Genomic DNA, 57,671 nt, shown 5'->3' with positions numbered 1-57,671 from the left:
TGCCTAGGATCATTTCCAATACTTTTTCAGGAACCTTCAAAGGCCATACCGGCCTGTTTAGCGCCTTTGCGATGGCTTTTGTTAAGGTAGCATTGGTAACCGGGAAAGCTGCGCAGGCATTGTACGCACCTTGGTAGCCGGGCTCGTTTACTGCCTCGACAAACATGTTGACGATGTCGTCTATATGCACCCAGGGAATCCATTGCGCGCCTGTACCCAGCGCTGCGCCTGCAAAATAGCGGATGGGTTTGTCCATTGAAGCTAAGGCGCCTTCTCCCTTTGCAAGGATAAAGCCAATGCGAAATTTGACGACCCGGATGCCCATCGATTCACCTTCATCAATGGCATCTTCCCATAGTTTGCAGCAGCGGGCCATGAAGCCTGTACCAGTTCCGGAATCTTCTTGGAGGATCTCGTCGGCACGGTCGCCATAATAACCCACAGCTGATGCAGAGATGAAAGTTTTCACCTGGCTGCCCTGTTCCCTGATGGTTTTGTACAACAATTCGGTGCTCTTGACCCGGCTGTCTATGATCTGCTGTTTGCGCTCTTTCGTCCATTTCTTTTCAGCGATCGGTTCACCCGCCAGGTGGATGACCGTATCTATGCCGGCCATGCAGGCGGAGTCTATCGTTTGGTTGTACACGTCCCAAAGAAAGACCTTCGCGTTTTTTACAGGGGCATTCTTTCTGGACAGAATGGAAATGTCATGCCCCAATCCATGTAATGCTTTTATGAGTTGCTTGCCAACTAAACCGGTAGCACCGGTAATTAAGATTTGCTTCTTCATGTTAAAATAACCTGAGGTTTGTGCTTTAGTTTCAAAAAGCTGGGTTAAATTACAATAATTTGTTTTGCTTATGTAAATATTGCATAAGGGATTCGCCCTAAGCTAATAAAACCTATATTTTTGTTGATTAGTTAAACAGCGCTACAGGGAATTTTATCATGTCTAAGAAAATACTGGTTTGGTTTAGGAATGATCTACGCTTACACGACAATGAAATGTTGGTTGAGGCGATCGCTAAGTCGGACAGTATTCTTCCCGTCTATTTCTTCGATCCACGCTATTTCATTAATACCAGTTTCGAAACCGCGAAGACCGGAAAGATCAGGGCCCGGTTCCTATTGGAAAGTATTTTATCTCTGAGAAAGGCTTTTCAGGAAAAAGGCGGCGATATCCTGTTGATACAGGGTAAGCCGGAAGATCATTTTTCTGAACTTGTGGAACGCTTTGAGATTGCTGAAGTCTACCACCACCGCGAGGTAAGTCCGGAAGAGACAGCGGTGTCGGCCAGTGTAGAAGATGTGCTTTGGAAACAACGCATCAACCTGAAGCACTTCATAGGGCATACTTTATATAATAAAGAAGACCTGCCTTTTCCCATTAAAGATATTCCTGACGTTTTTGCCCAGTTTAAAAAGAAAACTGAACGGGATGCGATCGTGAAGGCTTGTTTTGAGGTGCCTGAGCAGATTGCTTTTGTGGAGAATGCGGTTTGGGGAGAGGTACCCGGACTTGCTGACCTGGGCTTTGAAGAAGAGTTGTCTGCAGCGTGTTATAGTACAGGTGGAGAGGACCAGGCATTGATGCATTTGACTGAGTTGCTCGCTACGGGATCTTTTATTTACAACAAACCGGTTAAAAATACTCCGGATAAAGAAGGTTTTTCCTCCAGGTTATCGGCCTGGCTGGCTTTTGGCTGTTTATCGCCGCGTAAAGTTTACTGGCAGGTGAAAGAGGCGGAAGCATTGCATGGTAGCCATCCAAATTTTAACCAGGTATTGCTGGGTCTGCTTTGGAGGGACTATTACCGGTTTATGTTTAAAAAACATGGCTTGAAGTTTTTTCAGGAAAGCGATTTTGAGGAATTGATCCAGGCGCCTGTAGCTGCGGATGACGAACTTACATTGCAATGGAAAGCGGCCAGTACAGGGCATCTGCTGGTAGACCGCTATATGCAACAACTGAATGAAACCGGTTTTATTACTTTTCCGGCAAGGTTGCTGGTAGCCACTTTCCTTGTTCATGTGTTTAAAATACACTGGACAAAAGGAGCTGCTTATTTTGAGGAAAAGCTGATCGACTACTCACCGGCAAGCAACTGGGGCAATTGGGCCAGTGTTGCAGGGGTAGGTTTAGACCTCAAATCGAAAAATACTTTTGATCTGGAAAAACAAATGAAAATTCTTGATGTTGCAATAACAGCAGTTGTTTAGAAAGCCAGTTTGGGATCATCATAAATCAAAAAGTTAAACAAAACTTGCTTTTTTGAAGGAGTTGTTTAACTTTTGTTGTAAATAGCAGTGTGAAAATATTCTCTATAAGTGATATCGAAGGCCTCATAGGCATTAAAGCGCATACCATAAGGGCATGGGAGGTGCGTCATGGCCTTGTTCCACCAAAACGAACGCAGACCAACATCAGGTATTACGATGAGGAAGATTTGAAGATGCTCCTAAATGTGGTTGCTTTAAATGAGAATGGTTATAAGATCAGCAAGATTGCAAAAATGAGCAAAGCGCAGATCACAGATTTGGTTACTCAGCTAAAATCGGACTGGAACAATGATTCTGTGCAAATGATCGGTCTTTCTAAGGCAACCATTGCTTATGATGAAGAAGCATTCTCCGCTATTCTCGCCGGATGTATTTCGGAAATGGGCCTGATCAAAACCATGGATCTGGTGCTCTTCCCTTTTATGAAGCGGGTAGGGATGCTTTGGCAGACAGGAACGATAGAGCCTTCTCATGAGCATTTTGCAGCCAACCTGATCCGAGACAGGATCATTGTGGAGATTGATAAACTGGAAAAACCAAAAATTGCGAATCCAAAACGTTTTCTGCTTTTCTTACCAGAGGCAGAGATGCACGAAACGGGTTTGTTATTCGCCCGGTACCTCCTGAAAAAATGTGGTCAGGATACCCTCTACCTCGGACCTGAAGTGCCTTATGCCGACCTGAAAAAGGTGGTGGAATCTTATCATCCTGACTATGCATTTATAGTCCTGACCTCCCTAAATCTTGGAAGGGATATCAATAAAATTATCGGTAAAGTGATGGATAATCTGAACGTGCCGCTGTTGGTGGCAGGAAGTTTGATATCAGAATTTGATATTCTTGTAAAAGATCGACTTACACCGCTCAAAAATGTCTGTGACATGGTCGAGTTTCTTGAAGAATTATAAAGAAGTTTGCCTGTTATTAAAGGTAAAAGTCCTAATTTTGCAACACTTATACCAATTCATACATAATGGATAATTTATCTTATCTCAATGGCGCCAACGCCGAATACATAGAATCCTTATATCAATCTTATACAGAAGACCCTAATTCAGTTGAATTTGGCTGGCAAAAGTTCTTTGAAGGCTTTGACTTCGGTCGGGGATCTTCCGGGAATGAAGTCAGTGCAGATACTCCTGAACAGTTTCTAAAGGAAATTAACGTACTGAACCTGATCAATGGATACCGTCAACGCGGGCATTTGTTTACACAGACGAATCCGGTAAGGGAAAGACGTCAGCATCTGCCAACCTTGGATATTGAGAACTTCGGTTTGTCGAAAACTGACCTCGATGTTGTATTCAATTCAGGAATTGAAATCGGAATCGGTGCTGCGAAATTAAGCGATATCATCGCTTTCTTAAAACAGACCTATTGCCGGTCTATCGGAGCGGAGTATAAATATGTTCGTACGCCTGAGGTATTGAGGTGGATTGAGGGAAAAATGGAAAGTGTACGCAATACACCAAATTTTTCGATTGATGAGAAGAGAAGAATCCTTAAAAAACTGAATGAAGCTGTAAGTTTTGAAAACTTCTTAGGCACCAAGTTCCTTGGGCAAAAAAGGTTTTCCCTGGAGGGCGCAGAATCGCTGATTCCAGCTTTGGATTCGGTAATTGAAAAAGGTGCTGAACTGGGCATTGAGGAATTTGTAATTGGTATGGCGCACCGCGGACGTTTGAACGTGCTGGCTAATATCATGCAAAAGACCTATAAAGATATTTTTGCTGAATTTGAGGGTAAGGGCTACAGTGCAGAATCTCCTTTTGGTGGTGATGTGAAATATCACCTGGGTTATTCGACAGACGTTACAACCAATAACGGTAAAAATGTACACTTAAGCTTGTGTCCGAACCCATCGCACCTGGAAACGGTAAATGGTGTGGTAGAAGGCATGACGCGTTCTAAAATAGATTTCAAATACGGTGGCGATGATGCACGCATTGCGCCGATCCTGATCCATGGTGATGCATCTGTAGCCGGGCAGGGGATTGTCTATGAGGTGATCCAGATGGCTGGATTAGACGGTTATAAAACTGGTGGTACCATTCACCTGGTCATCAACAATCAGATTGGTTTCACCACAAACTTCAAAGATGCGCGTACGAGTACCTACTGTACAGATATTGCTAAAGTGACCCTTTCACCGGTTTTCCATGTGAACGGAGATGATCCTGAAGCTTTGGTATATGCCATTAACCTGGCAATGGAATACCGTCAGAAATATAAAAATGATGTGTTTATCGACATTCTTTGCTATAGAAGATTCGGACACAACGAGTCTGATGAGCCTAAATTCACACAGCCATTATTATACAAAAGCATTGAAAAACATGCAAATCCACGTGACATTTATATCCAGCAATTGATTGGTGAGGGTAAAATGGAAGCGAGCCTGGCAAAAGAAATGGAAAAAGAATTCCGTGGCATTTTACAGGAGCGCCTGAACGAAGCGAAAGAAATTACTTCTACTTATCAGGATGTTAAATTCGGTGGGGCATGGTCAGACATGCGTATTGCAACCCCTCAGGATTTTGAAACTTCACCAAATACTGCGGTTAAGAAAACAACCTTATTGGAAATCGCGAAAAGGATCAGTACACTTCCAACAGATAAAAAATTCTTTAAGAAGATTGAAAAGCTTTTTGAGGAGCGTAGTAAAATGGCAACCACCAGTCATGTTTTTGACTGGGCTATGGGAGAGCAATTGGCTTACGGTACGCTATTGGCGGAAGGAAAGCGGGTTCGTTTGAGTGGGCAGGATGTGGAACGTGGTACATTCTCTCACCGCCACGCGGTGATTACCCTGGAAGATTCGGAAGAAGAGTATATCCCATTGGCAAATATTTCAGAGCAACAGGCTCCTTTTGATATCTATAATTCGCATTTATCGGAATACGGGGTACTTGGTTTTGAATACGGCTATGCGATGGCCAATCCAAACGCCCTGACGATATGGGAAGCACAGTTCGGAGATTTCTTTAACGGAGCTCAAATTGTTGTAGACCAATATATAGCGAGTGCAGAAACCAAATGGCAACGTGAAAATGGTTTGGTAATGCTATTGCCTCATGGTTATGAGGGACAAGGTCCTGAGCACTCTTCTGCAAGGATTGAACGCTTTATGGAGCTTTGTGCTGACTATAACATGCAGGTAACCAACTGTACAACACCTGCGAACTTCTTCCATGCACTTCGCAGACAGTTCAAGCGTGATTTCAGAAAACCTTTGGTCGTGTTTACGCCGAAGAGTCTCTTGCGTCATCCTGCTTGTGTATCTCCTTTGGAAGATTTTACCGATGGTAAATTCCTGGAGGTGATTGATGATGCAAATGTAAAAGCTGCGGCAGTGAAAAGGGTATTGTTCTGTACAGGTAAGATCTATTATGAACTGCTGGAGAAGCAAACTAAAGACGAGATCAAGGATGTGGCCATTGTACGTGTAGAGCAATTGTATCCTACTCCTGTAGCACAAATGGAAGCTGTTTATAAAAAATATAAAAATGCTGAAGAGGCAGTTTGGGTACAGGAAGAGCCTGAAAACATGGGTGCATGGCCATACCTGCTGCGCAGATTGAGAAAAACTTCTTTTAATGATATCGAAGTGATCTCGAGAAAAGAAAGCAGCAGTACGGCAACTGGATTTGCAAGACAGCATGCTGATCAGCAGGCTTACATTCTGGCCAAGGCTTTTGAGGTGCCGGTTACCGAAAAAGAGCAGAAGATCTCTAAAAAATCCGTGAGTAAAGTATATAATGTAGATTAGAAAAAATAATACATCAGTTATGAGTATAGAAATAAAAGTTCCGCCAGTAGGTGAATCGATAACCGAAGTTGTTTTATCGCGTTGGGTGAAAAACGATGGTGATGCAGTAGAAATGGATGAAGTGATTGCCGAATTAGAATCTGATAAAGCGACCTTTGAGCTAACTGCGGAACAGGCCGGAACTTTAAAAACAGTAGCAGCGGAAGGTGATACACTTGCCATTGGTGCTGTAGTTTGCAAAATTGAAGATGGTGGCGCCGCACCGGCAAAAGCCAAAGAAGAGGCGGCTCCGGCTGCTGAGGCACCAGTTGCCGCTGCGGATAAATCTGCTGCACCGGTAGCAGAGAAATCTGGCGAAAGCTATGCGACTGGTACCCCTTCCCCTTCTGCTGGCAAAATCCTTGCTGAAAAAGGAGTAGATGCCGGATCTGTAAAAGGAACAGGTGTAGATGGACGCATCACTAAAGAAGATGCCTTAAACGCACAGAAAGCGGCACAGCCAGCAGCTAAAGCGGAGGCTCCAAAGGCAGCAGCCCCTGCAGCAGTGGCCGGATCCAGAAATGAGCGTAAAGAAAAAATGTCGCCATTGCGCAAAACGGTAGCCAAACGTTTAGTAGCGGTGAAAAATGAGACAGCCATGTTGACCACGTTCAATGAGGTAAACATGAAGCCGATCATGGATCTGCGTGGTAAATATAAAGATCAGTTTAAAGAGAAATTCGGTGTTGGTCTTGGCTTTATGAGCTTTTTTACCAAAGCGGTATGCGAGGCATTGAAAGATTTTCCTGCGGTAAATGCACGTATTGATGGTGAATCCATCATTTACAATGACTTTGCTGATATTTCGATTGCAGTTTCTGCACCTAAAGGATTGGTAGTTCCGATCATCAGGAATGCAGAGAGCATGAGCCTGGCGCAGATCGAGAAAACAGTGATCGAGCTGGCTACTAAAGCACGCGATAGTAAATTGACAATTGAAGAAATGACAGGTGGTACTTTCACCATCACCAACGGTGGTGTGTTTGGCTCTATGATGTCTACTCCGATCATCAATGCCCCTCAGTCGGCAATACTGGGTATGCACAACATCATTGAACGTCCGATCGCTGAAAAAGGTGAGGTTGTGGTTCGCCCGATGATGTATGTGGCACTATCTTATGATCACAGGATCATCGACGGAAGGGAATCTGTTGGATTCCTGGTTCGGGTGAAACAATTGCTGGAAGACCCTGCAAGATTGCTTTTGGGAGTTTAATCCAGTTTATTCATAATAAAAAAAAGGTCGTGATGTGATTCACGACCTTTTTTTATGCTGTTATTTCGTCTTGATGAAATCCGGAACTTTAGTGGTTCGCAGGTACTCATCGAATAAGGGCTGTAACTTTAATCCGCTTTCCTTGATGATGTAATCCTCAATTTGTTTGGTCGTCACTGTCTGGTGATAAAATGTTTTGTTGAGTCCGCGTAAGATGCGTCTGAATTTTTCATCATTATTGATGAGCTGACGGATGTTGTGGATCATATTTGCCCCTTTATAATACATATCACCAGAGCCTTCGCTATTCACATTATAATCCCCAATGATGGGAATGTCATTGGCGATGTTTTGACGGATGCCGATTACATATTCATTTGCTGCCTTTTTACCATAAAGACTTTCGATAAACAAGGCTTCAGAATAATTGGTGAAACTCTCATGAATCCACATGTCGGCGATATCTTTGGAGGTGATGTTATTGCCAAACCATTCATGTCCGCTTTCATGAACGGTAATGAAATCGAACTTAAGTCCCCAGCCACTGCCGGAGAGATCACGTCCTAAATAACCCTTTTTGAACTGATTGCCATAAGCGACTGCACTCTGGTGTTCCATGCCCAGGTGTGGTGCCTGCACCAGTTTGTAGCCATCCTCATAAAAAGGGTAGGGGCCAAACCAGTGCTCAAATGATTTTAGCATGGGTTTTACATCTGCATTCCAATGCGGACGGGCTTGGGTACTGTCTTCTTTCAATGCCCAGAAATCAAGGGAAAGGTTTCCTTTTTCTCCTTTGTACTGGTCTTTCCAATGCGCGTATTTTCCGATATAAAGTGTTACATTATAGTTGTTGATGGGATTGGAGACGAACCAATTGTACTGCGTGTAGCCTTCTGGTTTTTCGACAACATTCCTGAGTCGTCCGTTGGACACATCCTGCAGGCCTTTAGGGACGCTGATGCTGATCATCATGCTATCGACTTCGTCGCTCTGGTGATCTTTATTGGGCCACCAGGAGCTCGCCCCGAAACCCTGACAGGCTACTGATACCCAGGGGTTGCCTGACCTGTCTTTACTGAAGATGAAGCCGCCGTCCCAGGGCGGTCTTTTGGCAATTACCGGATTTCCCGAATAGAACACCCTGAAGCTCGATTGGCTGCCCTTTTTTATTGCTGTTGGGAAAGTCAAGAATACAGCATTGAATTCCCTTTTAAACGGAATTTCTGCGCCCATATAAACAACCTTCTCTATCTTCAGGTTACTGAAGAGGTCAAATTGTAGCTGGTCGAATGCCCGAGTTGCAGTAAAACGAAATTCATTACTCCCGCTGATGAACTTATTGTCGATATCTACTTTAACGTCCAGGTGGTAATAATTGAGGTCGTAGCAGGTTCTGAGGGGTGTCAATGCGCCTCTGAGTGAATCTGCCCTCGTGTACTTATGCCTGCCATCCATAAGTTGTGCAGATGCAAGTTGACTCATCAACAATGTCAGGACTATACTGAATATTCTTTTCACGGTCTTAGGGTTTTAATACAGATACGGTAATGGCAGAGGCATTGTTGACATCATGGAAAATGCGGTGTGTGGCTTTTTTGAAATCAGCCGGTTCAGCCTGGTAGATGTCCATGAACTGCTGTGGATTTCTGTCCGCCAGGGGAAACCATGAGTTCTGAATCTGGATCATGACCCGGTGGCCTTTTTTGAAAGTATGGGCGACATCAGGCAGCGTATAGTTGACTTTAGTGATCTGACCGGGAACCATCGCTTCCGGTTTTTCAAAGCTGTTGCGGTATTTCCCGCGCATGATCTCTCCGCGAACCAGCATCTGATAACCAGCCATTAATATTCCCTTTGGATTGGGGGAGGGTGTAACGGCATCTTCCGGAAAAACATCTATCAGCTTGACCACATAATCGGCATCAGAGCCTGTAGTAGATACGACGAGTTTAGCCAGAACAGGACCGGTGAGTGTAATGTCTTCAGTCAAACGGTCTGTTTGAAAGACCTTAACATCTGGTCTGCGTGCAGCAAAACGCTGATCATCGATCATGTATTCACGTGTCCTTTTTGCCTGTATCCCGTCCTGGTAAGGAACCGGTGCATTGGGATCGCTTACATATTCATCCCAGCTGTCTGTGCGGCCTACCTTTTCAAAGCTCAGCTTGCCATTGGGCTGCAGGTATAAAGTCCTTTCTTCTGTTTCTTTTGGAGGCCAGGTATTGAATCCCTTCCACTCATTGCTGCCGGTAATGAAGATATTTGCTTCAGCAGTTTTAAAATCACCATCACCTTTCAGGTAATGCTTAAAAAATGGCAGTTCGAATTTCTCCTGGTACTGGATACTTGTCGGTTGCCCAAAAGGAATGTCCCCAAAGCTGGAACCATCACTGCGTACCCAGCCACCATGAAACCATGGGCCGGCTACCAATATGTTGTTGGCTCCCGGATTTTGTTTTTCTATCGCCTGATAAGTTGCAAAGGTGCCATAAGCATCTTCAGCATCAAAGAAGCCTCCGACAACCATTACCGCGGGCTTAACACCTTTCAGGTGCGGCTGGATATTCCTGGCCTTCCAGAAGGTGTCCAGGTTCGGATGTGCAAAGAGGTTGTTCCAAAAGCGGATGCTGTCGGCAAAGTATTTTTCTTTCAGGTTTTTCACTGAACCTGATTCCAGGTAGAAGCGGTAGTTGTCTGCAATGGGAAACTGAAAACCTTTGGGGCCTTTATCCGGGGTGATCGGTTTTGGTCGTGGTACACCAAAGCTGCTCATGAAGCCAAAGGCGTCCATGAGGAACAAAGCCCCGTTATGATGAAAATCGTCGCCGATAAACCAATCGGTGACCGGTGCTTGTGGAGAAACTGCTTTCAAAGCAGGATGTGCGCCCGGTAGTGATGTTGTGGAATAAAAGCCGGGATAGGAGATGCCGTAGATTCCCGCCTTTCCATTGTTATTTTTGATGTTTTTTACCAGCCAGTCAATGGTGTCATAGGTGTCAGAACTCTCATCAATGTCTTTTTTTGATTTTTTATTGGCTACATGAGGTCTGATGTCATCAAAATTGCCTTCGCTCATCCAGCGGCCCCTGACATCCTGATAAACGAAGATAAAGCCTTCACGCATTTCCGCGGGAAAATTCCCCAGGCTGGTCTTGTATTTGTCCTCGCCATAAGGTGCACAGGTATATGGGGTCCTGTTAATTAAAAATGGATATTTCTTGCTTTGGTCTTTCGGGAGATAGATCGAAGTGAACAATTTTATGCCATCGCGTACAGTGATGTAACGTTCAATCTTCGTGTAGTTTTCACGAACGTAAGCTGAATCTGTCTGTTGCGCGAAAAGGGGCGACAATGTGCATACAGAGACAGCAGTAAGCCATAGAGATTTGAAAAAAGTCATGATGATGGTGTTGGTTGCTTAAAACTCAAATATAGCAAATGAAAATCTTTCAGCAGAGATTGTCGTAATTTGTCGGAAGATTTACATTCTTTGCAATTAGCAACGTATTTCGGGATAGGTTTACTAACTTTGTGGCACAAAAAATATCCTTAATATGCAATACGATGTAGTTGTAATTGGCTCGGGCCCGGGCGGTTATGTAGGAGCAATCAGATGCGCTCAGTTAGGCTTAAAAACAGCAGTGATAGAGAAATATAAAACCTTTGGCGGAACCTGCCTTAATGTAGGTTGCATCCCCTCCAAGGCGCTGTTGGATTCTTCGGAGCATTACCATAATGCTGCACACACTTTTAAGACACATGGCATTGACCTGAAAGACCTGAAAGTGGATATGCCACAGATGATTGCCCGTAAAAATGATGTCGTATCGCAAAATACCGCAGGGATACAATACTTGTTTAAAAAGAACAAGATCGATGCTTTCGAAGGCGTAGGATCTTTTGTAGATAAGAACACCATTAAGGTGACTAAAGCAGATGGCTCTACCGAGACCGTAACTGCGAAAAATGTGATCATCGCATCAGGATCTAAACCAACGGCACTTCCTTTCCTGCCAATCGATAAAAAGAGAATCATTACCTCAACCGAGGCTTTGAATATCACTGAGGTGCCAAAGCAGATGATCGTCATCGGCGGTGGTGTAATTGGTCTGGAGCTGGGCTCTGTATATGCAAGATTGGGCACTAAGGTTTCTGTGATCGAATTCCTTCCTTCTATCATCGCTACTATGGATGCTGGTTTAGGTAAAGAACTTCAGCGCGTGCTCAAAAAGTCTTTGGGGATGGAGTTCTTTATGGGACATAAAGTGACTGGTGCTACTGTAAAAGGTGAAAAAGTTACGGTATCTGCAACCAATGCCAAAGGTGAAGAAGTGACATTTGATGCCGATTATTGCATTGTTGCTGTAGGACGTACGGCGTATACTGAAGGTCTTGGTCTGGAAAACATTGGAATCAAAGCTGAAGAAAGAGGAAATAAAATCCCTGTAAATGATCACCTGGAAACTTCAGTACCTGGAGTTTATGCCATCGGTGATGTCATCAAAGGAGCAATGCTTGCACATAAAGCAGAAGATGAGGGCGTATATGTAGCTGAGCGCATCGCCGGACAAAAGCCGCACATCAATTACAACCTGATCCCGGGTGTGGTGTATACCTGGCCGGAGGTTGCTGCTGTAGGTTATACGGAAGAGCAATTGAAAGCGCAAGGCGTTCAATATAAGGCAGGATCATTCCCTTTCAAAGCGAGTGGCCGTGCTAAAGCGAGTATGGATACAGATGGCTTTGTCAAAGTGCTGGCAGATGCCAAAACAGATGAGATCCTTGGCGTACATATGATTGGCCCACGTGCTGCAGACATGATCGCAGAAGCAGTGGTTGCTATGGAATTCCGTGCTTCAGCAGAAGATATCGCCAGGATTTGCCACGCTCACCCAACTTATACAGAGGCACTTAAAGAAGCAGCAATGGCCGCTACTGAAAACAGGGCAATACATATTTAAAATATTCTACAATATTTTTGAAGCCACAGATCATTCTGTGGCTTTTTGCTTTAAATGAGGGTAAGTTTCATGCAATACTTTGATGGCGATTTCAATCAGCCTCAAATGCTCGTAGTCGTGACCATGTTGTACCTCCACATTGATGTACGGGATCTTTTTATACATGGCATATACAGAGAGTGAACCGTCTTCTGGTCCACCTTCCGATTGTAAGACCACGTTCACATTCTGCTTCTTGAAGTTGTTAAATAATGCAAGCTCAGTCACGAGGATCAGGTCATCGGGATCCATATCGAAGTTGACATGCACCGAATCTGCTGTTTTTTCCAGGGGATAACCTTTCAAATAAGAAGTGATGCCAAAGCCGCCGTCTGCATTGTTGTGGAGGGTAAACATGTAGCCATGCTGATCGGCACGGTAATAATCCAGTACAGACCTGGAAGTCTCCTGTAGTTTTTCTACTACCTCATCGCTGTCTATATTGCCATACTTTTCCAGACCCATTACGATTCCTTCGTAGGAGTAAATGCTATTGGGATCCGTCTGAAAGTTCAACCCTTTATGGGCAAACTTATAGTTTCTGGTATTTCCGTACTGACTGTCAATGATTGTGCCTCCGCTAAATCTAATGTATTCAAAGGCGGCCCTGATGCCGGTATCTTCATCGTCATGAATGGCCAGAAAATGGATGTTTGGCTTTCCATAGCTGTATTTGACCAGGTTGATCTTGAGGTTGTTGAGCTGGATAACCGAGGTGTCGGTTTGGATGCCTTCAAATACCGGAGGATGTTGGGCTTGGGAAAAAAGTGTGCAGCAAAATATAAATGTGGTTAAAAGAATGTATTTCAGCATGATGAGTTTAAGACAACAAAATAATTATAATTGTTTTAGACCCAAATAAAAAAGAGGAACTTTTTAGGGTTCCTCTTTTAAAAGTATGATGTTGGAAGATTAATGGCCGTGATCAAGATCGTACTCCAGTACGTCCTTGTGATCATATGGCTCAACCATCAATTCATCAATGGTTTTTCCTTTTTTGTTGAATCCAAATTTGTCCAGCATCCTGTCGAAGATCAGGTACACTACCGGCACCACAATCAAAGTCAGGAATAAAGAACTGGTCAGACCGCCTACAATAACCCATGCAAGACCATTTTTCCATTCCGCACCGGCACCGCTGGCCAACGCAATTGGAAGCATACCGAATACCATGGCAATGGTGGTCATCAAAATTGGACGCAAACGGGCGTGGTTGGCCAATACCAATGCTTCCTTAGTGTCTTTACCTTCCGCTTTCAGGTGGTTGGTAAAATCGACTAGGATAATCGCATTTTTCGCTACCAGACCCATAAGCATGATCAGACCCAGGATCGTAAAGATACCGATCGAGTTGTTGGTCAGTGCCAATGCCAGCAAGGCTCCAATTAAGGCCAGAGGTAGAGAGAACATCACCACCAATGGGTACACAAAACTATCATATAAAGCTACCATGATCAGATATACCAGGATCACTGCAGCAAGCAAGGCAATACCCAATGTACCGAACCCTTCACTTTGATTTTCCTGATCACCGGCCCAGGTATAGCTTACACCTACTGGAGCTTTTAGGCTACCGTCCTTCTGTTTCTCTTCTAGTTTTGCCTGGAAATCGGTCACCACAGATCCCGTAGGTCTACCTATAGACTGAGCCTGAACGGATACAGAAGTAGATTTGTTCAGACGTTCCAATTGACTTGGACCAGAGCCCTCGGTGATATTTGCAAACTGTGACAGTTTAACCTGGGCACCCTTATCGTTTACGAAGATCAGGTTACGCACATCATCAATATCTTTTCTATTGAAATCCTGATATTGAATATTGATGTCATACTCGTATTCTCCTTTTCTGTATTTACCATCGGTGTTTCCGGCAAATGCGGTTTGCATCGTAGAACCTACCGTTGAGAGTGTCAGGCCTACAGCAGACATTTTATCTCTATCCACTTGGACATTGATCTCAGGTGTTCCTTTCTCTACGGAAAGCTTGATCTCCGTAGCACCCGGAATGGTTTTCAACAAGGCCTGAGCACCTTGTGCATAGCGTAAAACGCTATCCAGATCAGAGCCCATTACGACCAGACTGATTGGCGCATTCTCTGCGATACCTAAGATACTGATAGGTACGGTTTTTACTTTCGCACCAACAAGTTCCTTAGCAAGCGCACGACTCATTTTAGTAGCGAAGATATCGGATGATACGCCCTCGCGTTCTTTACGGTCTACCAATTTTACGTTGATCTCCGACTTGTACGCTGTAGCCTGTGTACCACCAAAGTCGCCACTCGCCTGACCCACTGTGGTGATCAGTTGTGTGATTTCTGGTTGTTTACTTAAAAATGCTTCTGCTCTTTGGGTAAAGAAGTTGGTTTGCTCTAATGGAGCATCCTTCGGTAACTCAATCTGAACCAGGAATTCACCTTTATCCGATTTAGGGAAAAACTCAGATCCAATGAAACCAGCACCTAATAATCCGCATGAACTCAAGAATAGAACAAATACCCCGATCAGTGTAATTGCTTTATGGTTCAACGACCAGTTCAGGATATTGGTAATCCATAAGGTAAATTTCTTTAACTGTTTTTCGAACCATAGAATAAAGCGTCCAAATACGTTCTTGCCTTCAATGTGCTCCAACTTTCCATACCTTGAGAATAGCAGGGGAACGATAGTGAAAGAAGCGAGTAGAGAAAGTAATGTGGCAATGATTACCACTACGCAGAACTGGCGAAGGATGTTGGATACCAAACCCGAACTTACTGCAATCGGGAAGAACACAACTACAATTACAAAGGTGATAGAAACAACTGTAAAACCAATCTCTCGGGTTGCATCGGAGGCTGCTCTTACTTTGTTCTTGCCCATCTCCATATGTCGCTGGATGTTTTCCAAAACCACGATGGCATCATCCACCAGGATACCCACCACGAGGGATAGGCCGAGGAGCGACATCAGGTTTAATGTAAATCCAAAAAGACTGATTCCTATAAATGTCGCGATCAATGATGCCGGAATGGATACCATTACGATCAAAGCGTTACGTAAACTGTGTAAGAAGAACAACATCACGAAGGCAACTAATACTACCGCCAGGATCAAATCGTGGATTACCGCATCAGCAGATTCTAAGGTGAAAATCGAACTATCGTTGACAATTTTTATGTCCAGCTTATTTGCGGCATAGTCTCCTTTTAGTTTCTCGATAATGGTATGTACACCCTTACTTACTTCTACCGCATTCGCATCACTCTGTTTGATGATTTGTATAGCGATAGAGGCTTGTCTATTGATACGCGCTAGTTTTACGGTCTCTTTTTGAGAATCCTGAACATCGGCTACATCACCTAAACGAATTTGAGCCCCGTCTTTAGATGTCGTTAATACCAGGTTTCTCAACTCTTCTATATTTCTGTATTTCCCGGAAAGACGGATGAGCACATCCTGATTTTGCGTTTTAACACTTCCTGTAGGGAAGTCTAAGTTAGAACTTAAAATCATTTGCTGCACTTGAGGTACAGCCAAGCCGTATCCTTGCAGTTTATCGGCATCCAGGGAGACTTGAATTTCACGCTCTGAACCACCTACCAGGTTTACCTGGGCAATACCACTTACCCTGGAGATTACCGGGGCAATCCTTTGGTCAATGAGATCGTAAAAAGTTACATCGTCCATGTTGGCAGATGCCGTCATGGTAATTACCGGTAAGTCATCCAGAGAGAATTTACTCAGGGAAGGTGTTTTTACATCTTCTGGTAAATCAGAAAGAATGGCGTTTACTTTACGCTGTGCATCATTCAGAGAGATATCAATGTTTGCTTTGTCCGTTAGGGTAATGGTAACGGTAGACAAACTCTCAAATGAAACGGCATTTATTTTCTTGATATTTTCCATCGAGGATACGGCATCCTCGATTTTCTTGGTTACTGTATTTTCGACCTCCGCAGGAGATGCGCCTGGATAGATCGTCGAGATAGATACTACGTTGTTCGAGAACTTTGGAAGTAATTCATAACCCAACGAAAAGTAACTCAGTAGCCCCAACAGCGTAAGTGCGGTAAAAACCACAATTACCAAAGAAGGCCTTTTAATGGATATGTCTGTTATCTTCATTTTCTTTTTTTATTGCAGTAGTTTCCAGACTGCGTTATTGACTTCTATGAGTTCTTGACTATTTAACAATGCTCACGGCTGTGCCTTCAGCGAGGTTAATCTGTCCGCTGGTGATTACTGTTTCGCCTTCATTCAAGCCATCCAAAATTTCGACTGAATCACCAAGTATACGGCCCGTAACTACTTTACGAATTTTGGAAGTGTTGTTTGATTTATCGTATACAAATACCTGGTTGCTGCTTACACTGCCAACGAAAGAAGTACGCGGGATCAGGATGCTTGGAGCTTGTTTAGGGAATTTAAATACTGCAGTTCCGTACATACCAGCCTTCAGCGTGTTCTTATTGCTGTTCTCTACTTCAATTTCTATTGGGAAGTTCAATGTAGCATCAGCTTTTGCAGCGATGAAGGTTACTTTTCCGGAGAATTTATCTGTTGGGAACACAGAAGATTTGATTTCTATCTGATCACCAATTTTAAGGTTCGCAACTTGAGACTCATTGACATTCACTTTAAGCTTCAATTTAGATACATCAACGATCTCAAAAAGCTGGGTTCCAGGTGTACCTGAGACAAAAGCACCAACTTCGATGTAACGTTTATTGATGATACCGTTTATTGGAGATTTGATGTTGGCATCACTAACCCTACGCTGAGAAGCTTGTAATTTTAATTTTGCATTTCTGGTAGTCAGTTTAGCCTGATCCAATTGTTGTTGAGTCACACCGCCTGTCTCAAATGAGCTCTGATAACGGGCTTCATCTCTAACCGCATTCTGATAAGTTGCCTCTGCAGTTTCTTTATCTGTGTTGATGATCTCTGCATCAATGCGCGCCAAAGGTTGTCCTTTACTCACGCGGTCACCCTCATCTACATATATCTTGCTCACCCTTCCTGAATTCTCAGACAGAAAGTTCAATTCCTGTTTAGGGATGAAATTACCGTTTGCACTAAAATCGAGGTCAATATTTTTTTTCTCTACCGCTGCAATCCGAACGGCAACTGCACCACCACCTTGTGCAATGTAGGCAGTTTTTGCTTCGTTTTTCTTTTTGTTGTTTGTTAAGACATAAGCTATTGCGCCCAAGGCTACAATAACGACAACAATTATGATAATTACTCTTTTCATTTCTATTGTGCTAGCGATTTAATATTTCCGTTTGATTTGATTAATTGTATTTCAGCGATTTTATAATTCAATAAAGCCTGATTATAGCTGTTTTGAGCAGAAGTCAATGCATTCTCTGTATCCAGCAGGTCCGTTAAGCTGGCAAGGCCATTGTTATAATTGTTTTGCGTGCTTCTGTAAATTTCATTGGCAAGCTCCACATTTTTCTTCTGAGCATTAATGGTGTTGATGCTATTTTTCAATTGAATTTTTGCATTCTCATAAGCTAAATTCAAGGAGTTCGTTGACTGTCTTCTGTCTTCCTGGGCTTTTTTAATCTCCACATCTGCCTGACGGACTTTTGAGCGGGTTAGAAAACCATTAAAGATAGGGACCCTTAATGTAACTCCTATCGCAGAGGCATCGAATCCGATCGCATTTCTGTTGGAGGTCAGGAAATCGAAACTATTACTTTGACTGGAATAAGTATAATTACCTGTTAAAGATAAATTAGGGTAGTATTCAGCAACATAAGCCTTACGCTGCAGGGAAAGTAGTTTATCCTGAATGTCAAGGATCTTAAATTCTGTCCGGTTGCTCAAGGTTACGGAGTCCGCAAGCTCTGGCAATCTGGTTACTTCCGTCAGTTCCGTTTTAGGCAGGACAATGTCGGTTTTTACCGGCATGCCCATAGAAAACTTCAATTGATTTTCCAGTTGCGTTATTGCATTGATGGTCTGCTCACGCTGAGTTTCCAGATTGGTAAGGTTGACCTTTATCCGATCCACATCGATTTTTTTCGCCAGACCATTTTGGTATTGATTAGAGATGATCTTTTCAATGACCCTTACATTTTTAATATTGGTGTCTACAACATTCAATTGCTGTCTGTTGACCAATACCTGGTAGTAATTATTGGCAACCAACTCGATCACTTGTTCGTCTGTAAGCTGGGCAACAAGGTTATAATATTCTTCACTTGATCTTGCCGCCTGCAATCCAGTAAATACTTGCTGGTTGAACAGCTGCTGGGACAATTGAACGCCGGCAGAAGAATTCCATTTCTGACCAAATTTAAGTGTCTGTGTTTGCCCGCCAAAATCAACGACCTGAGAACCTATGATGGCGTTGTAGGTCAAGCCTCCATTACCTGTGATCTGAGGTAAAGCCTGGGACCTGACTTCTTCCACTTTATATCTGCCTCCTTCTATATCCAATTTCGCTTTGCGTGCATTTACACTGTTTTGCAAGGCGTAATTTAGAGCCTCCTTCAGCGTCAGTGTCTGTTGCGCCATCGCAGCGTTGGACAGTACCAATCCCAGCAAGAGTAATGGAATTGTTTTTATCTGTTTGATTATGGTATTCATATGGTATTATTTCTATTTATTTTAATCCTTTGACGAATATGTTTGATAGGTCGATTTGTTTTTCAAGCATGGTTTTCATCTCTTTTTTACTCGGAAATAACTCTTTGTTGCCATGAAGAATGCAAAGCGAAGTAATTCCGGCCATAGATTCCAGGTAAAGCTCTGCCATTTTTTCTGTGTTGATCATTCCAATCTCACCCTTTTCTATAGCTTGCTCAAATATGGCTGCATGATACCGTTGGTTTTTCTCCTTCATTTCCATGAAGTGTTTTTTCAGCTCATCCGAATTCAATGAGGAATCAGGACTGCCCCCGGAGAGATGGAGCATATAATACTTTTGAAAGAAACGATGCCTGATTTCAATAAAAGATACCAATAGGTCACTAAGAGAAATGTCGGTGTATGGAATCTTTTCCATCAGGGCAAAATAATCCGAAAAGATTTTATCGATCACTCCGAATACCAGGCTGTTCTTATCCGGGAAGTAATAATACAAAGAAGGCTTAGATACTGAGAGGTCCTCCGCAATTTCATTCATCGTGGTCTTATTGATCCCATAATGCATGAAACGTTTAATCGCCCCCTCAATAATCGCATCTCTTTTTTTATCTGTCTCTACCATTCTACTTTTTTACTTTTTGACTTTTTTCTATCAAGGGTCAAAAATACTGCCATTATTCAGTATCCCCAATTCTTCCAATGAAATTAGATTAAAATTACAAAAAAATGACGAGAATTTTATTTTGCTCTTAAGCCTTCCATGAAAATATCGGCAAACATCTTCTCCTTGGCAAAAATTTGCTTGAACATTTCCTTCCCGGGGAACATCATTTTTCCTTTAGCAAGGATGTTGAAGTGTATACCGGAAAGTGCATCCATAAAGATGTCGGTAGCCAGTTTAGGGTCTTCCATAGCCAGCTCGCCGCTGCTGATACCTCTGCTAAAGAGTGAACTGATGATAATGGCCTCAAATGTCTTGGCCCGTTGAAATTTTTCGAAGAGCCCTTCAGGCAGTTCATTACCTATGATCTGGTTTTCTTCGAAGAGGTTGTAGTATTTCTGGATGTACGACTGCCTCTTTTGCAGCAACTTCAGTACGCCCTCAGTTGAGCTGCTTGTTTTGTCGACAGATTTGACCAGGTCGCGACTGATGATGTGCATCAGGTGTTCTATAGCGCTTACATATAAGCTCAGTTTGTCAGGAAAGTAATAATACAATAGTGCTTTTGAGAAAGAAATGTCTTTGGCAATTTCGGTCATTGTAGTTTTTGCCAGTCCGTAATGCGCAAATCTTTTTAATGCGGCTTCTATAATGAGTACTCTTTTCTTATCCTGATTTTCCATACATGTTTAATTGCTGTCCCGCCTGATCCCTCCCCTGGATGTCTAACTTGTTAACAATCGAGAGGAAAAATAGGAATTTTTTTTAAATAATAATTTTAACATATTCATTACAGGTCATTATCCGCTACATTTGTAGCCTGATCAACACTAATTCTATGTCTGCACTGCAAGAAAACACCGCTCTAAAAGCTTACAATACCTTTGGAATCGATGTTAAAGCCCGCTATTTTTCTGAGATCTTAACAGAGGAGGGGCTGATCGAAATGCTGCAGTCCGATCTGATCCATTCCCAGTCTTTACTGGTATTGGGCGGTGGAAGTAATGTACTGTTCACTCAGAATTTCGATGGCTTGGTATTGAAGATCGGTATCCCCGGGATTTCGGCAGTAGCCAATGGGGACGAGGTACTGGTTACAGCAGGTGCCGGTGTAGTCTGGAATGATTTTGTGAATTATTGCGTCTCCCATGGCTATGCAGGCGTTGAGAACCTGAGCCTGATTCCGGGGACTGTAGGGGCTGCTCCGGTTCAGAATATCGGTGCGTACGGTGTAGAACTAAAAGATGTATTTCATTCCTGTAAAGCATTCGAAATTGCTACTGCACAGTCACGCGTTTTTAACTTCGGGGATTGTGGTTTCGCTTACCGCGACAGTGTCTTTAAGACGACACTTAAAGGACGTTATATCATAAGTTCAGTTACATTTAAGTTGAGCACGAAAGCCAATATCAATACACAATATGGTGCAATACAGGATGAACTTAGAAAAAGGAATATTCTTCAGCCCGGTATTGCAGACATCGCAACAGTAGTCGCTCAAATCAGGGTCAGTAAATTGCCGGATCCTTCTACAATTGGTAATGCCGGTAGTTTCTTTAAGAATCCTGTAATCAGTAAGGATCAATTTGAAAAAGTCTACCATGACCATCCTCTGGTTGTGAATTATCCTCTGGCAGACGGAAAGGTAAAGCTAGCTGCCGGCTGGCTTATCGAAGCATGTGGTTTCAAAGGGGTGATAGCAGGACAAACAGGAACCTGGAAGAACCAGGCTTTGGTACTGGTCAACCATGGTCATGCCACAGGTCAGGAAGTGTATAGTTTTTCGGAACAGATTATAGCAGCAGTGGATGCCAAGTTTGGTGTGAAACTGGAAAGAGAGGTAAATATTCTGTGACATATTGTTTAAAGTTGTGTATAGGCCGGAAATTAATTATGTAGCCGCTTTCTGGGGTTTTTGGTACGCATGTTGTATATAGTTTGATGTATAAGATTAAACAAACTTTATGATCGCCACGTATTGTTAAATTGTTTGTTTGATGAATGTTGAACCCTAAATCTTTAAACATCATGACAAAAAATGAATTCAACCTCCAGCTCAACGACCACTCAGTCTCTTTACAGTCATTTGCCCTAAATTTCACCAAAGACATTGAAGATGCGAATGATCTCGTTCAGGATACCATGTTGAAAGCGGTAACTTATTACAGCAAATTTAAAGAGGGTACAAATTTGAAAGGATGGTTGTTTACCATCATGAAAAATACATTCATCAATAATTACAGACGCCTGGTAAAGACAAATTCTATCATTACCCAGTCTGAAGATATTTCCTCTGCCAATCTTCATTACAGTGCATCTAAGAATTCCAGTGAAAGTAAGTTTATCATTGGCGATATCAATAAAGCATTGGCTACGCTTCAGCCGGAATACTATGTGCCTTTCATTAAATACTTTGAAGGCTTTAAATACCATGAAATTGCAGAAGAACTGAATATTCCAATCGGAACTGTGAAAACGCGGATCCATGTGGCCCGTCAGATCCTAAAAAAATACCTAAAAACTTATTCGAAGGAGATCCTGGGTGCGGATGTAGCCTAGATCGATTCAACTTATACTAAAAAGCCACTATTCAGTGGCTTTTTTTGTTTACGCTAAACCCTTTGAAAATGGTACTTTTGAGGCTGATAATATCAAAATGGACAATACCTATCTTCAAAACTCATCGGTAAAATGGATGCTGATGCTTCCTGCAGCGCTCATCTCCGGATTGTTTTTTTCATTGATCGCCTGGCTGCTCGTCTTATTGGGAGTTCAAACAATAGGGTATTCCTGGCAGGAGCTGCTGTTTTATCCTGTGTTGTGCCTCCTTGGTCTGCTGGTGTATCATTTTTTAAATGTGAGTTTTCCCAATAATGATTTAGAAAAATTCAGCCTCTCCTTCAGTAATTTGCTATTGGGAATCGGCACTGGAATGTTGTTTTTTACCTATACGAAATGGCTCAGTTTACTTGCATTTCTCCCACTGTTGTTGCTGTTGTTTTATGTAGAATATGTCAATAAGCTTCGGTTCATGTATCGCTTTTACCGGGCTTACTTTGCTGGTCTTCTGGTTTTTTATCCGGCTTATACGATGCTGATCCATTATCAGTTCATTTCTTACCAGGCGGAGGAAACCATGAAGCTGAATATTGGAAGCATCCCGTTTGAGTGCTATTTTTACTTTATGGGTATGTTGTTATCCGGTATCTACTTGTTTGAATTATTCAAAAGCAAAAATGGAAAATATGGAACTGCCGGCTTATAGCAAACAGCAACTGGCCCTGAGAAATGGTCAGGACAAGCCCCAGATCTGGGTGGCTTACCAGGGACTGATTTATGATGTCACAGAAAGCAGGCTCTGGAGAAACGGAAAGCACTATGAGCACTGGGCAGGCCAGGATCTGACCGATGAACTGCCTGATGCACCGCATACCGCTACAGTATTTGAAAAGTTTAAGGCAATAGGGGTACTGAAATAAAAGGGCTGAATTCAGCCCTTTTATTATTTCTACTATTGTTCAATCGTGAAAGAACTCAGGTTCACAAATTCCTGGATACGTCCTGCAACTTCTTCAGGACTCAGGTTGATTATTTTCTCTGTTCCGAATTTTTCTACACAGAAGGAAGCCAATGCAGATCCGAAAATGATCGCATTTTTCATGTTATTGAAGTTTACAGTGCCTACTTTGGCCAGATAGCCAATAAAACCACCTGCAAAAGTATCGCCAGCTCCTGTAGGATCAAATACCTCTGCGAGCGGCAATGCAGGTGCTGAAAAGATTTTGTCTTCATGGAATAACAATGCGCCGTGTTCACCTTTCTTAATGATCAGGTACTTTGGTCCCATGGCAAGAATTTTTTGAGCTGCTTTCACAAGAGAGTACTCTCCGGACAACTGACGGGCTTCCGCGTCATTAATGGTAAGCACATCTACCAATTTAATGGTTTCCAGCAGATCTGGCATCATGATGTCCATCCAGAAGTTCATCGTGTCCAATACAATTAATTTAGGCCTGTTTTTAAGACGTTTGATGACCGTTTGCTGGACGATTGGAGTAAGATTGCCCAGCATGAGGTATTCGCAGTCCTGATAGCTTTCCGGGATAATCGGGTCAAAGTGTTCCAATACGTTCAGTTCAGTCGCTAAAGTGTCGCGGCTGTTCATGTCATTGCGGTATTTTCCTGACCAGAAAAATGATTTTTCTCCTGCTTTTATTTGCAGTCCCTCCGTATCAATACCATGCTCCGTGAAGGTGTCGATGTCTTTTTTCTGGAAATCATCACCCACTACACCCACAATTTTTACTTTATCGTAGAAGTAAGACGCAGCTAAACTTGCGTAAGTTGCGGCTCCACCTACGATTTTATCGGTTTTTCCGAAGGGAGTTTCAATAGCATCGAAAGCTACAGTACCTATGATTATCAGGCTCATATAAATTAATTAAAATTTTTTTTAAATTTTTTCACTGCAAATATTGCATAAATAAATTAAAACCCCTAATATTGCATTCCCAAAACGAACGAGAATATATGTTCTCAAAGCCTTCAAAAGCACGTTTTGGCAACCAGCACTCCTTCTTAGCTCAGCTGGTTAGAGCATCTGACTGTTAATCAGAGGGTCGCTGGTTCGAGCCCAGCAGAGGGAGCAAGTTAAAAAGCCCATTTTCTACAAGGAAATGGGCTTTTTTTATGCATGTGGAAGCATTCCTGCCCAAATCCAGCTGTTTATCAGATAATCGCTTAATTAAGTTCAGCAGCTATTTCTGCTCAACTTAGAACAAAAAGCGTCACAAATACGTAACAGTCTTTTTCGTTTCGTAGGCCTTCCGGTTTATCCTTTAACCCATTTAAACCTACATCAACATGGCAACAGTTGAAGCAAAAGTTTTCAGCCATCATTTGAAAAACGACGGCACCTACAATGTGAAGATTCGTGTCTTCCACAAACAAGAAAGGAAATTTATTGAAACCGAACATTACGTCAGTGCAAAGAAAGTTAAAAAAGACCCTAAGTCTAAAACTGATTTGATCATTGCCGATCAGTTTGTACGAAGATTATTGAACCGGACGCTTGATGATTATAGGGAGAAAATAAGTGGACTTGGTGAAAAATTAGAATTATTTACTTGTGGGGAACTAAGAGATTATCTAGAGGGGGCTGACAAAGAGATTGACTTCATCGCATTCTGTACAGAATATATACAAGGTCTAAGAGATCTCGGTAAAAGCAAGACAGCAGCGAATTTTAATACCATAAAAAATAGCCTGACAGATTTTTTTAGGCGTCCAAAAGTTGGAATTTCTGAAATAGATGTGGACCTGCTTGTCGACTGGGAAATATTTCTGCGCACTGAAAGGACAATGGTTAGGCTTAACCAATTCCAGAAAGAGGTGATCACTACTCAGTCTCCCTGTACAGATGCAAGTGTCCACAATTACATGCGCGACCTTAGAGGACTGTTCAACCATGCAAGGAAGAAATACAATAAAAAGAAGCTAGGTCTAATACGGATTGAACACTATCCTTTTGATGAATATGAAATAATTCGTACACCTATTACCAAAAAGCGAAATTGTAAAATTGGTACGTTAAACAGAATCAGGTTTAGCAGAGCAAAAAAGGATAGCAGAGCTGCAATGGCCAGGGATCTTTTTATGCTGTCCTATTATATGTGTGGCATAAATGCAGCAGATCTTTTCCAAATTGATAATTCTAATATCGTTAAAGGCCGACTGGAATACAACCGATCTAAAACCAGAGACAAACGGAAAGACAATGCTTTTATCAGTATCAAAATTGTTAATGAGGCCAAGCCGTTACTAGACAAGTATCTCGGAAAGCTACAGTTACGCTACGCCACAATTGGTGAACTTAACAAAGCGCTGAGCCATGGTTTGAGAGACCTATGTGTCAAAAACAATTTAGTGGGGGTGACTTATTATTGGGCCCGTCATTCAGTAGGAACGGTTGCCAGGAATAAGTGCCGTATGAGCACCGACGACATTGGACTTGCTTTGAATCACGTAGACCAAGGCAAGAAAACCACCGATATTTATATCGAGAAAGATTGGAGGATTGTAGATGAACTGCAGGGAAAAGTAATTAAGTTACTGGGTAGGTGGACTAGAAAAAATCAAAGATGGGCTTCGGAAGTCAGAAAAAGGCTTAGTTTAACGAGTGCCTATAGCCCAAATTCTTAGATGGAGATTCTGGTATGGTTCAGGGAACTTCCGAGCAGCGAGGCAGATTTTCCGATAGATTGAAAATAAGTTTATGGTAAAATTGGAAGATTGTGAATGACATCCAGCCGGCAGTGCTCAAAATATATTTAAGATAAGAAGCTTACGGATTTCTTTGCGGCTGGGATATTTAGTGTAAAAAGAACGAATATTGGGACGTGAGTGGCCTAAGGCGCTTGCATAATCAACATCGAATCCCTGACGAAATCTCCGTCAGGGATTCTTGATTAGTATTCCGAAGGAAGTAGCAGGACTTCATCTATAAACCAGATGGTGACCTCATCTCCCGCAAAATCTGAAGTGGGTATTGTTGTTCGGAAAACCTCGTTGTAGTTGCCATCTCCGCAGTGGAGACTAAAGCCATGCTCGGGGGCATTGTTGCGTTGTAGCTTCCAGACCTGGAAGGGTTCATCTATCCGTATTAAAGAAATATGGTTGTGTAGGGCTATATCTTTAAGTAGCCAGTAGCATTTGAATTCCTGGGCAAGGTACTGTATGCCTTCAGTGTAGTTAAAACCAAAGACAGGGTGTTTAAAATAGCAGCTAGTTCCGGTGAATTGCGAAAGTTCTTCGTTTACATTTCTCATGGTACTCATGTGATTGTTATTTAAGTGAAACATTTAATTATTTCACGTTTTCGCTAGCCCTGACCAATATTCAAGCAAGGTGGAGAGGAAAAAATTGCGGCGCGTCACCAGACTAGCGTGGTGATACCCAATTTTTTGATACTACCTTTCAATGGTCGGTGAAAGCATTTTTGTGAACTAATTAATGGATTCACTTAACCAAGCACGAGTCTAGGAATAATTACAAGCTTCAAAATTGATCGGTCGATTAAAGATAATTGCCTCAGTTTGACTAGGCTAAACTACAAGAGTCTTCCAAGGAATTCCTACTTATTTGAAGGATATACTCCATGATAGGGAGTAGAATATTGATAATTTAGTTGTCAGAGATGTAAGTATATTTACCTGGGTGTGTTTAGTTACTGAGGTCTAGGTATGGTTTAAATATATTGGCAATCTGGAGATAAGAGACTATGGAGCAATATATGAAGTATCTTTCTGATAAATTGCTGTAAACGATATCGTAGAAATGCCTGAAATTGTGAGGAATTTTTGTCGACCTCTAAACACTATGGTTTGGTTTCGAGAGTTAACTTCTAAACTTTGAGGTTGTTCTAAAGTATGGTTGCTTTGGATAGCGACAATTCGAGATCCTATTTTTAAGCTTTTAGTCGATTCCTCAATGTCAAAATAATATTGGTTGTCGACAGGCAGATATTCAATCGATAAATCTGGACTATAAATTTCAGGTAAGTGACTAAATAGCACCTCATCATCAACTCTAGGTTCCACCCAAAGAATATTGATATAGTGATTTTCAGTTTTCTCTTTATCAAGCGTCAAAAAAATACCTAGATCTCGCAAAACTGGTATTTCTTCCATCAAATTACGATTTGATGTTCCATCATAATTTAAATCTACGGGACTATTCGATTCAACTGATTTGAGAATATACTTAGCGTCTGAAGTTATGTCGAGAGTAGCTTTGTCTTTTTTGCAACTAGCACAAATGACAATGAGGCTTAGAAGAGTTAAAATATGTCTTTTCATATCTAAGATGTTAGTATGCTGCCATTGGCATGACCATGAGTTCCAAGTGGTAGTAATAAATTGTGTTCATGTCAGAGAGTTTTGATTTAAAACTACTCAAAATAAATGGATCTGATTGAGCTCTTTGCTAAGATAAAATAAATTACGTTTGATTACAATAAAAGTCAAAGTTTAGGTTGAAAGTCAACTTGTTACTGTCCTTGTCTTAGCCGTATTTGGGTGTAAAAGAAGCACCAACCATACTGAAGGTAACGTAACTCAGCAAGCTGAAAAGCGTTTCATCTAACACCTTCGGTGTTTCATTGAAAATCCTTGGAGTCAGGTTAATCCCTTCTTTATTGATATGGTGTCACTCAGCAGACCTAATACGATCAGCCTGTCCTCTGTCAGGGCTGATATGGATAGTCCATGAGCCTATATTTTTTAAATGGGCTATAATTTGAAGAGTTAGTTTTCATATTTAAGTCTTTTAAGGATTGTTGTCTTCCCTGGATTGATTGACCTGATAGCCATTGCTCTCGACTACACATAGTAAAGCATTTTCCGCTAGGCGAACCCGAGAGGCGTCTTCCGCGGACACCTTCAAACCATCAAGGTTCTTTAAAAACTTAAAGCATTTTGCAATTTCGTAAAGGGCATTTTTCTCTGTCTGATCGGCTAATAATCTCATGGCATCTATCTAAAAAATTGGAAAAATAAGCGGGGTTGCCCCCGCTGGTCCGAATTAAAAAGGAAGGTCGTCTTCTGGTACAGGAATTGTATTGAATGACGGGGCACCCTCAGTTGCTACGACAGGCGGTTGTTCCTCAACCTTCGCATTGGACTTGCCATGCAGTTTGATCTCATTCACCCTGAAAGTCAGGCTTGCTTTAGGCTCATTACTCTTCATGTAGGCATTTACTCCTACAGAACCAGTTAACTCCACCAGTGTTCCCTTAATCAGGCATTGCGCCAGATTCTCGCCTCTCCAATAGGAGCATTCAAAAAACGTCGTCGTCTGTTTCTTCTCGCCATTACTGACATAATTCTCATTCAGGGCAACATTGAACCCAACTACTTTTTTGTCCGATTTAGTGTTTCTCACTACTGCATCCGATGTAATTCTACCTGTGATCTGCATAACTTTGTTTTTAATGGTTTATAATTTATTTGAATAATATTTTTCTTTCGTCAGCCCCTTTTTTGTGGCAGGTGGCTTGGTTTAAAAGAATAGCAGATAGAGCGATGAAGATTTTCGCCCGGATGAACTATAAGTCCCGCAGGGTGCGCCAGCATTATGCGTTCGAAGGAAGGGAATCTTCTACGACCTTAGCTGCCTTTTAACCCAAGTTATCTGCAGGAAAGTGTATGAGGTAACGAAAACGCTTTCTTATTTAGCAAGTCGCAATTGAAAGAGGGAATCAATCGACTTGCTTTTCCTTTTTGAAAGTTCCAGAGCGGCAATGACCGAGAGCGCTCTGGCATTGCCTATCCCATGAAACTTTTTGAGCTCCGCTATGCTAATTTTCCCCAAAGCCTCAAGGTCATTGCCTACGCTTGCTAAAATTCTGGCCGCAAGGTCAACGGCTGTTACATCCGGAGTTCCGGAGCCGATGAGCATCGCCAGCAGTTCCGCGTCAGACAGGGCATCGGCACCAAGTTTCATTAGTTTTTCACGCGAACGGTTTTCCGGCTCCCAGCCTTTGATGCCTCTAACCCGATAAGATACTTTCCGCTCGGATATCTCTTTTCTATGAATAACATTGGTGAAGAGCATTGAAAAGCTTTCAATCAGGAAGGTGAAATCTTCCTCAAACACACAGACGCTGGATCTTTTATATGTATTGTCCGCCAGGCGGTCGCTACGGGTGATCTGTATATAGTTGCTATTGTTACTGGCACGCTTGAAATCAAGGAAATAATGCCTGTTTGCTGATCCGAAAGTCTCGCTTTCTAAAATTACTGTTTTCATGTTCTAGAGATTTGTGGTAGCAAAACTCGGAAAGTGTCTATCACATCTCATTATAATAGCTGGTTAGTAACGTTAGTATCCGGTTTAACCGGTTAATCAATCAAAAGCATCGGGTCGAACGAAAGAATAAATCATTTATACAGCCGATTAAACGCTCATTAAACGTTTATTTCTTACTAATTCGGGAGAGGATTTGTGGCTGTTGACATAGATTATATAAATTAGTCGATCTCCTTATTATATTGACGATGATCGACAAATTAACTATCTCTGAGCGGAAGTGCCCTGAATGTTCTGGTAAATTACCCGGTAGGGCTGACCAGAAATTCTGCAGCGACAGGTGCAGAAGCCAATTCAACAATGCTAAACGGCAGGCGGCGAAGGAAAAGCGGCCAGAATTCCTGGACACCATCCCTAAAGCAATCCTGAAGAACTGGAAGATTTTGAAGGAGCTAAATGTAAACGGTAAGACAAAAGTGAAGAAGAGTAGGATGGAAGGCATGGGCTTCAACTTCAGATACCTGACTAGTTATCATACTACCCAGAAGCTTGATACCTATAAATTCTGTTTTGACCAGGGCTATCTGGAAATTAAGGATGGCTTTGTTTTATTAGTGGTTCAGGTCGATCAGGTTGAATAAACATTGCTTAAACAGAATTACTATAACAAAAAAGGGAATGACAAGCGCCATTCCCTCTTCCCCAAAACACGCTTATTTACTTGCTATTTTTAATTTCTGTAACTTCCTTACGGATATCTCCTGCTAATATTTTAATGTCTTGCAAAGCTTTGCGCAAACGAGTACCAGCTGCACTGTTGTTGGAGTTGTAGAACTTTTCTGCGTCTACCTGAGCTGCAGCTACGACTTCTTGTAATTTTTTGAAATTGTCCATTATCTATATGAATTAATAAGCGGCGAAAGTAGGAATAAAAGCGATATTTAGAAACATAAAGATCACAAAGTAAGTCAATTGAGATTCATTATGCCTAAAAAATTCTTATCTTTGTATTATTCAAGGGGGTCCTGTGAGAACCGAAGAAGCTAATCAGCAGTCCTGCTGAGCAACAGCCTGATCCACATTTTACATTTAAATTTTAAGAATATGAAGACGCTAATAAGAGTGGTATTGGTATGTTTTATTTTTTGTGGAATGATGTTCTCTGCGCTGACCATGAAAAAGCCTGTGCCGATGCAGTTGGCGGCATTTGGCTTTCTGGGCCTGATTGCCTGGAGATACCAGTATAAGAAAAAAAAGGAATTTGAGCGCAGGATTGCGCAATGGCAGATGAGGGAGATGCGCAGGGATTAAAGGAGATTCGTAGGTAGCATTTGCTGGATAAAAGTCCTACCTGCGCTTGGGTAGACCGTTTTGACTTTGAGTCTCAGACCGAGTCCAAGCTGGACCTGATTTAGGTTGAATTCACGCTCAGCGAGGCAACAAGAGCGATCTAAATAAGCTATCCATATTACCGATCCCGACAGGTAAGTGATGTCGAACTCTTTGCCAAATAGCCATCCAGCTACTTTAACCGTCCAAATCCTGCCTAAAAAATCGTTGCCATGAACAATTGTGAACTTACTTTTTTTGAACAACAGTCCAATATCAGCAAGTAATCGGTTTCCCGGTGAAAGACCAGTTGCAATAAAGAGCAACTGGTCTGTATTTTTATAGAAGTGTGCATTTCGCTCCAAGAAAGCGATCAGTTCCATAGCACATTCAGCTATGAAAACATGGCTTATCCGGCTTGGATTACGGTCACCGGCAAACCAGCAGTTATCGGTTATAGGAAGCAGATGCTGATCTAAGCTGAATAGTTCCTTGTCGGATCCGTAATTGAAACATAACTGGTCAGCAAAGTCAAGGATTGCATAAGCTAGAAAGAAATCACGGACATTCGGGCTGATACCAAGTTGACTAAGAAGGTCCGTCGTCATCTGGATCTACCCGTGCGGGAATAACCCAGAACCAGTTCTTCAGTTGCTGGTCTCTGATGCTCAGCAGCAGACTCCATATCCTTTTTAGCATTGATGAACCCTTTGGTCATGGCAAGGGCTTCAGGATCAGTATTGCGCAATCCATTCAAGGCCTTCAGTCCATGGTAGATCACATAAGTCAGACCTCCGTCCAGGAATACCGAAGCGAGCAGGAAAGCTTTATCTGACCGGATCCCCTGAGTCTCCACACCACTGTATTTGAATCTGGTGCCATCAGAGAGCTCGACTTCTTTGCCATCCTGATAGTCTTGTTTCTGCTGTTCGTTTAGTTTTTCACCATTGACTAAATCCGGTGATTTGACTTTGCCGGTCTCTGTCTTTATAAATTCCCTCGTATCAGGATCAAACTCAAAGAGGTAATCTTTTTGCTGCTCACCGGCCTCCTTGATTCTTTTAAGGATCGAACTCGTCTGGCCAACTTGCAGCTGTTGCGCTTCCTCATCGGTCAGTCCGGGTGGGTAGGATGCTTCTTTATAAATCGGGTGCAATTTCAGTTCAGCCTCGCCATTGGATTTCCAGGAAAGGGAGAGCTTGGCATCAAGCTGGTCTATCCGGTAGCTTTCCGATTTTAGGTCATGCAGACTGATGAGATCAGTACGTCCCCCGCTAAGCAGGGCTTCACGGTCTGTTTTGGACAAGTGTAATTTTCCGTCATTGGCCAGGCCAAGTTTTTGCAGTTCAGCGAGTACATGCTGGAAGCGGGGATCATTTTCCTGAATGATAGGGATATTCATATTAGAGATTTTAAGTTAACGTTTGATTTTGGTTAGGGAAGAGAGTTGCTGTTCGTTAGGAGTGCTTGGTGTGCCAGTATCGGCTTTTCTCTCAGAAGTTTTCAGAGTGGCCGATAATGCAGGATGTGCTTTTGATTCCAGCAGATTGCGATATAAGCCGTCGGTCTTTTCCATCTTGATCTTCTGTTTAGATGATTGATCCTGGACTTCTACCCGGCCATTTTTATAGATACGGGTCACTTCATACACTTTGTCCTTATAGGAAATTTGATCAGACAATGCGAAATCTGACTGCTTTTGGAGGGGTTTCATTTCTGATTCTTTTTGAAGTCCTTGCGTTTCAAGGTTCTTGGTGTAAGCAATAATATTCCTGGCTTCCTCGGCTGCGGATTGTACCGCATTCGGTGCATTTTTGAGATGAGAGATCAAGTGCTTCGCATCTGCTTTGTCTATTTCAAATCCATACGGAGTCTTCAGCTCGGTGGAGTATAGCATAGCGGAAAGCAGTTCACGCAGGTTTTCAGCAGCGAAGCCGGCGCTGCCCGGCTGGGCATTCATCGGTTCATTACTCTGATAACCTTGCCTTTTCAGTCGAATGTCCTGGTCATCATGACCTACGCTGTAGGATAGCAGCTTCTCGATTCGCTCAGTACTGATCTTGTTTTGCTCGGGTTGTTTGCGCATAAATTCTACCAGGGCAGGCATGCCATTAATCTGGCTGGCGTTGAATACCCATGCCTTTTCTGTAACAGGCTCCGGACGTGTGATCCGCTCATATTTGACCTTTCCATTTTCATCCCTGAGGTTTTTTCCCTCCCCATTTTTTAGCGGTTTTCGTTCAGAGTAACTGCTGAAGGTAATCAGTACCGGCCTGGCAGATTTGCCAATCTCCCAGCCGTTCTTCCTGGCCTGAAGCTGCGTTACCCAACGCGGGTCTTCATGGCCTTGCATCGAAAGCCATAATGCATTCAGTCCTTGATAATTCTTTCCGGTCGAGGCATTTACAGGCTGCGTAGACAAAGGCTGGAAAGCAAAAGGTTCATCTGAAGGGGACTTCAGGTACTTTTCGAGCTGGACAAGGATCTTATTTCCGATCTGCTCAGCTATTGATTTAAAATTCTTCATCGCTTAAAATGGATTAGGGTTCATGAATATTTTGACGATCTGCTCGACTTCTGCGTTGATCTTTAAGAAGTTATTAATCAGGATCTGCTCCTTCTTATCCCCGAAATCATAAAATACGGGAAGCTCCCGGTATTGCTTCTCCTCGGCCTTGATCTCCTTCAAATCTAGGTTGATGCGGCAATTGACCGCAGAGGTCTCAAAGCTCCCGTCATAATAGACTTTAGGATCAGCAGCGATCAGTCCGACCATCTCGCCGGTGTTGAGCGAGGCGATCTTGCCGGCCGGGATCAAAACCTCCATGCGTTCATTCAGGGAAGTAGAAGTCCTATTGCGGTCGATGGATAGGTTCTCGGAGATCTGCTTGCTTTTACCGAGCAGTCGTTCCAGCCAATCCAGTGTTTCTTTATGGCGGACAGCGCCTGAAAGGATGTTGCCCACCACAGAAGTAAGCACAGCTGCGGTATCCTTACCATACTGCTGACGAAGCATCGGCAATTCCTGCAATGCCAGAAGGACAGCTACCTTCATGGATCGGGCAGTACTGATCAGATTTTCCACCCGGTGGATGAAAACAGTCGGGCACTCATCCACTACAATGGCGCATGGCAGATTCCCCTTGCTGTTGATGAGCCGGGTCAGCCTGTTCAATACGACAGAATAACAGGCTGAATTGATATTCTGTGTATTGGGATCATTAGCCAGTATAAGGACAGACGGATCATCAGGATCGGAGATTTTCAGGTTAAAATCATCCCCGGAGAAAACCCAAAAGGTCTCCTTGGTGGCAAGCCTGCTGATAAATACTTTCAGCGTACCGATCTGACCCTCCAGCTGGTCAAAAGCTTTCAAATCGAAAGCACTGCGAAAAGGGGACATCAGCGACATTAACTCCGGCTCAGAAAACAAAGTCCGGAAGATCTCCTCATAGCTGCGATTCATGAATGCCAGTACATGCGGAAAGCTGGAGAATTTGCCATCCTCATGCTTGCGGAAAAAGAAGATGCATGACGCCAGGAAGTTAATCGCCGACTGGGTAAAGAACTGGTCAGCTCCTCCACTCTTGTCGCCCTTCTTCATGGCTTCCACCAGCCCTTCCGCAGTCTCAGAGGCATCGGCGAGGGAATTGATGTAAGCTTTTTTGAAGACATTGATCCTGCGGCTTTTCTCGACCTCATTGAGGTTGATCACATTAAACCCATAATTCAAAAACTTACCCTCTGATCTTGCCAGCAGGTAATGGTAATACAGGATCTTACCCAGATCAGGGAATTTAAAGTCATATAAAGCCATCGTAAAACCTTTGGCCATCAGCTGGCGGATTGCCGGGTTGATGATGGACCAGGTCTTACCTGATCCCGGAACTCCAACAACCATGCAGGATTTATATACGTTCGTCATATTGATCCAGCCATTCCGCACTTTACCTTTGAAATAAAACTGCATCGGGATATTTACCGAGCAATCCGTATCGATCCGCTTTTCAGGCTGCATGAAACTTTCCTGCTCCACATTCCATTTGTCCTTACCCAGCCCGGAACGGATAATCTTGGAGATGTTATCCAGTGAAATACTCAGCAGTAAGGATCCGGATAGCGAGGAAAGCATGTACCAGAGATCAAACCAGGTGGTATAAGAAAAAACAAACTTAGAAGGCTGTCCATAAAGCCAGAGGCTGCCGAAGAAAAGCAGGAAACCGAGACAAAGTGGGATGACAATGTGCCGCTTCGGGTCAAGATCGGTTTTCTTTTTAGCCAGCGTGCCGATACTCACCAAACAAATTAGCGTCAGGGTGGAAAATTTGCTGTATATCATTTGCTGATAGATCGGAATTAGCGAAAGCTTTTCCACTACAAATGAAAAAAGCCCCAGAAAAGGGGCTCTGGTATAAACCAAAACGGTGATCTCGAAGATTACCGATAGGTAAATGGCACATTGCAGGAAGCCATGAAGCTTCTGCTGTACATGGGTTTCTTCCATAACTATGATCTTAAATGAAACAGATAGATCTAATCCGCGCTAGGCAGGAATTGGTCAGTTTTCAGAGCTAGTCTGATTTTGGTAGGAGCCTTGGAAGTTAAAGGATTTCTTCCTACAACACATCCGCTTCCAAAACATCCCTGTATTTGAGCTTCAATTCGATTACCCTTCCGGAAATCTGCTTTTCGGAAAGCTCGATCTTCAGCAGCTTATGACCCGGGAAACTGAATTTCCGAAATACAAATACGTTCCGGTAATTCCGCTTAAAAGCAGGATGGCTCAGCAGAACAAACTCCGGCTTGATCTCAACAGATTGAACCGTAGAGGCCTTATTGATCTTTTCATCTTCAATCATAAACCGTATTTCATCAGTGTCAAAACGCAGATTGGAAAAGTTGGTGTATCCGATATCCAGAAATACATAATCACCCATGGTAGACAAATGATTGATGTTGCCACGAATGTCAAAGGCTTGACTATGCGCTATATTTTTTTGCTTCTTTTTAGCCAACATCTGAGCTGCCAGATTACGCAGTTGGTTCTTCGATAATGACAATCCTGATAGCTCTAAAGGGCGCATATGTCCGGGAAGAATCTCGATCTGCGTTAGAAACTCCCTGCCTGGAAGTTCCTCGCTGAAAGCGACCCGAAAGGAAGCCAGAAACTTTTCTCCGGCAATAGTCACTACAGCACCCGAACTAAGATCAGCACCCTTTTTCAGGGAATCTGGCACACGTTTGATGCGCAAAACATTTTTCAGGGGGAGGTCAGCAACAATACCCTTCGTTGAAATGTCCACATATTGGATCGGCTCGGGAGAAATAAAGTGAAAAGTAGATAAGCCCGGCAATAATACAACAGGCAATTGTTGAGTATAAGAAAATAGGGCAGTACAAATAAAAACTACCGTTAAGAATAAGAGTTTCATAAACAGGGGATGAATGATTAATAATTTTTCTGTGCGTTTTGAAGCGCTTCAGGATCGATGAGATAGATATAGGAATTGTACTTGACCTTGGCCTTGTTCTTCCGGATCATCGAAGCGATGGCTGAGGATGTGGACTGGAATACCTTGTCAATGCCGGACATCAGGAACTGGTTTCCCGTGGAACTGCCCTGCAAATTTACGCCCTGCATGGAGTTTCCACCGAGATCCTTAGTGAACTCCCGGAAAGCAGATTCAGGAACGTATAAGCCGGGCAGCCCATCCGCATCATAGATATCCAGCTTCACGGGCAGGATCTTCCCATCCTGCAATATGGACTGTACAGTTAATGTTACCCGCTGATCACCAAATCCTGAGATCAGGGCGTACAGGTAAGTACCTTTGCGAACCTGGAGGTTGCCGGCCCGAATATCCTCCAGTAAACGTAACCTGATCCGTGAACCAGCGTAGGCAGTCACATTCTCATCAATGACAGCCGTGATGAATGACTCCTTCTTACCCGGCAGCAGCGTATTGAATACATCGGAGAACTCCTGCTCTTTGACTACTGCTAATTTAGGCTGGCTTTTGCGCAAAGACTCCGCTTTTGCCAGGTCAGCCTGACGTTTCATTTCCTCCTTGTATTCCGGATCAGAAGCCTTGGCCACACTGTCCATGTAAGCCATCTGCGATTTGAATATTTCCATTGGGTCTTTCTCCTTAACTGGAGGCGCAGCAGCATCCGGAGATAGTAAAGGCTTAGGATATACAGGGTAGGAATCATACCCAGGATGCTGAGGCCTGTTCAGGCTTGAAAATGCCTCCGCTAACTGACGATCCTGGGCGGACATTCTTCGGTTACCAAGTGCAGCGAAAGATGGTCCGTCCGCATAAGGAAGCCCGGTCCCGGAAAAACGTGATTTCATCCGGCGGTCAATCGAATCCAATCCTGAGTTTTCAAAAGTGTCATAGGAAGAACCTGAACCAGGTGGACCTTCAGCGGCATCATCAATGGGATTAACAGCGGTCATGCCATCAGCCTCTTTATATTGATCGGTGTAGGCCTGAAGCTTATCGTCGAAAGCTTTTTTCTGCACATCAGATGATGCGCTACCAATCTGGTCCTGCATACCTTCCTGTGTTTTCAAGTTCGGCTCTTCCGCTGATGAACTTTGCGTATAAACCCAGAAGAACAGGAAGAGGAAAGGCAATGCGATCAGCGGAAAGATGTACTTGGGTTGTTTAAAATTGATCTTCATTTGGGATTGGGATTTAAGTTTTGAGAATCACTGAGGCGCTTTAACTCGTCAATTGCCAAACTCATGCGCAGACTGTCTGCGCCGCTCAGGCTATCCTTAGCCAGCATCTGCTCAATCTCCTGTTTGATGGCAATGGTCCGGCGCAGCGCATCGCCTTGTCGGACAATCTCGCCGAAACCATCCGAAATAGGTCTGACCACTGATGGCTTTTGCCCGGCGGTAATTGTTATACCGGGCCTAAGTACATAAAAGGATAGGACCATCGAAGACAGCATGAGCAGGATCATAGTGGCAAACACAAACCTGGGCCTGCGCTGGAGAAAAATCAGCAGTGTAGCATAGACAGACGTCGAAAGTTGAGCAAATTCCTTTTTGAGTTCCGATAGCAGCGTAACTCCCGGGGGCCGGTTAGAGTGTATTTTTTTGAACATTTTCGAGGTCTTTGTTTTCCAGGGTTTTCCAGCCCGTAATCAGCAGGCCATGCGGGTTATTCTCGCTGCGGGGGATATCTTTCAGGTGTCCTTCGGTCACCAGAGAACGAATCAGCGTGGCACTGCGGCGGTCTATCTTCAGCTTACCATGAAACCGAAAGTACTTTTTAGGCACATCGAGCAAGATCGAATCAGTTTCCAGGGTCAGCACGGAACTTGAAGAAAGCACCGAATTGAAATAGCCCTTTTCTTTCAGATTATTGAGTTGTAAGATACCGGACTCATCGATCAGGTACATGGCTTTCTTCATCTGGTACTGGATGTACTTGTCATCCGGGGTGAGTGAAAAGAAGATGGAATGAAACAGGTCGACGTGGGCTTTGTATTCGGCAGGCCGGTTCATTTGCATGTCCGTCTGCCGGGCAAGGATGGGGACGTTGTTGTCCAGGATGTAAACGCTCTGGCGTGCGAGGGCTACCTGCTTGTACGCAGAAAAAGCCACCATACCACAGACCAGAACGCAGAGCAAGAGACTGCCCAGTGCCACGGTGGTAGCCAGGCGGATCTTGCCCTCAATGCTTTTGATTAACATAAAATGGGATTAAGAAATGAAATAAATCGTCAGGAAACTACAACAGCTTTCCAGCCTTCTTGACGACCGAGGATACAGTTACCGATCCGCGGCCGAAGCTCGATGCAGCCGACGTAATGCCAGATGTAGAAATGATCCAGGTAGAGATGCTGGGTACGGTGAACATGCAGATCGCACCAATAAAAAACACGATGATCACGGTTCCAAAGGATAGGATGCCGTTGGAAGCAAACCAGAGCATTTTCTCCATGCTGCCTGCACCGTCTGGTCCGACCAACTCCTTATACTTAGAAATCTCCGAACTGAGCGCATATTTTTGCATCAAGCCCATAATATACATGATCAGGTATGCAATTCCGGAATACAGATTAACAGAAACAAACCTGGCGATCCAGGTTGAAAAGCTGTCCCGGAATGCCGGGAGGATACTCGCCGCAACCGCGAAAGGCCCCAGGATAATGAGGATTGAAGAATAAATAATTTGGAGGATAAACACAATGTACACCGCAATCCGCAGTATCCACAAACCAAGCAATTCCAGTAGCTGGGTCAAGAGTAACTGCATCCCAATGGCAAGTCTGTTCTTCAACTCAATCAGGGGGGAAACAACAGTGGAAATTCCCTCTTTTACTGTACTCGTCACAGCATCCCAGGCCTTACCATACCAGGTGTCCGATTCTTTTTCCGCCACCTCGCTCTGCGCCTGGAACCAGTACATTGAATTGGCGGTCTTAACCATCAGGTCTGCCCTGATGAGCCGCAAATTGTTGATGTTGTTTTGTTCAGACATGAACATCTCCTCTGTCTTAAGCGCAACCAAGTCCGTGGGGAAAGCGATGACTTTGACAAATGTGCCCCACCAGAGTATTACCATCGTCAAACCGAATGGCCGGAGCAGGGGCATCACCTCCAGCTGTTTATCACCAGCCATCATCTCATAGGATTTGATGGCGAAGAAAATGATCATGAAAATTGCCGCCAATGCCTTGGCATCCGTAATGAACAAATCAAAATGTGTCCAGATGGAATCCTTCATTTCCTTGAGAAAGACCATTACACCTTCTTCGTAGACACCATTGCCCTGCAGGAACTCCAGGGACTTTTTATAATCCGGGTTGGTAGTCTGAGCAGACAAACCGATACCAGAAAGCAGCAGTATTGCTGTCAATGTTATTTTATACATAGAATAAGTTATTATGAAAAAATCTGCCGGGCAGGCATAAAAAAACCGGAAGGATTTCCGGTACAATAATTAATTCAGTGAAACGGGTCAAAGAAGCGGATCTTGTCTATTGTCCCAAAAATAAAGAACCATGATATAGGTATCACCTACTTTGTAAAACATGGAACAATTGCCGTGGAGCACACACTTTCTGATCTCCCTTTGTTCATCAGCAAGCGCGTATAGATAGGGACTTTTCGCAATTGCTTTTAACGCTCTTGAGACTTTGGCTTTTAACTTCGCGACGTATGCTTCACCCCACTGCTCAGAAAGCTGGCTCACCAGCGTTTCAAAAGTTTCTTCGGACTCCGGAGAAAACCTGATTGGAAGCGACATAAAACTATTTTAGGTGTTTTGAGGCGAACTCCTCTGAAGAAATCGAATTGCCGGCCTCAAACTGAGCAAGGCTTTTATCAATTCCTTTTAGAACATGTGCAGGTAACTTCTCAGTCTTAACCTGAGGTTCAAACTGGACTTTAAGTGCTTTAAGGACAGCCTTAACTGTTCTCAGCTGTTCTGCAGTTTCAGTATGTATTACAAGACTTTCCATGTATACAAATGTACAAAAAACGCGCCGCATAACAAAAATCCAATCAGTACTTTCTATTTCTAACAACCTCTTTGGCAAGATCCACATCAGAACCTGGAGACCAGCCCGGCAAAGTTACCTGGCCAGCATTGAGCTGTGACTGAACAGCGGTGTTTTTCATATTTGCCGAAGCTGTTGCCGTACGGGTCGCCCAAGTTGATGACAGCGTTTTGTATTCCATCAGGAAGCGGTGGTACGCTAATATCCGCGATCCCCGGTCCATGTTTGCAGTTCTGGCCCCATCGATCCGCTCTTTCAGCATCTCAAGTTCGTTAACATACCAGGAATAACTGCCTTCTGCAATCACCCTTCCACGAACAGCAGCAGGCAAGGCTGACAGGATGTTCTGCGGGGAGTGCTCCAATACCGGGCGAAGTTCCTTGCTGTAGTACAATAGCCACAGCGGATCAGTTGCGCTCAGCGCAGCCAACTGGTTGTTGATCTCCATAAGCGAAGTATTTCGTAAAGTGTCGGATTCCAGCTTATAAGCAGTCGAAGCTGAGCTCATTGCTCCGGCCAGACCCAGGCGCTGAGTCTGCGGTCCCCAGGCACTGAGCGGCCTTCGATCTGTGTCGGGATAATTGGGGTGTAGGCCCCAGGTCAACCAATAATAGGGGTTAAGGCTAAGAAAGCCAGAAGTCGGCGTGAATTTTTTGCGATCCCATTGCTTGTGTACCATGCGTTCCTGCTGGTAGCGGATGCTTTCATCCACAATGGATTTCTGAGAAAAGGCTGGCCGGTTAAAGCCAACACAACATAAAAGAAGGAAAAGAAATGTTTTCATGATAAATTGTGAAATTAGAAATGAAAGAAAAAACTATTTGAGGTATTTCGCCTCCCGGATGATATCAGCCACATGCTGCCGGTCCTGGACGATAAAGTCCTGGAAGGGATTGACAGAACGGAAGATCCCGCGCTGCTTCGCCCAGAACATGGCTTTCCAGGCACCATAAACCAGTGAAGATATGATCTGCAATTCCTGCGTGATCTGCCGGATCAATTGATCGCGTCCATTGTAATCAATAAGGATATTACTACCTTCTTTGAGCACAAAGCCGGATACATCATTTACCAGCCGTAACGATCGTTCCTTCATCTGGCCTGCAAAATCCTCAGCAAAGAGCAAAAGGTAAGGTTCAGCCCTGGCCATTGCTGCCATTTGGTTAGCGTAATTCACCAGGTCTGCAATAATAACCCCTAAATTCCGAACCGCCAGGCCGTTCTTCAATGCGGAGTTCACATTGGATAAACCGTCATAGATGATCGTCTGTGCAGTCACCACCGAAGCAACATTCAGGTTGATGTTGTTTAGGTTTTGGTCGATCTTCTCCAGGTAACTGTTATGGCTCAGTTCAGCGGCTTGCCGGACGACTGCATTCTCATTTACCGTCTGGAAGTGTTTTTTGTCGTAGACCACGCGCTGTGCATCTGCCAGGTTCATCAGCCCAGCACTGAGCAGTAGGGTAAGCAATGCGGTATTTTGCATATAGAACGTTTAAAAATGAATAATTGTGATGCGAATTGCAGGAGCTCATTTAAGAAAGCTGGCGTTTCTCATGATGTCCTTAATGATCTCTTTGTCCTGGTCGATGTAATTTTGAAAAGGATTCAAGGACCGCGCCAGCCCCATGCCCTGGGCGTATTGCATGTTGCAAAGTAAGCTGAAAGACATGTCCTGCAAGTTGCTGAGTTCCACCAGCACGTGGTCAAACAGGATATTCCGGTCAGCAACTTTCATCTGGTTGACCGGACCAATGGAGGCACAGAGCCCGGACAGAAAATTAAACAGCGAGCGTCCTTTTTCAGCAAATTCCAGTTCTGCCTGGTAAGCGATGGAAAGAAATGTAGGGTTTTTCCGGGCTATAGCGTAAATCCCAGCCTGGTTCTGAATAATCCTGGACAGCATCGGGGAAGCCTGCATCCCCACATTGGCCACATCCAGGATTGTTCCCAGGGAATGGTAACGCTCCTGCAACTGCCGGTATTTAAACTTCAGTTTTGCCAACATCGTCTTATTTGCCTGCTCATTCCCCGTAGTCACCGCCTGGCGGTTGCGGGATTCATTTTGCAGCTCGTATTCAGATTTGGAGTCCGCCACCAGTTGATGCAGACCGGAAATGTTCAGGGATTTTGATTGGGAGAATCCATCCATGGACTTCATCCCAAACCACAGCACAGAGCCTATCACAATAATACGGTACTTTCTCATGGTGATCTCTTTAAATACTTCGCCTCCCGGATGACATCGTTAGCAATCCGCACATCCATATTGATCCAGTTGTCCCAGGGATTCAGCGATCGCCAGAGCCCCTGCATTTTCGCCCAATACATTGCCCGATGCATTCCATAGGCAATCCCGCGAAGGATTCGCAATTCCGAGGCGATGTGGTTCAGCAGTTTTGCCCGCTCAGCCGCATCCATCAGAACCGAACTACCGCCTTTCAAAACGAAGCCGCTTACTTCAATTGCCAGGGCGGTAGCCCGGGTCTTGAACTCACGGGCACCCTCTTCGGCAAAAAGTAAATACACTGGATTTGATCTTGCCATGACTACCGTCTGCTGCACATCATCCACAATATCCAGCCCGATGTCTGCGATCTCTTTAATCGTGGAAAGGCCATGCAAAATACCGGAGACCTCTGAAAGCCCCCGGTAAATCCTGTCCTGCAAATCATTCACGATCACCAGCTGGCCTGAAACCGCCAATTGCCCACGCTGGATCAGCGTCAGGTTGTTATTCGTTCGGTTCAGTTGATTGTCAATGGTTGCACTGTGCGCATACATCGCAGCCGAAGTTGCAGGATCCACATATAAGGTCTGTGCCTGCGAAAACAGACTCATAAACAACAAATGCCAGAAAAGCATAATTCTTTTATACATAGCTAAAGATTTAATTTAAAAAAATGGGTTCGTTCGTTTAACTTTAGCCAAACACTGAACCCATGCACAGAATTCTGCTACTCACCTTCCTCACCCTCAGCCTCAATGGCATCCATCAGATCAGCAAAGCCCAAAGTACCTCGAAGGAAACGCTGGCTAATGATACGACTATCTATGATGACAAGACGCCATCCAATGGGCATGATCTTCAGCTGCCTCAACCAATCCCTGGCTGGGAGGTTCAGTACAAGATCATGAACAAAGAGTTCGCTGCCTCAGCAGTATTCAAAAAGAACAAGATCCATACAAAAGTGGAGGTCGCCAGCCTCGTTGAAAAAGATGGCAGCGTCTCCGGATACACTGTTAAAGGAACCGGGCCGGAAACCATGAAAAACGAACTGGTCAGGATTTTAAAGCTGACAGTTAAATACGAGCCCGGAACACGCGACGGGGAGCCGGTCAGGTGCAGGGTTTACCAGCCATTCGAATTCAAGTATGAATAAACGGTTTTAACTGAATCCGGAACCTGAATTTACAGCGGAAACAAACCTGGACAAGGGCAGACCACTGTCCTTGAAATCCGAGACAAATGCATCCAGTCCTTTCGGATAATCTCCGAATTTGTTAACATACATTTCAATTGCTGATTTCTCCGGCTTCTCTGTTGTGTAGCACAAATACTGATAGATCGAAACTTCTACGCCATACACTTCTCCTACCGTACCTCTCCGGATATATACCTCCTTGAAGCGTCCCCGACCGGATTTGTTGTCCAGTTTATTGACTGTAAAGATCTTCCTGCGTTCAGTATCCGATATAGAGAGAAGCCTGGCAATCTCATCATAGTTGTCCTTGAAATTGCTTTGGTCCAAAAGACAGATCGTACCTGAATTTGAGACAATCGTATCCTTCACCACCGGGTTCCCTAGAATATCGGAAAGCTCCTGCGTGACCACGATGACCTCACCCCAAAATTTGCGAACTGTTTTGTACAAGTAGACGAGATATGAAGCCATCAGGGGAGACGCTATCGCTTTCCAGGCTTCTTCAACGACCAAGGTTTTTCTCCGGTCTTTACGGTGCCGCATCTTTTGGAGAAAAACATCCATAATCGTCAGCGTAACAATAGGAAACAGAATTTTTGACTCTTTGATGTTGTCGATTTCAAAAACGATGAAGGGAGCGGAGAACAAAGACTCATCCGCATTTTCATTCAGGATACTTTCATATTCGCCCCCTCTGTAAAACTTCTTGAGCCTGAACCGAAACTCCTCGAGGTCAAAATGGATCTGTTCTTCAGTCTTGATCTGCGGAATGCGGACTAAAGCAAACTCAAAGAAAGAGTTAAAACTCAATTCTGCAATTGAAAACTCATCAGACAAGTCCCTGAGGAAATAGACCGCATAATAAGCGGATACGACCTGGGCGATCACATCATATTCGATACCTGAGCAAACACCTTCAGCGCCTTTCCAAAGCAGACTTACCAGTGTGACCAGGAAGTCTTTCTTCTCAATGTTGAACTCTGCTTCTGACATCGCAAAGGGATTCATGGTAATCGGCTGCTGCTCGGTATAGGTAATGTACCTGCCGCCAAAATAGTCACATAATCCCGAGTAGGAGTTACCCGTATCCACAATCACCACATCCATGTTATACAGCATGTACTGCTCCAGAACCGAGTTCATGAAAAAAGATTTGCCCGTTCCTGAACCGCCCAGCACGAAGCGGGAGCGGTTACTCATCCTTCCTGTACTCATGGGCAGGTCTGAAAGATCAACGCCAATGGGAATTCCCTGACGGTCGGTAAACCTGATTAGAAAATCTGAGGGATCATCTACGGAGAATGATTCCTTGTATAGCAAACAAATCGCAGCATCACTACTGCTCAGGAACCAGTCGTAATCTTTAAGCTCCACACCATTTCCCGGCAGTGCCGTGCGGAACAGTTCCAGTTGGTTATAGGCATTTTTGCCCGGCGTGATCCCCAGTTGGAACAGCCCGCTTTCCACGATGTTACAGGCAGCCTGTAGTTTGGACTGTTCTGCACAAACCAGGATATTGAAATGCGCATTCACCAGCAGTAATCCATCCCTGGCCACATCGTCCAGCAGCAGGTCAATGTCCTGCACGCATAGGTTGTTCGCAGGATCGGGTATTCCGGAATGGCGCTTACGTTTCACGGTAAGCTTACGCAGGGTAGAAGGCTGATCCGGAACCTGGATCAGCTGGTTGTACACGATGCAGTTGAAATCCGGAACCTTAATCAAAAAGGCGAACAAGTCTATCGGGAATCCCCGTACCGTATCATTTTCTGAAAGCACGGTATGCGTTTCCAAAGCGGAAGGAAGTTCGATCTGATCGACATCGACCAGTGAAATGCTGCGGACCGCCTGCGAGCCCATATTCAGCTGGGTATCCTCGGGAGAGAAATTCTCCAGGCTCAAATGAGTGGAACTAAAGTTCATACTCAGCATCCGCATCAGCAGCTCGTTCATCTCAGAAGCTTTCAATAAAGCAGGTTGGCAAGCCGAACCATCCAGAACACCCAGCACTTTGCCGATAGACTGGCTGAAATCCCGCAACACTGCCGGGTTGAAGGCATTGCGTGATGATTTAAGGACCGGCCTGGTGATGGTCAGGTAAGTAACAATCTTCAAGGCGTCCCGGCCTTCAAAATGCCGGTTGTATTTTTCCTGCAGGTAATCGTTTGACGAGCTGCCAGTGTAAGGAGACCTGGAAATGATGTCCTGCTTTTGGATTAAATAACCACTCCCCAGAATGGCGATTACATTACTCAACATGCTATGAAACTCATGGTACGCCTCGGAAGAACCGCTGTACTGCAGAACGGGATTCGTCATCCTGATGATGACAGAAAACTCGCCATTCAGCCCGTAGAGTAAATCCATTTCCCCATACCGGTCAATACCAATGTAAGGTAATTTGAACACCTGATGCTTAGACATGGCAAACTGCTTTAAAGCCCGGAACGATACGGCTCTGGTGGATAAAAACCGATCCGGATGACCGGCGCTTATTGTGCAGACCCTGCTTCTGCATGGAGAGCGTGTACATCAATCCACCACCGATGCAGGCAGCAAGCAGCAAAACTCCCAGCAGCATACTGAAGATCGCCATCGTCAAGGCCCCAACCAAAAGTCCGGCCAGTACCGAGCTAATTCCCCAGTAAATGAACTTCCCCTGGAAGCCCCTGTATACAAGCGGCCGTTCCAGCCCCTTGTATACATTAAAGCTCCGCTGCATTTACAGACCGAAGAAGGCTTTCACGATCAGCGAGGACAGCACCAGGAAGAGGCAGGAACCTCCCCATCCCATGAGTTCCTTGTTGATGTCCTGGTCGCCGCTGTTCCATTTGGAATAGACCCGCAGGCCACCGACCAAGCCAACGATGCCCCCGATCACCAGGGTCGTGTTGGTCACCGGGCCAACATAAGTTTTAAGGGTAGTTGTTGCGGTATTTAAACCGTTGACGCCACTTTGTGCAAAAGCAGCCGTTTGGGTGATGGCAATTAACAGTGCCAGCACCAGCTTTTTTTTGTAAGACATGTAATGAATAATAGGTAACCAAAAGGCTGCTACAGCAGCCGGGTGCAAAGGCCAGACCTGGCGCTTTACAGACCAAAAAGGGCACGCAAAAACGGCCCCATCAGTATCATGAACAGTGCGGCGAGGAACCAGGCCGAAACATCAGCCGTAAATTTATTCTTACCCATCTGCATATTGTAGTAGATCCGTAGGGCACCGCAGATCCCAAAGATTGCAGCCAGTATAAAGGTCGCATCAGATGCCGAGAAGAAAGAGCGTTTCAAGTCAGAATTGACCTGCTGGAACTCGGAGATCCCAGGCTGGGCATAAATTTGATTTACCATTCCCAGCAAAATCACGACCGCCCAAAATAGTAAGATATTTTTTTGCATCAGTAGCCTAAAATTGAATATTGAAAAATTTAATACCACCGGATGTTACTGGGATTTGAGCAATGAGAAGATTTGTAATCTATTCGTTCTCTTGCGAACTAACCCCTTTTAGAATATTCTCGATTGCTGCAGGCATTGATTTTTTGCTGGTATTTCGCACAATATCAGAAAACAGAGCTTTGCCTCGCTCCGTTGTAGCGTGGTCTTTAAGGTATTTAGCATAATCCTCGTAGTTGGTAATATTGCCTACTAATTCATTGAGTACAGCAACAATTTCTTTATCGCTGAAGATGGGCTCTCTATCTACCTCCAAGTACAGCATTTGCATCTGCAAATGATGAATTCCATCATCAACAAAGGGGACAGAGATCACTAACTCCTTAAGTGGACTGAAATCTAGATCGAATTTGTTCTTATAGACAAAGTGAGCAAGGGAGTCCGCATATGGAGGCAAGAGCTCGAGTTTAAAAAATCTCATGATGTATTCTATACTCGAAGGGCTTCCTTTTGTTAGCCTAAAGGTCTCAAGCAAATACTTAAATATTTCAGGCCGGCTTTCAGTTGGCGCTGTCATGAAAAGGTCCGACTTTCCAGGCTCCAAAATGAAAATATGCCTATTGATGTTTTCTAATTGCTCTAATCCCCATGGATCAATACCGCTAACCTTAATTGTCATCAATATTCCTCTAAATTTGCTAACAAAACGGTCCGTTCCCTCATGATAGACTTCTAGACTTGAACCTGCTCTCCCTAAAAGTTGTTTTACAAAACTAACCTGGTCTTTTAATTTGTCAAGGAGCTCCATCCAGTGATCAAAGTTCTGGTCTAACCAAACAGGTGTTTCTCCATCAAAGAAGACTTGGTCTATCGTAAACGCGTTATATAGTATATCGAATTGATCCGTCCTTAAGTCCTCAAGTATCCGTTTGTCCCAGGGTCTGTTTTTTAAGAAAATTGGGAAAAATCCAGAAGCCTCTCTTGTGTCGTCATCATCTGCAGCGCTGAGATATTGATGGTAAAGTTCAAAATCGGACTCTTTGAATTTGTCATCTGCTTTGGGACTGAAATATTTCAAATGAGCCTTTATACCCGATTTTATAGATATTAACCCTTTGCTCACGAATAATTTGTTGAAAATAATAAGGCGCTCAAAATACTTTGTTGAGGGAATTAGTGTGCTAATTTGACCATCAATAGTTGCTTCAAGACGAATAAAATAGCTGAAGTCAGACTCAGGTTCTGCAAGTAAAAAGCCCATTATTTGATTCATCGTTTCAGAAACATCAGTATTGTACAATTCATCACCAAGCGCACCTTGAAGTCTAAATAAGAGGTGGTTTAATGCTCTATCTTTTGAGAATCCACTTTTAGATAACATTATCTCTATCTTCGTTGAATCACCTTCGGCGATTACATCAGCCAACTCGTCCGGCAAGGTTTCGTAGTTGTTAGAATTCATTAGAATTTTTTGGAGATCAATCACCGCCAGGTTCCTAGTACTGACATATGTCATGTTCAGAAACGATTCGAAACTTTCTGCCGCAATAGTTTGTCTATCCTGCGTTTTGCGCATCTTATGATAAATGTTAACACTGTTATCTAAAAAAGCTTTTGGATCATCACATATTTTTCTGTATTCGTTAGGCCATTGTTCTCTTATTATCAATAGCTTACAAATTGCGGCTTCATTAGGTATACAAAAATCAGCTCCATGTTTTAAGTTCATCATCTTGAGTTCTATACTTAAGTTGTTGAAAAACTGGATGATCCTTCTCGGGTTTTTTGCATATTCCCGAGCAATTATGTTAACTGTGTCCTTTTTCAAATTCAAAGTATATTTTTCATTGATCTGATTAGCAAAGTCAAAAATCTCTGTGTTCCTGAAATTTTTCATGCGTACAACGACATTGAAATATTTCCTTAGAAATTCTTCCGCTTGATCCCCTGAAATTTCCCCTTCTGATTTAAATAGGTGTCTTTTTAGCGCTTCATCATCTACTGGAAGCAGAAATATTACAGAATAGTTAGATTCAATGAAATTTTTAGTATTTGTAAGGAGTTCATAAGCAGATTCTTTGGAGCAGCGATCAATATTATCCAGGACAATCACGATCTTATCAAATTTCGGTGCATTAACCGTTGTTAAACAGCATCCTGATTTGACGATTTTAGACGACAAAGCAGATTTTATCAAATTATTAAAACATCGTTCAAAAAGCTCAGGTGCTGAAATTATTGGATGTTGAACGGATTTTTTCAATTCTATAAATGTTTTAGATAACACTGCAGTCGTGTAGCTCAAAAAGCTGGCGATAGCTGCCCATGTCCACTTTTCTAAAGTTTGGGACGGTTGTCCAAAGAAATTATAAATAATAGCTATGAATACAGCCAGAACAAGTATTATAAAAGGTATATTGAATTTGAATTTTATATCAACCTCTTCGCTGTTGCTAGCATAGAAGTTATTCATTTCAGTTGTTTCTTTCAATTGAAGGGACTCCATAAGCGTTAACAGAAAAGTTCTACGAAAGGAATCATTAGCGTATTTCCAGGCATCGTAGATTACAAAACCAACTTTGTTATCGATTGAAATTTGACTATTCTTTTTTTTAGGATTTTTATCTTCGGAAATATTTGAAAGATCAACACCGATTTCATTTTTAAGCGTTCTGATTATTGATGATTTTCCAGAGCCCCATGGTCCAAAAAGTCCTATGGTTAGAGGTTCGTTTTTTGGGGAAGTAAGAATTAACTTTTTCAGCGTGGCTGCGTAAACTTTGGTGTCCAATAAATCCTCTTTACTTAGGTCTATCTCCTTATCAATTATCAAACTCATATTGGCGTTATTTATTTAGATTGGACAAAGTTAATTAATCCTTCACCAATTAGAGGGGATCAATCATGGGCAAATCTTTAAAAACTTACCGGACGAGTATATTCCAAAGCCTTCGCCCGGGACAATTCGAACACCTCTTTCAATGAAACACCCCCCAAACCCACAGCAGCAGCAGCTGAGACTAAATCCGATTTGACAAGCTTATTAAAGCCGACATCGGTAAGGCTGACTTTTTCAGGTCTTTCCAAGCCCTCAATCACCAGCGTTTTTGAAGCAGTGCCCAAAGTCTGAGCTTCACCCATCAGGTCAATTCCGATCATCACTGAATAATAAAGTAGATAAATGCCACACAGGGCGGCTGTAAAAGTCAAAAAGCTCATAATTCTAAATTTTCAATATAATTTTTTATCAATGTTTTTAGTTCAGGATGGGCATCAAAAAGATACTTCACCGCAAAGGCAGCGATCCGCGTATGTTCTACACCAGTAGCCATTTTGAAATGCCCCAGCATTTTTGCCGTTTTCGCATCGAAGCGGGCATGCACCATTGTTTTATGTGAGGAAGTATCATAGTCCAGAATTTTTTGCAGAATCTCCGGAGCAGCATGTTTACTGAGATCAGGACCTGGACCGGACTTTTTCCTGGTACTTTTTCCAGATGCAGCTGGTTTCACAATAGCCGGCTCAGCAACACTTGCCCTGAGCTTATCCGCCAGGGATTTCATTTCAGTCATGTTCATCCTCCAGCTCTTCTTCAGTCAATCCGTCCAAAAGAAACGCCAGGCTGTTGTTGTAAAACTCAGTAAACACCCCGTTCACCAGATCGAGGATTTCCTCCGGTGTCCGGAAGGTAGTTACCCGCTGAAAATGTACCCTATCAGGTAAAGCCGAGATGACCGTACCAAAATGACTGAGCTGCGCATCGATCTCCATCTTCGTTTCATAACGCACATTCGCTTTAATCCGGTTCGGAATAAACGTAATCTCTACCTCAGGATTGATGTTTCTTAAAACTAATGAAAACAGCACTGTTGAATCGTAACTGAGCTCATCGTAACAAAAGGGGCAAAGCACCAGGTCAGCAGAGCGAAAGACCAGGATCAGTCCATCATCGTCAAGCTTACCCGGAAGATCTACCAGTACAACATCTTTGGGATTTTCACTTAATACCCTTTCCATTGCCGGGTATTGCTCGAGACTCGCGGCCATCACCTGGTAAGCTTCTTCATTCTCCAGCAGTTTCGCCTTCTGGAATTTTTGGGAGATAGACTGTTGGTAATCCATATCAATGACAGTAACTTTGGATTGCCTGACCCTAGTCAGGTAGTTGGCCAGCAGTAGGGTCAGCGTGCTTTTTCCAGCGCCACCCTTTTGGTTGCCGATAATAATGACCATAAAAAAATTGTATAATAAGTAAACAATGAACAATTATAATTCAGCGGGTATTGGTACGCGCCTGTCTCTTGCGCTGACGATTCCGCCCGTGTGTCGCCTCATCGTCTATGTCATCGGAAATTGAAATGTCAATTGGCGTGGAAAACCCAGGATGATGATCAGCAAAAGCATCCGGCTTCCATTCAATGGAGATATGAGATGCAGCACCAGTATCATTTTCAGGAATCGGACTATTCTGAGCTCCGGCAGCCGCAAACCTTTCCGGGATCGCATCCGATCCCAGAGGCAACTGATCCGGATTCACCTGCGTTCTAAAAGCTAACAGTTCCTTGAGGTCCATCACCTGTTTACCTTTGAAGACCTGCTTTTGCTCATGGTCAATGATCGTATAACCGTAGGCCGGCTTTCCCTGCTTCCCATGAAAGATCAGTTCCCATCCAAAGGATGCCTTCAGGTAAACCGAGAGGTCTGAATGATAATCCGAACTTGTTTTCTTTAGCCCTCCGGGCAACGAAACCAAATCCGGGACCAAAGTCGTATCATACAAACATGCATAACGGTGAAAGACAGCGCTCATCTGCTTTTGGCGCAACTCAGGAAAAACATACGACTTCATTTGATCAGCAACTAAAGCTGCATCAAACTCATGAACCACTTTAGCCGATCGGACCAATTGGAATTTGCCTGTAGACTCCCGGACCGCATAACCCTTAGCTTCAAGCAAAAGCATGAACTGGGCTTTAGTGCTAAAATTATAACTCAAAGCAACAGCAAGGTCAGCTTTCGCCTGCTCTGCCTCATCCAATTTCAACACTCGGTACAAAGCAGTCATTGCTCGAAGCTTTTCGTAAGCACTACTGATCTTTTTACCCTGTTTATCGACGCGGGTTGAAACCACATGTACGTGGTTATTGTGGGTATCTTTATGAAAAATGATCAGGTATGGCTGATCGCCATAGCCCATCTCCTTAAGCCATTGCTCAGCAATCTCAGTCAATTGCTCGCCTGAGTGTGAACGCCCTTTAGTCGAGATCGCCACATGAAGCTGCGGTAGTTTCACCCGAGTGTTCTGCGCCGAAACTGCCTTCAGGTAATTGATGTAGTCTTTAGGCCTTAAGCCATTCATGGCTTGAAGCGGCCCGAATCCCGAGACCTTCATGAGCTCACCCTTATTCCTGTCTATCTTCCGGGTATTGTAGCTGACACCTTTGAAGGAAGCCGATTTAGAAAGAAACTTTACAATCATGATGAACTAATGAAAGGATGAACAATTGAGCTGGATAGCGGAAGATCAATAGGAACCAATGATCGACAGAGCTAGTTCACCAGATATTAACAATCTTATGAACATACCAACAATTGATCAGATGAACCAGGCATCCCAGTAACAAGCTACACAGTTCGCTTAGCGCAAATGAATCCGATAACTGATGAACCATTGAACTGCATGAAGAATGAACAAATTCACCTGATCAATGCGCGCATGATCTTGCGTAAGGTCAGTTCCAGCAATTGCTGATTGGAAAGGTATTTCTCAAAAAGTAAATTGAACTGTTCCAACACCTGCACTGAAAGCATGCCTCGGTTTTGTAGAACATTTGCGTACCGGGCAAGCTGGTTAATATTGCTTCCGCTTTTGCCAAGCTCTCCGCCAACGCTATCCAGCGCTGCAATTAACTCCTTTGCATTCAACAGCTGGCTCGAAGCTGATCCAAGCACCCGCATTCGTACGATATCGGTCTTTTTTATGTCCAGCGTTTTTTCCATATCCTGGATCAGTTGGTATTCTTCTTCAGTAAAGCGGACATCAATCTTTCGAGTCCGCTTACCAGACTCCAACACCGGCCTTCCCGCCAATTTCCGGCCACTAGGCTTTCTTTCTTTCTGCTTCATAAAAGACATCGAGTTGCGAGATGGCTTAACTCCTGAATCTGCCGAAGGCGATGAAGGCAAGAAACTTTTTGGTCGAAGATGTTCCGAAGGAATATTGTCGGACAAAAAGACTTCTTGCAGGGATTAAATCAAAGAAGTGTCAAGGTTATTCAATTTAGACTTAGCGAATTTTCAATCGCAAGTTGATTACCGATCCGTTTGGTCACCTGAATGGTTCCATATCATTTCCTCCGTGTAAAACTGTACATTCGGTATTTAGCATTTAAAAACATGGGATCGCGTAAGGCCACAGCAAAAACCAGTGATAGCACTGAGATTCAAGGTGAGGGAAACATCATCCTCGACAACGTTTTTAGAAAAATTCGAAAAGAATTTTCTGATATTAAGATCAATAAGACATCGGAAGAACATCAGTTAGACCGAGGAGTGGACTTCCAAATTGAACTGGTCAATAAAGCTGGTGACCAGACTATTGATATGTTTAAGCTTCAAGTGAAAGCTACCGACGAGGGCGTCGTCCCCTTGAAGATAACTGAAAACAAAGGTTACATTTCGTTTCAGTTGAGCCATAGGCATATACGATACTATCAAGACGAAATACCATGGCCGTTGCTTTTTGTCCTTGTCGACATCAAATCTGAACTGGTTTATTGGTATGCGATCCAATTGGATGATTCCCTTGAAGACAGAATGATTGAGTCTGAAGCCGACAATCATGATAGCCTGCAAGTTTACATTGACTCAGATAATATACTGGGACCTGAAACTTTCATGAAGTTCGTCCGTGATGCTGTGACATCAAAAAATATGCAATATCATAGAACCATAGAAACCGTTTCAAAGACATTGACTGGGGTAGAAGAGTTTGAAGTTGATAAAAATCTTCCTCTTTTAGATCAGTTATATAGCCTCATGGACTATCTGTATGAAGAACTGCAATATATTCCTATTCAACTATTGACTCAGCATTATCCTTTTAAAACGTCGGAGAATTATAGGCCCTATTACCACCAATTTAAATTGTATGTAGACAATGAACAGCTGATTAATATGTTCAGCTCATTCAAAATTAAAGAAGACGGAACAATACAATTTACAGATCCTTCTTTCATAAATGGGGTTGTCGATTACGAGCGAAAGGCGGAGGAAATATTAAAACAACTCAGTCAAAATCATATTTACTATTTAATCTCCAACAAAACTAGGAAACAGGTTACAATAAGTCTTTTCGCTCAATCAACATGTGATTGTGTAGTCTGCAAGTACCACCGGCTGGACATACTGGGAGCAATCCAAGCTGCAGAGTGTACCGATGCAATAAGCTTACCAGAACAGATGAAATTGGCCTATATGCATTATGAATTAGGCAACTTTTTAAAGGCCGCGGAGGGCTTTCAGAGAATATCGATACTGGCCAGTAAACAAAAGAAAAAGACTTTACGCCTAATCGCTCAGTTTAACTTACTAAGGCTAGGGAGATTTATAAAAAACACCTATTTTAATCAAGATAACGTTCAACTGGCTACTAAGCTTTTGAGTATTAATTTAGATAAAGAAGTTTACACGGCTCCTAAAAGAAGCCATCACAGCAACTTATTCAGCTATATTAAGGAAACTAGGTTTTATACTGACGGTGTATTTGAAATACAAGAAGGAACAAATAAGCTCAGGGCCGATTACCAGGCTTTTCTCAGGGGAAGTAATTTTGTGACCCACAACTATGACCAAGTATTAAACAGTTACGCCCAATTAAGTTCATTCATTAGCAAAAACTTTATCATTTACGACCGCAATGTTGAATACAGCCTTTTATCTCAGTCCTTTACAGAGAGTATTTTTGCTGCTCTTGCCCTTCAGAAAACAAATAGTCATGTCATTAACAAACTAAATAGTTACCATCTGAATATGTTGCTTTTTGATGGAAATCACAAGAGTACCTGGCAGTATTTCGATAAGTATTATTTAAAGTCAGTCCGCCTTGATGACGATCACAAGCTTTCAATATTAGTTTTGAACTTATTGAAAAATCATCATTTGGTAAAGTCCGCTTATCAAACCTATTCACCAGAGGAGGGAATAACTTGGAGAAATCGTTATGATGACCTATTCTGCAATAGCCTTTGCCTGGCCGCAATCATTGAGATGGATAACCAAGAAGTTGATCAGGTAAGCAGGGCGATCATAGCCTGTTATGGCGCTGCCGACTTACCTTCGCTAGATGCCTACGAGCAGGTAAATGCTTTTTTCTCAAGAAAAAGAAAGCAGATTAACACTGATCTCTTGAAGGAATTGATCACCTTCTTTATTTCCTTCAATGATTTTCATTTACAGTCAAGGCTTCGGGGTCTTGCAGATGAATTGAAATCTCGTAAGCACAATCTTATATTGTCCAGTGAGGAAGAAGATAGAATGATAAACTATGCCGTTGGTCGAGATGAGCAACGTGATTTCAGTACGCTCGCTGCTTTTTATGAGATCTCAGATGGTACTTTTAAAGCGAAAATCAGCGAAAGTATTGGAGAGGCACTAAAGATTGATTTTGATGCCTACGATTTTTACTATTCTGCAATTACCGGAATGCTGCCGTTTAAAAAATCTGAGTTTATGGAACAGTTTCTTGTAAAGAGTTATCCAGACACTTCGAAGTTTAATTTTAGAAATGATTTTTACGGGCCTCAGGTTAACGAATTTTCTTTATTGGATGGCCTAATGAATCTATGCTTTAAATATAATTTATCGGTTGAAGACCTTAGTAGCCGAAATTATCATGGTTTCGGCGAATATTATGACTGGTTGATAAATATTTCAGCATTTGACTACAGCAAGTTTAATCCTGCATGGGTCGGAATTTATCCAACTAAATATTATTTCAAAGAATTCAGAAAGCATCCGACTCTTCGCTCAAATCTGGAAGACTACTTAAGGTTGAATCGTGATCCTCGTGTAGAGAGGTTATATTTTGATATTTATAATCCTCCGCATAAAAATGATTAGCCAAGACATCCTGCTGCAATTACCTTGCAATTGAAGTGTGCAATTTCGCTTCTTTCAGTTCCGCCATTGTTTTCTCGTTGTAATCGTTATAACCTGTATAGACAGCAGATTTATCTACAGAATAGGGCAAAGCCTTCTTCCACACAACCGTTGCAGATATACCAGCTTTATCGTGATCCATGTACAGATCAATATCGGAAAAGCCGGAGGCTTTCTTAATTCCAGATTCCAAAAGCGCCAGCGAATTGAGCACCAGCACACTTTTATCTGAAAGCCGGTTATCATTTACCCAGCTCAGGTAATTCATATAGCCCTCGAAGACCACAAGCTGCTTGGGATCACGAGGGATAAAAGTCAGCCCTTTCTTCCCCAGGCATCCTTTAAAATACTTGTTGCGCACTTCCCATCCGCCAAGTTCATTCTGCCATCCGGAAGCGAAGTAATCTTTTCGGAGACCTTTATCATCCTTCACGTAATAATACACTTCGGAAATCCTGCCTTCCGCCGCCTTCAGTACACCCCGTGTGCTGAGGTAACTGTTGATCGCCGGGTTAGCGCCGTACGGCCTGACCTCTTCGACTTTATAATTTGGGATCAGGATAGCAGGCCGGATGCGTTTGCGTCCTTCAGGGCGTACGTTTCCTGCGTCAATATTCAGGTTGCAGACTTCGGTGATTTTGTCCAGTGCCTCCGTAAACCTAAGTCCTTTCCAATACAACATCGCAAAGTCAATGATATTGCCCCCTTGCCCGGTGCCGTAATCCCGCCAAAAGCCTTTGGCATCATTCACCGAAAAGGAAGCATCCTTGTCAGAATCGCGCAAGGGGCTGATGTACTTTGTTTCCCTGGAGGGTTTACTGGCAGGCTGAAAACCCAGCCGGCTTAAAAAATCGATCATGGAGACCGTATCCTTGATCTCCCGTGCTCTTTTAGCAATTAAATCCATAAGTCTTTGATTCTTTTTTTGACAGCGGAAGCTGAAAGCGATCGCTGCTATTTTATTTAAATTATTTAACTATTATATTGATCGAAATGTCGGACAGCCAACAGGGTCCAATGGCATAAAATCCCCGATACCGAAGCCGAACCACCAGACAGCAAATGAGCTGATGCCCGATTGTGTAACCAGCAGTCGAACCACCGGACAATAAGATCAAACCATCGGACAGCAATGAGCCTATGAAATAAACAAAATCACTGATTAAGCCGAATTACCGGACAGCGGAGTGGAAATACCGGACAGCAGAATCGAACTACCGGACGGCAAGAAGAGCGATAAAATTGCCGGACCTGATCATCGACAAGGCATCTTTGGTACTCACGTTTAGATTCAGCGCCAGGTAATAAGCCTGCGATAGTACCTGAGCCTTGGCTTCAGGATCCGCTGAACTGCTGACCAGCCAAAGCTGGAAAGGATCCTCATCGAATGCTGATCCGGGAATGTGCTTGCCCTTACTATACAACGAATCAAACAAGGCCTTCAGATTGGTCAACAGCCTGTGATAAAAAAGATGTTCTACCTGCAGGA

At 43.4% G+C, this 57,671-nt stretch carries 57 protein-coding genes and 1 tRNA gene (2 of these 58 cut by a window edge); 15 read left to right on the top strand and 43 right to left on the bottom strand.

The features are described 5' to 3' along the window. Positions 1-790, bottom strand: the 5' portion of a protein-coding gene (locus tag WAE59_RS25170) for a TIGR01777 family oxidoreductase (RefSeq protein WP_337858777.1). Its footprint begins 119 nt before the window's first position; the window shows 790 of its 909 coding nt (coding positions 1-790); it begins with the start codon at positions 788-790; the stop codon falls past the left edge of the window. Positions 791-948: 158 nt separating this feature from the next. Here WAE59_RS25170 and WAE59_RS25165 point away from each other — a divergent pair, with 158 nt between their 5' ends. From WAE59_RS25165 to odhB, 4 genes are all read left to right on the top strand, one after another. Further along, positions 949-2,220 carry a DASH family cryptochrome gene (locus tag WAE59_RS25165; protein ID WP_337858776.1) on the top strand — a complete coding sequence of 424 codons (1,272 nt, stop codon included), beginning with the start codon at positions 949-951 and terminating at the stop codon, positions 2,218-2,220. 89 nt (positions 2,221-2,309) lie between these two features. Next, on the top strand, positions 2,310-3,188 hold the full coding sequence (locus WAE59_RS25160; RefSeq protein ID WP_337858775.1) for a MerR family transcriptional regulator: 879 nt from the start codon (positions 2,310-2,312) through the stop codon (positions 3,186-3,188). Between the two features lie 65 nt (positions 3,189-3,253). Next, complete coding sequence (locus WAE59_RS25155; RefSeq protein ID WP_337858774.1) at positions 3,254-6,049, top strand: 2-oxoglutarate dehydrogenase E1 component; 2,796 nt, start codon at positions 3,254-3,256, stop codon at positions 6,047-6,049. Positions 6,050-6,068: 19 nt separating this feature from the next. Further along, positions 6,069-7,304, top strand: coding sequence for a 2-oxoglutarate dehydrogenase complex dihydrolipoyllysine-residue succinyltransferase (gene odhB / locus WAE59_RS25150; RefSeq protein WP_337858773.1), 1,236 nt, complete (start codon positions 6,069-6,071; stop codon positions 7,302-7,304). Positions 7,305-7,364: 60 nt separating this feature from the next. On the opposite strand, the gene WAE59_RS25145 is transcribed toward odhB, so the two are convergent. Both WAE59_RS25145 and WAE59_RS25140 read right to left on the bottom strand, forming a co-directional pair. Then, positions 7,365-8,786, bottom strand: coding sequence for a M1 family metallopeptidase (locus WAE59_RS25145; RefSeq protein WP_337858790.1), 1,422 nt, complete (start codon positions 8,784-8,786; stop codon positions 7,365-7,367). A gap of 40 nt (positions 8,787-8,826) precedes the next feature. Next, on the bottom strand, positions 8,827-10,704 hold the full coding sequence (locus tag WAE59_RS25140) for a CocE/NonD family hydrolase (protein WP_337858772.1): 1,878 nt from the start codon (positions 10,702-10,704) through the stop codon (positions 8,827-8,829). Between the two features lie 154 nt (positions 10,705-10,858). Between WAE59_RS25140 and lpdA the strand changes: the two genes are divergently transcribed. Continuing rightward, positions 10,859-12,265: a dihydrolipoyl dehydrogenase gene (gene lpdA / locus WAE59_RS25135; protein ID WP_337858771.1), complete on the top strand. Its 1,407-nt coding sequence runs from the start codon at positions 10,859-10,861 to the stop codon at positions 12,263-12,265. A gap of 30 nt (positions 12,266-12,295) precedes the next feature. Here the strand turns inward: lpdA and WAE59_RS25130 are convergent, their stop codons facing one another. The 6 genes from WAE59_RS25130 to WAE59_RS25105 all read right to left on the bottom strand — a co-directional run bounded on the left by WAE59_RS25130 (position 12,296) and on the right by WAE59_RS25105 (position 20,230). Further along, entirely contained in the window at positions 12,296-13,117 is an 822-nt protein-coding gene (locus tag WAE59_RS25130) for a hypothetical protein (RefSeq protein ID WP_337858770.1), read from the bottom strand. Positions 13,118-13,216: 99 nt separating this feature from the next. Beyond that, positions 13,217-16,411 carry an efflux RND transporter permease subunit gene (locus tag WAE59_RS25125; protein WP_337858769.1) on the bottom strand — a complete coding sequence of 1,065 codons (3,195 nt, stop codon included), beginning with the start codon at positions 16,409-16,411 and terminating at the stop codon, positions 13,217-13,219. Positions 16,412-16,469: 58 nt separating this feature from the next. Further along, positions 16,470-17,540, bottom strand: coding sequence for an efflux RND transporter periplasmic adaptor subunit (locus WAE59_RS25120; RefSeq protein WP_337858768.1), 1,071 nt, complete (start codon positions 17,538-17,540; stop codon positions 16,470-16,472). Between the two features lie 2 nt (positions 17,541-17,542). Continuing rightward, positions 17,543-18,886 carry a TolC family protein gene (locus WAE59_RS25115; RefSeq protein ID WP_337858767.1) on the bottom strand — a complete coding sequence of 448 codons (1,344 nt, stop codon included), beginning with the start codon at positions 18,884-18,886 and terminating at the stop codon, positions 17,543-17,545. 16 nt (positions 18,887-18,902) lie between these two features. Beyond that, on the bottom strand, positions 18,903-19,508 hold the full coding sequence (locus WAE59_RS25110) for a TetR/AcrR family transcriptional regulator (protein ID WP_337858766.1): 606 nt from the start codon (positions 19,506-19,508) through the stop codon (positions 18,903-18,905). Between the two features lie 116 nt (positions 19,509-19,624). Beyond that, complete coding sequence (locus tag WAE59_RS25105; RefSeq protein ID WP_337858765.1) at positions 19,625-20,230, bottom strand: TetR/AcrR family transcriptional regulator; 606 nt, start codon at positions 20,228-20,230, stop codon at positions 19,625-19,627. Positions 20,231-20,385: 155 nt separating this feature from the next. On the opposite strand from WAE59_RS25105, the gene murB reads away from it, so the two are divergent. From murB to WAE59_RS25085, 4 genes are all read left to right on the top strand, one after another. Then, complete coding sequence (gene murB / locus WAE59_RS25100) at positions 20,386-21,402, top strand: UDP-N-acetylmuramate dehydrogenase (protein ID WP_337858764.1); 1,017 nt, start codon at positions 20,386-20,388, stop codon at positions 21,400-21,402. 173 nt (positions 21,403-21,575) lie between these two features. Next, a complete protein-coding gene (locus WAE59_RS25095) occupies positions 21,576-22,106 on the top strand; it encodes an RNA polymerase sigma factor (protein ID WP_337858763.1) in 531 nt (176 codons plus the stop codon). Positions 22,107-22,140: 34 nt separating this feature from the next. After that, the gene (locus WAE59_RS25090) at positions 22,141-22,812 is read left to right on the top strand and encodes a lycopene cyclase domain-containing protein (protein ID WP_337858762.1); all 672 of its coding nucleotides are present in this window, start codon (positions 22,141-22,143) and stop codon (positions 22,810-22,812) included. Further along, positions 22,793-23,026, top strand: coding sequence for a cytochrome b5 domain-containing protein (locus WAE59_RS25085; protein ID WP_443147273.1), 234 nt, complete (start codon positions 22,793-22,795; stop codon positions 23,024-23,026). Before WAE59_RS25090 ends, WAE59_RS25085 begins: the two co-directional genes overlap by 20 nt. A gap of 32 nt (positions 23,027-23,058) precedes the next feature. Here WAE59_RS25085 and WAE59_RS25080 read toward each other — a convergent pair whose 3' ends face one another. Next, positions 23,059-23,979, bottom strand: coding sequence for a PfkB family carbohydrate kinase (locus WAE59_RS25080; protein WP_337858760.1), 921 nt, complete (start codon positions 23,977-23,979; stop codon positions 23,059-23,061). A gap of 140 nt (positions 23,980-24,119) precedes the next feature. Between WAE59_RS25080 and WAE59_RS25075 the strand changes: the two genes are divergently transcribed. Then, a tRNA-Asn gene (locus tag WAE59_RS25075) sits at positions 24,120-24,193 on the top strand. A gap of 217 nt (positions 24,194-24,410) precedes the next feature. Beyond that, complete coding sequence (locus WAE59_RS25070) at positions 24,411-25,748, top strand: site-specific integrase (protein ID WP_337858759.1); 1,338 nt, start codon at positions 24,411-24,413, stop codon at positions 25,746-25,748. A 266-nt stretch (positions 25,749-26,014) separates the two neighbouring features. On the opposite strand, the gene WAE59_RS25065 is transcribed toward WAE59_RS25070, so the two are convergent. From WAE59_RS25065 to WAE59_RS25045, 5 genes are all read right to left on the bottom strand, one after another. Continuing rightward, positions 26,015-26,383, bottom strand: coding sequence for a DUF6876 family protein (locus tag WAE59_RS25065; protein WP_337858758.1), 369 nt, complete (start codon positions 26,381-26,383; stop codon positions 26,015-26,017). 441 nt (positions 26,384-26,824) lie between these two features. After that, positions 26,825-27,403 carry a hypothetical protein gene (locus WAE59_RS25060; protein WP_337858757.1) on the bottom strand — a complete coding sequence of 193 codons (579 nt, stop codon included), beginning with the start codon at positions 27,401-27,403 and terminating at the stop codon, positions 26,825-26,827. 469 nt (positions 27,404-27,872) lie between these two features. Next, a complete protein-coding gene (locus WAE59_RS25055) occupies positions 27,873-28,073 on the bottom strand; it encodes a hypothetical protein (RefSeq protein ID WP_337858756.1) in 201 nt (66 codons plus the stop codon). Positions 28,074-28,127: 54 nt separating this feature from the next. After that, the gene (locus tag WAE59_RS25050; RefSeq protein WP_337858755.1) at positions 28,128-28,523 is read right to left on the bottom strand and encodes a single-stranded DNA-binding protein; all 396 of its coding nucleotides are present in this window, start codon (positions 28,521-28,523) and stop codon (positions 28,128-28,130) included. 249 nt (positions 28,524-28,772) lie between these two features. Next, on the bottom strand, positions 28,773-29,354 hold the full coding sequence (locus WAE59_RS25045) for a UPF0758 domain-containing protein (RefSeq protein WP_337858754.1): 582 nt from the start codon (positions 29,352-29,354) through the stop codon (positions 28,773-28,775). Positions 29,355-29,602: 248 nt separating this feature from the next. Between WAE59_RS25045 and WAE59_RS25040 the strand changes: the two genes are divergently transcribed. Then, positions 29,603-29,995, top strand: a complete 393-nt coding sequence (locus WAE59_RS25040; RefSeq protein ID WP_337858753.1) for a DUF2116 family Zn-ribbon domain-containing protein — start codon at positions 29,603-29,605, stop codon at positions 29,993-29,995. Between the two features lie 76 nt (positions 29,996-30,071). Here WAE59_RS25040 and WAE59_RS25035 read toward each other — a convergent pair whose 3' ends face one another. After that, positions 30,072-30,248, bottom strand: a complete 177-nt coding sequence (locus WAE59_RS25035; RefSeq protein ID WP_337858752.1) for a histone H1 — start codon at positions 30,246-30,248, stop codon at positions 30,072-30,074. A gap of 210 nt (positions 30,249-30,458) precedes the next feature. On the opposite strand from WAE59_RS25035, the gene WAE59_RS25030 reads away from it, so the two are divergent. Then, positions 30,459-30,665, top strand: coding sequence for a hypothetical protein (locus tag WAE59_RS25030; protein ID WP_337858751.1), 207 nt, complete (start codon positions 30,459-30,461; stop codon positions 30,663-30,665). Here the strand turns inward: WAE59_RS25030 and WAE59_RS25025 are convergent. The 15 genes from WAE59_RS25025 to WAE59_RS24955 form a co-directional block, all read right to left on the bottom strand. Further along, positions 30,662-31,291 (bottom strand): hypothetical protein, encoded by a 630-nt coding sequence (locus WAE59_RS25025; RefSeq protein ID WP_337858750.1) that lies wholly within the window; start codon positions 31,289-31,291, stop codon positions 30,662-30,664. The two genes, WAE59_RS25030 and WAE59_RS25025, sit on opposite strands and share 4 nt — an antisense overlap. After that, the gene (locus WAE59_RS25020; protein ID WP_337858749.1) at positions 31,288-32,085 is read right to left on the bottom strand and encodes a DUF4099 domain-containing protein; all 798 of its coding nucleotides are present in this window, start codon (positions 32,083-32,085) and stop codon (positions 31,288-31,290) included. The genes WAE59_RS25025 and WAE59_RS25020 overlap by 4 nt, the downstream gene beginning before the upstream one ends. Before the next feature lie 15 nt (positions 32,086-32,100). Next, positions 32,101-33,210 carry an ArdC family protein gene (locus WAE59_RS25015; protein ID WP_337858748.1) on the bottom strand — a complete coding sequence of 370 codons (1,110 nt, stop codon included), beginning with the start codon at positions 33,208-33,210 and terminating at the stop codon, positions 32,101-32,103. 3 nt (positions 33,211-33,213) lie between these two features. Then, positions 33,214-35,187, bottom strand: a complete 1,974-nt coding sequence (locus WAE59_RS25010) for a type IV secretory system conjugative DNA transfer family protein (RefSeq protein ID WP_337858747.1) — start codon at positions 35,185-35,187, stop codon at positions 33,214-33,216. A 112-nt stretch (positions 35,188-35,299) separates the two neighbouring features. Beyond that, positions 35,300-36,115, bottom strand: a complete 816-nt coding sequence (locus WAE59_RS25005) for a DUF4138 domain-containing protein (protein WP_337858746.1) — start codon at positions 36,113-36,115, stop codon at positions 35,300-35,302. Between the two features lie 17 nt (positions 36,116-36,132). Further along, entirely contained in the window at positions 36,133-37,371 is a 1,239-nt protein-coding gene (locus WAE59_RS25000; protein WP_337858745.1) for a conjugative transposon protein TraM, read from the bottom strand. Further along, entirely contained in the window at positions 37,368-37,802 is a 435-nt protein-coding gene (locus tag WAE59_RS24995) for a hypothetical protein (protein ID WP_337858744.1), read from the bottom strand. Before WAE59_RS24995 ends, WAE59_RS25000 begins: the two co-directional genes overlap by 4 nt. Continuing rightward, complete coding sequence (gene traK, locus WAE59_RS24990; protein ID WP_337858743.1) at positions 37,780-38,394, bottom strand: conjugative transposon protein TraK; 615 nt, start codon at positions 38,392-38,394, stop codon at positions 37,780-37,782. Before traK ends, WAE59_RS24995 begins: the two co-directional genes overlap by 23 nt. Positions 38,395-38,431: 37 nt before the next feature. Beyond that, positions 38,432-39,577: a plasmid transfer protein gene (locus tag WAE59_RS24985; RefSeq protein ID WP_337858742.1), complete on the bottom strand. Its 1,146-nt coding sequence runs from the start codon at positions 39,575-39,577 to the stop codon at positions 38,432-38,434. Between the two features lie 87 nt (positions 39,578-39,664). After that, complete coding sequence (locus tag WAE59_RS24980) at positions 39,665-39,952, bottom strand: type II toxin-antitoxin system RelE/ParE family toxin (RefSeq protein ID WP_337858741.1); 288 nt, start codon at positions 39,950-39,952, stop codon at positions 39,665-39,667. Between the two features lie 4 nt (positions 39,953-39,956). After that, positions 39,957-40,166, bottom strand: coding sequence for a DUF2683 family protein (locus WAE59_RS24975; RefSeq protein WP_337858740.1), 210 nt, complete (start codon positions 40,164-40,166; stop codon positions 39,957-39,959). A 43-nt stretch (positions 40,167-40,209) separates the two neighbouring features. Then, the gene (locus WAE59_RS24970; RefSeq protein ID WP_337858739.1) at positions 40,210-40,989 is read right to left on the bottom strand and encodes a hypothetical protein; all 780 of its coding nucleotides are present in this window, start codon (positions 40,987-40,989) and stop codon (positions 40,210-40,212) included. Between the two features lie 33 nt (positions 40,990-41,022). Then, positions 41,023-41,691: a hypothetical protein gene (locus tag WAE59_RS24965; protein ID WP_337858738.1), complete on the bottom strand. Its 669-nt coding sequence runs from the start codon at positions 41,689-41,691 to the stop codon at positions 41,023-41,025. A 45-nt stretch (positions 41,692-41,736) separates the two neighbouring features. Beyond that, entirely contained in the window at positions 41,737-42,414 is a 678-nt protein-coding gene (locus WAE59_RS24960) for a hypothetical protein (protein WP_337858737.1), read from the bottom strand. Further along, complete coding sequence (locus WAE59_RS24955; protein WP_337858736.1) at positions 42,411-43,085, bottom strand: hypothetical protein; 675 nt, start codon at positions 43,083-43,085, stop codon at positions 42,411-42,413. Before WAE59_RS24955 ends, WAE59_RS24960 begins: the two co-directional genes overlap by 4 nt. A gap of 62 nt (positions 43,086-43,147) precedes the next feature. On the opposite strand from WAE59_RS24955, the gene WAE59_RS24950 reads away from it, so the two are divergent. After that, a complete protein-coding gene (locus WAE59_RS24950) occupies positions 43,148-43,588 on the top strand; it encodes an energy transducer TonB (RefSeq protein ID WP_337858735.1) in 441 nt (146 codons plus the stop codon). A gap of 6 nt (positions 43,589-43,594) precedes the next feature. Here the strand turns inward: WAE59_RS24950 and WAE59_RS24945 are convergent, their stop codons facing one another. From WAE59_RS24945 to WAE59_RS24900, 10 genes are all read right to left on the bottom strand, one after another. Further along, a complete protein-coding gene (locus tag WAE59_RS24945; RefSeq protein WP_337858734.1) occupies positions 43,595-46,054 on the bottom strand; it encodes a TraG family conjugative transposon ATPase in 2,460 nt (819 codons plus the stop codon). After that, positions 46,047-46,352, bottom strand: a complete 306-nt coding sequence (locus tag WAE59_RS24940) for a plasmid transfer protein (RefSeq protein ID WP_337858733.1) — start codon at positions 46,350-46,352, stop codon at positions 46,047-46,049. The genes WAE59_RS24945 and WAE59_RS24940 overlap by 8 nt, the downstream gene beginning before the upstream one ends. Then, the gene (locus WAE59_RS24935) at positions 46,353-46,655 is read right to left on the bottom strand and encodes a DUF4134 domain-containing protein (RefSeq protein ID WP_337858732.1); all 303 of its coding nucleotides are present in this window, start codon (positions 46,653-46,655) and stop codon (positions 46,353-46,355) included. Positions 46,656-46,720: 65 nt separating this feature from the next. Beyond that, positions 46,721-47,026 (bottom strand): DUF4134 family protein, encoded by a 306-nt coding sequence (locus WAE59_RS24930; protein ID WP_337858731.1) that lies wholly within the window; start codon positions 47,024-47,026, stop codon positions 46,721-46,723. A gap of 79 nt (positions 47,027-47,105) precedes the next feature. Then, positions 47,106-49,862 (bottom strand): P-loop NTPase fold protein, encoded by a 2,757-nt coding sequence (locus tag WAE59_RS24925; RefSeq protein ID WP_337858730.1) that lies wholly within the window; start codon positions 49,860-49,862, stop codon positions 47,106-47,108. 77 nt (positions 49,863-49,939) lie between these two features. Continuing rightward, entirely contained in the window at positions 49,940-50,242 is a 303-nt protein-coding gene (locus tag WAE59_RS24920; protein WP_337858729.1) for a hypothetical protein, read from the bottom strand. Next, a complete protein-coding gene (locus WAE59_RS24915; RefSeq protein WP_337858728.1) occupies positions 50,239-50,595 on the bottom strand; it encodes a hypothetical protein in 357 nt (118 codons plus the stop codon). Before WAE59_RS24915 ends, WAE59_RS24920 begins: the two co-directional genes overlap by 4 nt. After that, complete coding sequence (locus tag WAE59_RS24910; protein WP_337858727.1) at positions 50,588-51,256, bottom strand: ParA family protein; 669 nt, start codon at positions 51,254-51,256, stop codon at positions 50,588-50,590. Before WAE59_RS24910 ends, WAE59_RS24915 begins: the two co-directional genes overlap by 8 nt. Positions 51,257-51,296: 40 nt before the next feature. Then, complete coding sequence (locus WAE59_RS24905; RefSeq protein ID WP_337858726.1) at positions 51,297-52,502, bottom strand: relaxase/mobilization nuclease domain-containing protein; 1,206 nt, start codon at positions 52,500-52,502, stop codon at positions 51,297-51,299. Positions 52,503-52,720: 218 nt separating this feature from the next. After that, on the bottom strand, positions 52,721-53,149 hold the full coding sequence (locus WAE59_RS24900; protein ID WP_337858725.1) for a plasmid mobilization protein: 429 nt from the start codon (positions 53,147-53,149) through the stop codon (positions 52,721-52,723). A 270-nt stretch (positions 53,150-53,419) separates the two neighbouring features. Between WAE59_RS24900 and WAE59_RS24895 the strand changes: the two genes are divergently transcribed. Next, complete coding sequence (locus WAE59_RS24895) at positions 53,420-56,143, top strand: DUF4365 domain-containing protein (protein WP_337858724.1); 2,724 nt, start codon at positions 53,420-53,422, stop codon at positions 56,141-56,143. A 19-nt stretch (positions 56,144-56,162) separates the two neighbouring features. On the opposite strand, the gene WAE59_RS24890 is transcribed toward WAE59_RS24895, so the two are convergent. Both WAE59_RS24890 and WAE59_RS24885 read right to left on the bottom strand, forming a co-directional pair. Next, complete coding sequence (locus WAE59_RS24890; RefSeq protein ID WP_337858723.1) at positions 56,163-57,089, bottom strand: CHC2 zinc finger domain-containing protein; 927 nt, start codon at positions 57,087-57,089, stop codon at positions 56,163-56,165. Positions 57,090-57,396: 307 nt separating this feature from the next. Then, positions 57,397-57,671: the final stretch of a hypothetical protein gene (locus WAE59_RS24885; protein WP_337858722.1), read on the bottom strand. The gene runs 802 nt beyond the window's last position; 275 of the gene's 1,077 nt are visible here — the last part of the coding sequence; its start codon lies beyond the right edge, outside the window; its stop codon occupies positions 57,397-57,399.

It is taken from the genome of Pedobacter sp. GR22-6 (assembly GCF_037402555.1).
Lineage (GTDB): Bacteria > Bacteroidota > Bacteroidia > Sphingobacteriales > Sphingobacteriaceae > Pedobacter.
Note: the sequence above shows the minus strand (reverse complement) of the source record. Positions and strands in the feature narration are given on the sequence as shown.

Bases quoted from the DNA above. Each gene is read 5' to 3' on its own strand.
- WAE59_RS24980 (WP_337858741.1), bottom strand. From the start codon at position 39,952: ATGTCGCTTCCAATCAGGTTTTCTCCGGAGTCCGAAGAAACTTTTGAA.
- traK (WP_337858743.1), bottom strand. From the start codon at position 38,394: ATGTTAATCAAAAGCATTGAGGGCAAGATCCGCCTGGCTACCACCGTG.
- WAE59_RS25085 (WP_443147273.1), top strand. From the start codon at position 22,793: ATGGAACTGCCGGCTTATAGCAAACAGCAACTGGCCCTGAGAAATGGT.
- WAE59_RS24915 (WP_337858728.1), bottom strand. From the start codon at position 50,595: ATGACTGAAATGAAATCCCTGGCGGATAAGCTCAGGGCAAGTGTTGCT.
- WAE59_RS24965 (WP_337858738.1), bottom strand. From the start codon at position 41,691: ATGCAAAATACCGCATTGCTTACCCTACTGCTCAGTGCTGGGCTGATG.
- WAE59_RS25165 (WP_337858776.1), top strand. From the start codon at position 949: ATGTCTAAGAAAATACTGGTTTGGTTTAGGAATGATCTACGCTTACAC.
- WAE59_RS25155 (WP_337858774.1), top strand. From the start codon at position 3,254: ATGGATAATTTATCTTATCTCAATGGCGCCAACGCCGAATACATAGAA.
- WAE59_RS25110 (WP_337858766.1), bottom strand. From the start codon at position 19,508: ATGGTAGAGACAGATAAAAAAAGAGATGCGATTATTGAGGGGGCGATT.
- WAE59_RS25000 (WP_337858745.1), bottom strand. From the start codon at position 37,371: ATGAAGATCAATTTTAAACAACCCAAGTACATCTTTCCGCTGATCGCA.
- WAE59_RS24955 (WP_337858736.1), bottom strand. From the start codon at position 43,085: ATGTATAAAAGAATTATGCTTTTCTGGCATTTGTTGTTTATGAGTCTG.
- WAE59_RS24940 (WP_337858733.1), bottom strand. From the start codon at position 46,352: ATGCAGCGGAGCTTTAATGTATACAAGGGGCTGGAACGGCCGCTTGTA.
- WAE59_RS24950 (WP_337858735.1), top strand. From the start codon at position 43,148: ATGCACAGAATTCTGCTACTCACCTTCCTCACCCTCAGCCTCAATGGC.
- WAE59_RS24905 (WP_337858726.1), bottom strand. From the start codon at position 52,502: ATGATTGTAAAGTTTCTTTCTAAATCGGCTTCCTTCAAAGGTGTCAGC.
- WAE59_RS25140 (WP_337858772.1), bottom strand. From the start codon at position 10,704: ATGACTTTTTTCAAATCTCTATGGCTTACTGCTGTCTCTGTATGCACA.
- WAE59_RS25010 (WP_337858747.1), bottom strand. From the start codon at position 35,187: ATGGAAGAAACCCATGTACAGCAGAAGCTTCATGGCTTCCTGCAATGT.
- WAE59_RS25040 (WP_337858753.1), top strand. From the start codon at position 29,603: ATGATCGACAAATTAACTATCTCTGAGCGGAAGTGCCCTGAATGTTCT.
- WAE59_RS25025 (WP_337858750.1), bottom strand. From the start codon at position 31,291: ATGACGACGGACCTTCTTAGTCAACTTGGTATCAGCCCGAATGTCCGT.
- WAE59_RS25065 (WP_337858758.1), bottom strand. From the start codon at position 26,383: ATGAGTACCATGAGAAATGTAAACGAAGAACTTTCGCAATTCACCGGA.
- WAE59_RS25015 (WP_337858748.1), bottom strand. From the start codon at position 33,210: ATGAAGAATTTTAAATCAATAGCTGAGCAGATCGGAAATAAGATCCTT.
- WAE59_RS25050 (WP_337858755.1), bottom strand. From the start codon at position 28,523: ATGCAGATCACAGGTAGAATTACATCGGATGCAGTAGTGAGAAACACT.
- WAE59_RS25045 (WP_337858754.1), bottom strand. From the start codon at position 29,354: ATGAAAACAGTAATTTTAGAAAGCGAGACTTTCGGATCAGCAAACAGG.
- WAE59_RS24975 (WP_337858740.1), bottom strand. From the start codon at position 40,166: ATGGAAAGTCTTGTAATACATACTGAAACTGCAGAACAGCTGAGAACA.
- WAE59_RS24920 (WP_337858729.1), bottom strand. From the start codon at position 50,242: ATGAGCTTTTTGACTTTTACAGCCGCCCTGTGTGGCATTTATCTACTT.
- WAE59_RS25120 (WP_337858768.1), bottom strand. From the start codon at position 17,540: ATGAAAAGAGTAATTATCATAATTGTTGTCGTTATTGTAGCCTTGGGC.
- WAE59_RS24895 (WP_337858724.1), top strand. From the start codon at position 53,420: ATGGGATCGCGTAAGGCCACAGCAAAAACCAGTGATAGCACTGAGATT.
- WAE59_RS24925 (WP_337858730.1), bottom strand. From the start codon at position 49,862: ATGAGTTTGATAATTGATAAGGAGATAGACCTAAGTAAAGAGGATTTA.
- WAE59_RS24960 (WP_337858737.1), bottom strand. From the start codon at position 42,414: ATGAGAAAGTACCGTATTATTGTGATAGGCTCTGTGCTGTGGTTTGGG.
- murB (WP_337858764.1), top strand. From the start codon at position 20,386: ATGTCTGCACTGCAAGAAAACACCGCTCTAAAAGCTTACAATACCTTT.
- WAE59_RS24900 (WP_337858725.1), bottom strand. From the start codon at position 53,149: ATGAAGCAGAAAGAAAGAAAGCCTAGTGGCCGGAAATTGGCGGGAAGG.
- WAE59_RS25125 (WP_337858769.1), bottom strand. From the start codon at position 16,411: ATGAAGATAACAGACATATCCATTAAAAGGCCTTCTTTGGTAATTGTG.
- WAE59_RS24890 (WP_337858723.1), bottom strand. From the start codon at position 57,089: ATGGATTTAATTGCTAAAAGAGCACGGGAGATCAAGGATACGGTCTCC.
- WAE59_RS25020 (WP_337858749.1), bottom strand. From the start codon at position 32,085: ATGAATATCCCTATCATTCAGGAAAATGATCCCCGCTTCCAGCATGTA.
- WAE59_RS25115 (WP_337858767.1), bottom strand. From the start codon at position 18,886: ATGAATACCATAATCAAACAGATAAAAACAATTCCATTACTCTTGCTG.
- odhB (WP_337858773.1), top strand. From the start codon at position 6,069: ATGAGTATAGAAATAAAAGTTCCGCCAGTAGGTGAATCGATAACCGAA.
- lpdA (WP_337858771.1), top strand. From the start codon at position 10,859: ATGCAATACGATGTAGTTGTAATTGGCTCGGGCCCGGGCGGTTATGTA.
- WAE59_RS24930 (WP_337858731.1), bottom strand. From the start codon at position 47,026: ATGCAAAAAAATATCTTACTATTTTGGGCGGTCGTGATTTTGCTGGGA.
- WAE59_RS25105 (WP_337858765.1), bottom strand. From the start codon at position 20,230: ATGGAAAATCAGGATAAGAAAAGAGTACTCATTATAGAAGCCGCATTA.
- WAE59_RS25060 (WP_337858757.1), bottom strand. From the start codon at position 27,403: ATGAAAAGACATATTTTAACTCTTCTAAGCCTCATTGTCATTTGTGCT.
- WAE59_RS24985 (WP_337858742.1), bottom strand. From the start codon at position 39,577: ATGTATAAAATAACATTGACAGCAATACTGCTGCTTTCTGGTATCGGT.
- WAE59_RS25130 (WP_337858770.1), bottom strand. From the start codon at position 13,117: ATGCTGAAATACATTCTTTTAACCACATTTATATTTTGCTGCACACTT.
- WAE59_RS25030 (WP_337858751.1), top strand. From the start codon at position 30,459: ATGAAGACGCTAATAAGAGTGGTATTGGTATGTTTTATTTTTTGTGGA.
- WAE59_RS25055 (WP_337858756.1), bottom strand. From the start codon at position 28,073: ATGAGATTATTAGCCGATCAGACAGAGAAAAATGCCCTTTACGAAATT.
- WAE59_RS25005 (WP_337858746.1), bottom strand. From the start codon at position 36,115: ATGAAACTCTTATTCTTAACGGTAGTTTTTATTTGTACTGCCCTATTT.
- WAE59_RS25145 (WP_337858790.1), bottom strand. From the start codon at position 8,786: ATGAGTCAACTTGCATCTGCACAACTTATGGATGGCAGGCATAAGTAC.
- WAE59_RS25095 (WP_337858763.1), top strand. From the start codon at position 21,576: ATGACAAAAAATGAATTCAACCTCCAGCTCAACGACCACTCAGTCTCT.
- WAE59_RS24935 (WP_337858732.1), bottom strand. From the start codon at position 46,655: ATGTCTTACAAAAAAAAGCTGGTGCTGGCACTGTTAATTGCCATCACC.
- WAE59_RS24995 (WP_337858744.1), bottom strand. From the start codon at position 37,802: ATGTTCAAAAAAATACACTCTAACCGGCCCCCGGGAGTTACGCTGCTA.
- WAE59_RS25035 (WP_337858752.1), bottom strand. From the start codon at position 30,248: ATGGACAATTTCAAAAAATTACAAGAAGTCGTAGCTGCAGCTCAGGTA.
- WAE59_RS24970 (WP_337858739.1), bottom strand. From the start codon at position 40,989: ATGAAAACATTTCTTTTCCTTCTTTTATGTTGTGTTGGCTTTAACCGG.
- WAE59_RS25070 (WP_337858759.1), top strand. From the start codon at position 24,411: ATGGCAACAGTTGAAGCAAAAGTTTTCAGCCATCATTTGAAAAACGAC.
- WAE59_RS25080 (WP_337858760.1), bottom strand. From the start codon at position 23,979: ATGAGCCTGATAATCATAGGTACTGTAGCTTTCGATGCTATTGAAACT.
- WAE59_RS24910 (WP_337858727.1), bottom strand. From the start codon at position 51,256: ATGGTCATTATTATCGGCAACCAAAAGGGTGGCGCTGGAAAAAGCACG.
- WAE59_RS24945 (WP_337858734.1), bottom strand. From the start codon at position 46,054: ATGTCTAAGCATCAGGTGTTCAAATTACCTTACATTGGTATTGACCGG.